Consider the following 56,907-nt stretch of genomic DNA (forward strand, 5'->3'; position numbering starts at 1 on the left):
AGAAACCGATCTGCACATTCCATCAGGGACAGAGGCAAGTCCTCACAAGTCCGGATGTATGGCTGCAATCCTTCATCTGCTAACGATCACCGAATGACGGCTGTGCAAACTGGGGGCGTCCATGTATGACAGACCGGGAGTAAAACCATAACCGGCGAGCCTTGCGGCTCCCTCACCACGACCCGCCCATTGGAACGCGCATGGCTGGGCACTACCCACTTTCGCAGGTAGTGCGGTTTCACTCAGCAGGCTGTCAAACCCGCGCCGTTTTGTCTAACGGCAGACACAATCTAACCCATCATTTTTTTGGGAGGATCAGTCAGACAGGCTAAGGGCGAAATTATAGCTGCGCCTCGCGGATGATTGAAAAAATGTGTGATAAGCCTCTGAAAGCACATCTATACAATCCCATGCATTCCTATGCATCCACCTTCTCGTCAGACTCGCCGCCGAGTTCACGAAGCTCGATCACGCCCGCATCATGAGTTTCATACTCCATCGCAGCCCACGTTATTCCGGCGCGGCAACCACCCGAGTCAATGGACGGAACGCGCTACGCTCAAGCTCATCGAGTTGCCCGAGCAAGCCCAGCTCCCAAGAAAGATATTCGCGGGACGCCGCCTTGTTGCCCGCGTGCCGGTCGTGAGTGAAGAACAGATAGTCGATACGCGCGGACGGCGGCAATACATCCGCAACCGCGTCCGCATCCGTTTCCACACGCCAGCCACCCGCCGGCCAGGCGGCGAAGCCACCATCGAGCACGCTAAACGTGTGCCCTTCACCACCGGCGAGATCACTCACGGCCCAAGCGGCGATACGCGGATCGTCCACTACGAACGTCACGGCCTGCTCGCATTGCGCGAGCGTGGCCGCAAGACGCGGGCGAATCGACCAGACGCTACCGGGAATATGCGCGGCCAGCCACGCCGCGCTCGTACGCAGATCGACGACCGACTGACCGCCTGCCGCAAGGCGCTGCGCGAGAGTATCCCCATCGACCAAGGGAAGCGCGGCGGGTTCGGGGATCCGCATGTCGGCCAGCGCGAGTCCGCTATGCAGTCCGCCTTCCAGCACCCACGCTTCGTGTCCCAACTGACGCAACCAGCTGGCGGTGACTGGCGCGCGAATGCCGTCGTCGTCGAACAGCACGATGCGTGCGTTGCGCACACCGATGTATTGATCGGTCGCCTGCTGTAGCTGGCCACCCGGCGCATGCTGCGCGCCGGGCAAAGTGTTCGCCGCGAACTCTTCCGGCGTCCGGACATCGCACAGATACAGCGTGCGACCGTCCGCCTTCGCCCAGTCGCGAACGGTATCCGCATGAACCCATTCCACGCCCGCGCGCTCCGCCACCGCACGCGCGGCAGCGACGCGCGCCGGTTGCGGCCGCAGGTCGGCCGGATAGCCGCGCTGCTGGCCTCGTTCGAGCGGCAGATCCGCAAGGAACCAGCCCTGCGTTCCGTTTTCGAGCGCGTACACCGGGTTGCGAATGCCGAGATTAAGAAGCGTCTGCGCGCCGATGATGCTGCGCGTCCGCCCTGCACAGTTGATGACGATCGGCGTCTGCGCATCCGGCACGAACGCGTCGATGCGGTAGGCAAGTTCGCCGTTCGGGCAACACGACGCGCCGGGAATGTTCATCGTGCGGTACTCGCCCGGCGGGCGCCCATCGAGCACCACAGGCGGTGTATCTGACTGCTGCCACTGCAACAGCGTCTGCGCCGATATGTGGGGCGTGTGCGCGACCTGCTCGACCAGTTCGCCGAACGCCTTGGAGGGCACGTTCACACCCTTGAACAAGACGAAGCCCGCATCTTGCCACGCACGCGTGCCGCCTTCGAGCACGTGAACCGAGGCATAACCCAGCGTCTCCAGCCGTGCAGCAGACCGCGCGGCGGGGCCATCGTCGCCGTCACCGCCGTCGTACACAACCACCCGCACGCGCCGGTTCGGTGCGAGACGTCCGACGTCGCGCTCCAGCACGCTATACGGCAGCGGCACCGCGTAGAACGGGTGACCCTCGCCGTATTGCCCGTGCTCGCGCACGTCGAACAGTGCGATTTCGCTGCCGTCGTCCAGCCAGTGCTTCAGCGTGGCCGCGTCGATTCCCTTTGGCATTTTCTGACATCCATAGCGGAGGGGCGGGAGCCGCCCGTTCACGTTGTGTTCGCCGACAGCGCGATACCGCGATCAGTTTTTGACCTTGATCGGCCAGACGGCTTTTTGCACCGCATTGAATTGCGGATCGTATTCGACAGCCACGTCCACCTTCTTCCGGATCGCGTGCCCGTCGTACAGAATGTCGGCGATTTTCTGTTCCTGGCCGATCAGCCCGGAATCGAATTTGACGAAACTGCCGCTGCGAACTTCATACTCGAACGCGGCCCGTTCGTCGGACACCTTGAGCGTGTCCTTGAGAACGCCGATCACCTCGTCCTTATGCGTGTCATGCCATTGCCAGTAGCCCGACAGTCGCGAGAAGTAATCCCGCAGCGCGGCGACCTTGGTCGGGTCTTTCAACACCGTGGACGTCGTCGTCCATACGTTCAGCGCCGGAATCTGGGTGTCGCGGTCTAACAGCAGGATACGGCCGGCGCCCGACTTGATCGTGGGCAATATCGGGCCGAGGGCGCCCGCGTACACGTCCACCTCGCCGGCGTTGAAGCCGGCGGCCGAAGTCGCGCCGTCGGCGAACTTGATGGGCTGAATGTCTTTCTCGGTCAACCCGGCTTTAACCAGCGTGGCCAGGTATTGCGAATGGTTGTAGCCGCCGTAGTTATAGCCGACCTTGTGTCCTTTGATCTCCTGCACGGTATTGATCCCGGCACTTGTCCGCACTGCCGTGACGACCGGCGGATAGTCCTTCGAATAGAAATTGCGCCAGCCCGCGACAATACGCAGCGGTGTCGACTCTTTCGTCCATTCCGTGCGCGCGTTGGCCTGTTCGATCGTGAGCGACGTATCGCCCATATGGCCCAGATCGATCCGGTTGGCGTACAGCGCCGACAGGTTGGCGGCCGGCCCTGTCAGCAGCACCCATTCGATCTGGTAAGGCGTCCCGTTGACCACGCCCGATTTGCGGATCAACGCGGGAAAGGCCGGATCCTGATATGCAATGACGAGCTTCGTGCCCTTCAGGTCGGGCGTGGGCTGGGCTGCGGCCGTACCGGACACGGTCAGCGTGGCGGCGGCAAGAAGGACAGCCATGCCAGCGAATAATGATTTCTTCAGCGACATAAATACCTTGACTTAACGATTGAGAAAACTTCAGGACAGACTGAGCGAAAACTGTTTGAGCAAGTCGCGCTTGAGTGCGTTGAATTCGGGCGAGGTCACGTCGCGTTCGCGCGGCATATCGACTCGCGTTTCGTGGCAGATCCTGCCTTTGGAGAGAATCACGATGCGGTCGGCAAGAATCAGCGCCTCGTCCAGGTCGTGCGTCACGATGACGAGGCCGAACCGGTACTTGGCCCACAGCTTCAGGACCAGGCTCTGCATGCTGCGGCGGGTAAACGCGTCCAGCGCGCTGAAAGGCTCGTCCAGCAGCATGAGTTCCGGGCTGCGATAGAGCGCCCGAGCCACGGCAACACGCTGCGCCTGTCCGCCCGAGAGGCTGACGGGCCAGCTCTCCAGCTTGTCTTCGAGCCCGACGTCTTGCAGCGCGACACGGGCGCGCGCTTTTGCATCAGGCTTATGCGCGTCGTCCAGCAGCACGTTCTTCCACACGCGCAGCGCCTGTATCAGCCGCGGCTCCTGGAAGACGACGGAGGTGTTCTGCGTCACCTCGGTCCTGCCGCCCGAAACCGATTCGAGGCCGGCCAGCAACCGCAACAGCGTGGTTTTGCCCGTACCCGACGGGCCGACCAGCGCGACACACTCGCCCTTGCGGACCGTGAAGTCCACGTTGTCGAGCACCGCGTTTTCGCCGTAGCGTTTCCTGGCGCCGGACAGTCTTGCGACAACCGGCGCTGCGTCGTAATCAGGCTGATAGGCGAGCTCAGACATGCGCACCTCTCCAGACGAGGGCCTTGCGTTCGATGAAACGCAGCAGCGCGTCCACCGCAATGCCGAGCGCCGCATAGACGAGAATGCCGGCGATGATGATATCGGTGCGCTGGAACTGGTTGGCGTTGTTCAGAATGAAGCCGATGCCGGCGCTTGCATTGATCTGCTCCGCCGCCACGAGCGCGAGCAGCGAGATGGCTGCGGAATAGCGAACGCCGACGAGGATGCCGGGCAGCGCGGTCGGCAGAATGATGAGACGTATCTGATGCCCGCGCGTCAGGCGGAACGTGCGGCCGAGTTCCAGCAGCTTCGGGTCGATACCGCGTATGGCGTGGTACGTGCTGAGATACATGGGAGAAATCGCCGCGCCGACGATCAACGCGACTTTGGACAGTTCGCCGATTCCGAACCAGACGACGAAGATCGGCACCAGCGCAATGAACGGTATGGTCCGCAGCATCTGCAGCACCGTGTCGAAACCGCGTTCAGCGGACTTGCTGAGACCCGCCGCCACGCCCAACAGCAAACCCGCGCCGCCGCCGATCAGCAGCCCCAATGCCGCGCGCGCAAGCGATATCTTCAGCGCATCCTGCAGATCGCCGGACTGCCACAACTCCCGATAGGCCGTCAGCACCGATGCCGGCGCCGGCAGCACGAACTCGCTGACCACACCGAGTGTCGAGGCCAACTGCCAGAGCGCGACCAACAGCACCGGGACCGCGGCCCGCAACAGCGGCTCGCGCAGCGTCGCAAGCCGCAAGGTTGTCGCGACTGGAGCCGGTGCGGGAGTCGCCGTAAAAGTGGATTCTCTCGTAGACATATACGTCCTGAAACGTCCTGAAAAATGAAACTGACTACATGTTCGGAATGAACGAACTACTACTCAGGAGACCGTACCGAACGCGTCCGCATTCGCGACAGCGCTCGTCGCGGCATCGGCATAGCGGCTGGACGGTCGCGCGAGACCATAGTGGTCGCGTAACGTCGTGCCCTCGTACTCGCGGCGGAAAATGCCTTTGCGCTGCAACAGCGGCACGACGTGATCGACGAAGTCCGCGAGCCCTGAAGGGAATACGTCGGCGTTGAGGTTGAAGCCGTCCGCGGCGCGACCGGCGAACCAGCGTTCGATGTCGTCCGCAATGGTCTCCGGTGTGCCCACGATCATCCGGTGTGCGCCGGGATTGCGGTCGAGCAGATCGCGAACCGTCAGGTTCTCGCTTCGGGCCAGCAGCACCGTGGAGCGGATGAATCCGCGCGACACGTCGGCGCGATCGCCCTTGTCGATCAGGTCATAAGGCAAGGGCGCATCCAGTTGCAGATCGGCGGCGTCGATACCGAGAGCACCGGCGAATTTGGCGAGCTCGGCGCCGCGGTCGAGAAGCGCATCCATTTCGGCTTTACGCCGGCGCGCCTCGTCAAGGGTGCCGCCGATCACCGGGTAAAGGCCCGGCAGCACCAGCAGATGATCGGCGTGGCGTCCATGCGCGACGGCACGCGCCTTGATGTCCCGATAGAAATCCTGTGCGCCTTCGAACGTGGTCTGCGCCGTGAACACCGCATCCGCATGGCGCGCGGCCAGCGCAACGCCCGCCTCCGAGCCGCCCGCCTGCACCAGCACCGGCCGTCCTTGTGGACTGCGTGGCAGGTTCAGCGGCCCGCGCACCTGGAAGTGACGGCCGGCATGCGCGATGGCATGCACGCGCGCCGGGTTGGCATAGCGGCCGCTTGCGCGATCGGCGATCAGCGCATCGTCTTCCCAGCTATCCCACAGCTTCAGCACGACTTCGACGAACTCCTCGGCGCGCGCGTAACGCGCCTGCTTGTCAGGCGACTCTGCAATGCTGAAATTGGCGGCCGCTTCCGGGTCGTAAGTCGTCACGGCGTTCCAGGCGACCCGCCCGGCGCTCAGGTGATCCACCGAGGCGAAGCGGCGCGCAAGATTGAACGGGTCGTTGAAGGTGGTCGACGCGGTGCCGATCAGCCCGACATGTTGCGTCACGCCGGCAAGCGCGGTAAGCAGAACCGTCGGTTCAAGCGACTGCGCCGGCCCCTGTGCGTGCCCGCGCAGCGCCACCGCGTCGGAGAGAAACACCGCGTCGAGCTTGCCGCGCTCGGCGATCTGCGCGATGGTGGTGAAGAACCCGAGGTCGATGATCGACTTCGGATTGTCGAGCGTCCGCCAGCCGGCCGGGTGGCGTCCCGTGCCGGTGATGTTGGTATTCAGATGCAGTGTCCGTGCCGCACTCATGTTCCTGCTCCAATGCATTAGGTAGACCGGGCAAGCCGGTCAGTTCGCGCGACGCAGCGCCGCGAGGCGTTCCTCGCTGCGGCGATGGGTCGGTGTGTCGAAGTCGATGACATTGATCGACGCAATGCCGTCGCGTTCAAGTTGCCCGACGAGCTGCAACTCCCATGCGAGGTACGCCTCCATCTGCTGCGCGGCCTGCGCCGGCGCGTAGTGATATGGGCTGTACCAGGCATCGTCGTCGCCGGTCAGGTTGCCCTCGTCGCCGGCGGCCTGCGGCAGGCCGAGCGCCAGCCAGCGCTGCGTACCGCCGAGCAGCGCCGCCACGCCTTCGCGCCGCTCGCGCAACTGGTTGGCCAGCAGGCTGGCGAGTACGCCATCGCTGGAAGTGAGGACGAGTTGCCGCGATGCGTCGTCGATCTGCTCCAACAGATCGTCCAGCGCGCTCGCCGCGACGAAGCGGGCCCCGGCGATATGCGCGCGGCGGAACGCGAGACTGCTGTCCACGTCCACCACCTGTGCCCTGCCCGCTTCGAGCGCCTGCGCAAGCTGGTCCGCTTCTATCCACTGCGTGCGGCCTGGCGTGCGGAATATCGGCAGCGGTTCCGGGCCGGTTTCGAATGCTGCGGAAGCATCGTCGTCGGCCAGCACGAACACCTGCAGATAACCCAGCTGCACGAGCCACGAAGCCGTCATGCGGGCGCGCACGCCGTCATCGTCGGAGAGCACCACGCGTGCGTGGAGCGTCCCAACGTATTCATCGGTTGCCTGCACCAGTTGTCCGCCAGGCGCCGAGCGCCAGCCGGCACGATGGCCCGCTTCGTATTCCAGAGGAGCACGCACGTCGAAACGGTAAAGCGTATGCGTGGCCGCTTCGCTTTCGAAACGGGCAAGCGTGGCACGGTCGATCTCGACCACGCCGGCTCGCGCCGCCGCGCGTTGCGCGAGCGTCCGCGCGCCGGCGAGCGCGGCTCCGTCGGGACGCGGCGCCGTGCTGATGCGGCCACGCTCGAGTTCGTATCCCGACAGCAGCCACGACATCGATCCTCCTGTCAGCGCTGCAACGGGATTCGGGATACCGGCATTGACGAGCGACTGCGCACCGAGAATGCTGCGCGTGCGACCCGCGCAATTGACCACGATCAGCGTATCGGGCGACGGCGCGGCCGCGAGAGCACGGTGAACCAGCTCGGCACCCGCGCATTCGACGCCGCCCGGTATGTTCATGGACTGGTATTCGGGGAATGGCCGACTGTCGAGCACCACCAGGTCCTCGCCTGCGTCCTGCAGTTGCTTGAGCGTAGGCGCATCGATATTCGGCGTATGCAGCCGATGCTCGATCACCTCGCCGAACGCCTTGCCAGGCACGTTGGTCCCGCTGAACACCTCGAAGCCGGCGGCATCCCAGCCGCTTACGCCGCCGTCGAGAATCGACACGTCCGTGTAGCCGAAGCTGGCCAGCAGTGCCGCGGCACGCGAAGCATATTCGCCGGCTTCGTCAACCAGCACGACCGGCGTGGTAAAACGCGGCACGAGCTGGCCGACGACAAGGCCAAGACGACCGACAGGCGCAATGGACGAATAGAACAGCCGGCGGCGCGCGGATACCCCTTCTTCGCGGACATCGAGAACGGCGAGCTCGCGCCGAGCGGCGAGCGCTGCGCGCAACGCGGAGGGTGTAATCAGCAGAATGGTTGAGTGGCTCATTGTCGGACTAACGGAACGTAATGAAATAGGGATAGCGAACTAACAGGCGGTGACTCAGAAGAATGCCGCGGTCGGCAGCGGAACACCGTTGATCGCATGGTTGCCAATCACCCTGGCTTTGTAGAGTCCGGGGTTGTGCGATGCGATCGTGCGGATATTTCTCCAGTGACGGTCCAGCTGCGCGGTCTGCCTCGCAGCGGACGCACCGCCCACATCGAAAAGCCGCGTGGCCGACTGAAGCGCGAGCTGGTCGATCACCACCTTCGCTTTCGCGCTGCGCAGCGCGGCTTCCACGAACAGCGCGTCGTCGGGCTTGCCGGCAATCGCGCTGTCGAACGCCTCGCCCAGCACACCGGCTGCGTTCAGCACCGCGGCCTCTGCGACGAAAGCCGCGCTCTGTAGCTCGCCCACGGTTTCCTGAAGCAGCGGATCGTCCGCAGGGCGCGATGCCACCGCATGGTAATAATTGCGTTCGCGCTGCAGGACCAGTTTCACCGCGTCCTTCGCGATACGGCGCAGAATGCCGGCGATAATCGTCGTGAGGTAGAGCTGTGCAAACGTGGCCTGATGCGTGACCTTCACATCGGCGGAGAGAACCAGAACGTCATTTGCCGCGACCTCGACGTCGGTGAACACGGTGGTGCCGCTCGCCGTCTGACGCTGCCCGATGCCGTCCCAGTCTTCCCGCACATCGACGCCCGGTTGCCGGACCGACACGCGCGCGCCGACGAATCGCCCGTCCGGCGTCTTCGCATTCACGATAATGTGGTCTGAATAGAGATTGCCGGTGCTGTAGTACTTGGTCCCTGTCAGGCGATAGGCGCTGCCGGTCGGCTCGAGCCGGGTATTGCCGTCACCGTCGCCGATATTCTGCGTACCCAGTTCGCTCGCCCCCAGACCGAAGAGTTCGTTGTCATGCACGAACTGGATCCAGCGTTGGTATTGCGGCAAATGACGGGCGCGCAGAGCCTTTTCGACGAAGGCGAAATGGTTGCGCAGAATGTGCGGGACGTTCGAATCGGCCTCGGCCAGATCCAGCACCAGTTCATATAACTGCGGCAGCGTCGCGCCCGCGCCGCCTTCGGCCTTCGGCACGCGGAACACGCCAAGGCGCGCGGCTCGCACCTGCGCGATCGCGTCGCGGGTATCCGCGTCTCCGCGATCACGGGCTTCCGCCCCGGCTGCGATCGCGGCCACGAGCTCACGCAGCGCTGCTGAGCCGGGTTGCACCGCGTCGGCGCGCAGATTGTCGGCCAGTTTCGAATCGGTCGTTCCCATCAACAAGACTCCCTGTGAATCAAATGAACGCGTTTGTCTGCACGGCTATCACGCAGACGCCTGCACCGGCACCGGCACCCTGAGGCCGGCCTGCTCCAGCAACGGCAGCACAGCCTCGCCGAAGTACGCGAGATCGGGTTCGAAATCGAAGAAGGTCAGTTGCACGCCGTCGATACCTGCCGCTTTCAGGCGCAGCAGATCTTCCACCACATGCTCAGGTGAACCGATGATCTGGATGTTGCCTCCAAGGACACGCTGCTCACGTTGGTGGCCCTTCCAGGCTTTCGCGTCGCTGCGGCGGCCCGTGAAGCCATCCACCGCGCCAAAATCGGCATGCGAGAGGATCGCGTCGTGATAGGCATGCGCCTCCCGCTCGGTCGGCCGGCAGACGATCGTCGGATTGATCAGCGTGCTTACCTGCCGCCCGTAAGCCTGCGCACGCGCCTGAACCTGCGCGGTGTGGGCCGGCAAGACCTCCAGCGCCGCGTCGATCTGCGCGCCCGCCGAGCTCGTGATGAAGATCAGGTCGGAGCGTTGCGCCGCGTAGTCGATTCCGGCGGGCGAACTCGTCGCGTTGACCAGCACGGGCCGGCCGAAGCGCGGCTTCGGTGAAACGAATGCGTTGCGCGTGCGATACCACTTGCCGTCGAACGTCAGGTTGTCGTCCAGCGACCAGAGCTGCTCCATCAGGTCGACGAATTCCCCGGCCATCTCGTAGCGCAGGTCGTGCTCGAAGTGGCCTTCGCGGCCGAACATCTCGGCCTCGTCGACCGAATGGCCGGTGACCATGTTCAGCCCCCACCGGCCGCCGGAAATATGATCGAGCGTTGCGCCGAACTTCGCGAGATGCAGCGGATGCCAGCCGCCGTAAAGAATATGCAGCGTCGAGATCAGCAGGATGCGGTTCGTAATGGAAGCCAGCGACGCGATCGTGATGAACGAATCGAGCGAGTCGCGACGGTAGCGCGTCGTCCCGCCGTGACCGTCCTTGCCGAGCCACTGCGCGAGACCGAACACGAGGTCGAAGCCGAGAGCCTCCGCCTTGCGGGTCAGCCGCGCGTTGTAGTCGAAGGTCCAGTCGGTCGTGCGCGGCAACGTCGACATGGACCACCCGCCGCTCTGGATCGGCAGGAACAGGCCCAGCATCAGAGGCTGGGAGAGCGCCCGCGAAAGCGGGCTATCGGGAAAACTGGCGGGAGACAAAGTCGACATGGGACACCGCATTAAAAATGGACGTGGAGAGTCATCAGGCTTCGTGCACTGACGCAAGCGACGAATAGGCGGCCATTGGCCATCTGAAAGAACTGGCGACGGGTGATCAAGTCAGGCACTCCTCGTGGTTTCGGGTTGCGGCTCGCCGTCCGCGTTGACGGCCTGCGCCGCGCGGCGGACCGGCCACGCAATGTCTGCAACGGCTACGCGTGCCGAAGCGGCGCTGCCGTACAGGTGACAGGCCACGGCATGCGAGGCGCCGACCGTGAGCAGTGCAGGCGGCGTTTCGCTGCACACCGGTTGCGCATGCGGGCAGCGTTGCTGGAACCGGCAGCCGCGCGGCGGGGCGAACGGATCGGGCAGCTCCGCAGACGAAGCCGCGGGCAACTGCGCGCCACGCGTCGGAATCGAGTCGATTAGCAATTGCGTATAAGGGTGTGCTGCGTGCCGCCAGAGGTGATCGGCCGGCAATATCTCGACGATCTGACCGAGGTACATGACAGCGATCCGGTCGGCCAGATAGCCCACCGCCGCGAGGTCGTGACTGATGAACAGGCAGGTGATCGCGCGCTCGCGCTGCAGGTCGGACAACAGGTTCAGCACCTGAGCCTGGAGCGACACGTCCAGCGCGGAAACGGGTTCGTCGCAGATCAGCACATCCGGGTCCAGGCTCAGCGCACGGGCGATATTGACGCGCTGGCGCTGACCGCCCGACAGTTCGTGCGGCATCCGCTCCGCGAGCGCCGGGGCGAGGCCCACCTGATGCAACAGCGCATCCACGCGCTCGCGCCGTTCCGCGGAGGTTCCGATCCGGTGGACTTCGAGCGGCAGCGTCAGGGTCCGGCGCACGCTCTTGCGCGGATCGAGTGCGCTCAACGGATCCTGGAAGACCATTTGCATGCGCCTGCGCCACGCCAGCCACTGCCGCCGCGTGAGACGGCCGAGGTCCTGGCCGTCGAGCCGCACGGCGCCCTCGGCCGGTTCGATCAGACGCACGATCGCCTTGCCAAGCGAGCTCTTGCCGCAACCGGATTCGCCCACGAGGCCGAGCGTTTCACCGCGCCCTACGTCGAGTGACAACTGATCGACGGCGCTCAGCACGCCGCGCCGTGTCTTGTAGCGAACGCTCAGGCGGTCGATCTCAAGCAGCATCGCTCCTCCTGTCGTCTGTCCCGATGCTGGCGACGCACGCATCGAGAACGCAGCGAACGCCGCCGTCGCCGAGCTGCCGCCACGCCGGGTCGGCTTCGCGGCATGCTGCATGCGCGAGTTCGCAGCGCGGCGCAAATGCGCACCCGCCTGGCGCCACGCCCGGCGCGGGAACCGCACCGGCAATCTCGGCGAGCCGCGCGCGTGAACCGCCGCGACGCGGCCTCGCTTCGAGCAGGCGTTGGGTATAGGGATGCCGCGGGTCATCGAACAGCGCGGCTGTTGGCCTCTCCTCGATCTTGCGGCCGGCATACATGACCGCGACACGATGAGCAAGCTGCCCGACAATACCGAGGTCATGCGTGATCAGCAGCAACGCCATGCCGGTCTGCTGCTGCAGCGTCGCAAGCAGCGCGAGGATCTGCGCCTGGATGGTCACATCCAGCGCGGTCGTTGGCTCATCGGCAATCAGCAGTCGAGGCCGGCCGGCCAGCGCCATTGCGATCAGCACGCGCTGACGCATGCCGCCCGAAAGCCGGTGCGGGTAATCGTCGACACGCCGCGCCGGCTCGGGAATACCGACCTGGCGCAGCAGTTCGAGCGTTTCGCTGCGCGCGGCCCGTCCAGAAAGTCCACGATGCAGTTTCAACGCCTCGCCGATCTGTCGTCCGATCGTGCGGACCGGGTTGAGCGCGGCCAGCGGATCCTGAAAAATCATCCCGATGCTGCCGCCGCGCAGCCGTCGCCACGACTCTTCGGGCAGGCGCAGCAGGTCGGTTCCGGCGAAATGCAGGCGCGTCGCATCGACACGGGTACTGGATGTGTCGAGCAGTCCCATCAGCGCCAGCGCGGTCGTGGATTTGCCGCAGCCGGACTCGCCGACCAGCGCCAGCGTCTCGCCCTCGCGGATGCCGAACGACAACCGGTCAACCGCCGTCGCGGGCGCACGGCCGCGCGCCGTGGAAAACGCGACGCTCAGGTCCTCGACCTCCAGCAGCGCCGCGCCGCTCACAGCGTTCTCCTGCGACGCGGATTCGCGAGGTCGTTCAGACCGTTGCCAATCAGGTTGAGGCTCAGCACCGTAACCAGCACCGCGCAGCCCGGCAGCGCGGTCATATACCACGCTGTCTGCAGCGCCTCGCGGCCCGATCCGATCATGCTGCCCCACGTGATCACGTTGGGGTCGCCCAGGCCGAGAAAAGACAACACGGCTTCGGTCAGGATTGCATTGCCGGCGAGGATCGAGACCATCACGATGGCCGACGTCGCCACGTTGGGCAGCACATGGGTGAATACGATGCGTGGCCGGCTCATGCCGACCACGATCGCGGCCTGCACGAATTCCGCACGGCTCACGCGCAGCGCCTCGGCCCGCACGAGCCGCGCAACCTGCGGCCAGTTGGTCAGCGCAACGCCCAGCACGATGGTCGCCACGCTCGGATGAACCACCACCACCATCACGATGGTGAACAGCAGCGCGGGCATGGTCTGGAACAGCTCGGTGATCCGCATCAGCACGTCGTCGACGAGGCCGCCGTAAAATCCGGCCACCGCGCCGATCAGAAGGCCAGCCAGCGTGGCAAGCAGTCCGGCCGCGACGCCGATCTCGAGCGACACCCGCGCACCGTACGCGATGCCGCTGAACATGTCCCGTCCCATCATGTCGGTGCCGAGGGGAAAGGCCCGGTCCGTTCCCGGCCAGGTGAACGGCGTCCCGACCATGTCGAGCGGATCGTTATGGGTGAAGTACGGAGCGCCGAGCGCCAGCACGGCTATCGCGACAAGCAGCAGCGCGCCGATCGCGAGGCTCGGTGCCTGAGTCATGCGGTGCCAGAGGCGTGAGCCCGGTCTCGTCAGCAGGAGCTCGCTCATCGCTGCGCCTCGATACGTGGGTCGAACCATCCGTAGGTGAGATCCACCGCCAGGTTGACGACGAGCACCAGCACCGAACTGAAGAACAGAATGCCGAGCAGCAGGTTCAGGTCGCGTGAAGCGACGGCATCGAGGGCAAGCTGGCCCAGACCCGGCCAGCTGAACACCGTCTCGATCGCCACCGAACCGCTGAATAGCGCGCCGAACTGCAATGCGGTCATCGTGACGATTGGCAGCAGTGCATTCGGAACCACGTGCGACGTGATCGTGGCGAGCCGCGACACCCCTTTGGCTCGCGCGGTACGGACGAAATCGAGTCCTGCCACCTCCAGCACGGAGGCGCGCATCAGCCTTGCATAGATGGCAAGGTAATAGGCGGCCAGACAGAACACCGGCAGCACCATGTGCGCCGCGATATCGCTGACGTGAGCCCAACCGGTCGCGGCAACGCCGGGCGTAGTGATGCCCCCTGCGGGCAACCAGTGCAGATGGGCGGAGAACAGCACCATCAGCATCAGGCCGAGCCAGAACAGCGGTGTGGCGAAGCCCAGTGTCGCCAGAACGGAGACCACGACATCGATCCAGCGCCGGCGCGACACTGCGGCCACGGTTCCCGCAAGGCAGCCGAACAGCAGTGCAATCACGAGCGCGCCCACCATCAGCAGCGCGGTGGCAGGCAGGCGCCCAAGGATCAGGGACAGCACGGATTCGTTATAGCGGAACGACCAGCCGAGATCGAGATGGGCGAGCCGGTTGAGGTAGGCAAAAAACTGTAGCGCGAGCGGCTGGTCGGAGCCGAACTGGTGACGCAGCGCCGCCAGATACTCCGGCGTGGCGCCGCCGGCCTCTCCCGCCATGACGTCGGCCATATCGCCCGGCGCCAGTCTCAGCCAGAAGAAATTCAGTACCCCGATGAACACGACGAGCGGCAGCGCCTGGAGCAGCCGGCGCACCGGATAAGGCAACGAACGCCGACGCTCGCCGAGCGCCGCCGGCAGCGTACGAACCGGCAGATCAGCCATGACCGGCGGCACCGATACTCACGTCGTTCAGCGACGCGTAGACGCCGATCGGCGTCGTGTTGACGTTCTGCAGGTTCCTTGAATAGATGCGGAAGAACTTCAGCTCGGCCAGCGAGATGGATGGCAGGTCACGCTGCGCCACCACCTGGAGCTGATGAATCGCCTGCGTCCGTTTCTGCGGATCCTGCTCAGTCTGGATTGCCTCGACAACCCGGTCCATCTCCGGCGATGCATAGCCCGAACCGTTGCTCCACGGCGCGCCGCTGATGATGTTCTTCGACCAGAAGCGGCGGATCACGCCGATCTGCGGATCGGCGAACGCCGCATAGAACACGTTCATCGTGTCGAAGTCGTGGTCGGTGTAGATCTTGCGCAAATAGGTCGGCAAATCGTAATTGACCAGCGTGACCTCGACACCGACGCGCTTGAGCTGCTGCTGGATGAACTGTCCGGCCCGCTGGAAGTCTTCGCCATACGTATGGTTCAGGTGATTGAAGCGCATCCGGACACCGTCCGCTCCCCGCGGGAAACCCGCGGCGTCGAGCAGCGCCTCGGCCTTTTGCGGATCGTAGGGATACTGGGGCGTATCCGCTGTGTAGAAGCGTGTCTGGTAACTGGGCACGGGGCCCGTCGCCGGGGTCGCGAAATCGTAGAACACGGTCTTTGTCAGCAGCTTCAGATTGATTGCATGAGCGATCGCCTGGCGCACGCGCACATCCTGGAAGCGCTTCTGACGCAGATTGAAGTCCATGAAGAACATCGGCGCATTCGAGCGCCAGCCCTTCGTATCGACGATGAGATTCGGGTTCTGCTCCAGCCGGTGCGCTTCGACCAGCGATACCGGCGTAAGCGGCGCGTATTGCACGCTGCCGTTCTGCAACGCGATGCTGCGAGCGCTCGCATCGGGAATGATCCGGAATATCAGTTCGTCGACGCGCGGCCTGCCCTTGTCCCAGTAGTCCGGATTCTTCACGAGGCGAATGTAGTTGCCCCGGTTCCATTCCTTGAAGACGAAGCCACCCGTGCCGACCGGCTTCGCGTTGTACGGATTGGCCAGCGGATCGGTCCCGGCGTAAAGGTGCTTCGGGAAAATGAACGCCGACGAGGTATCGAGATACGACCAGATCACCGGGGACGGTTGCGCCAGCCGGAACACCGCGGTATGCGGATCGGGCGTGTCGACCGCGATGATCTGCGCGAAGGTGGGCCGCGCGATCGGATGAACCTTCTTCGATACTTCCATGATCGAATACTGCACATCCGCCGATGTGAACGGCGTTCCATCGTGCCACTTCACGTCGTCGCGCAATTTGAACGTGATCGTGCGCTGATCGGCCGACTCCACCCATGAAGTGGCAAGTTGCGGCACCGGACGGAATGCTTCATCGTAAGTGATGAGCCCGTCGAACAGGTTGCTCGACACGACATTGGTCGGATTCGCCGGCGTTGAGCCGGCTGCGAGGCCGGCGGGCTCAGGCAGCGTGTTCGCAACGAGCGTGGTGCCGCCGCCCGGCGCCGGCGCAGCAAACGCAAAGTCGGCAAGAAGGCCGCCGCCCGCAAACGCACCAGCCCCGATCAGAAATTCCCTGCGAGTAGTCATAGCTGAAATCGTAATTTATATAGGTATCCTAGATATAAGGCGGAAACCCGCCATCCAGGCAGCCAGAAGTTCCGGCCCTAACTTCGAGCCGGATCACCGATGCGATCCACCACCGTAGATTCGGGCGGTCAGTTCGATTCCGACCCGCTACGCCCTATTGCCGGTACAATATTTAGAAATTTCGGAAGAATAATTCCGTTTTATTGTAGAAGGCTGCCCCAGCGGCCCCAACCAAGCAATTCATATATGCAAATCTGCACAACGTGTCCGTTGTTGACGCATTTCGCCGGCTCCCGGCTCGCGCCCGTCTTTTCAGAATCCCGCTGATCATGGCCACTGTCACCACCAACGAGGGAAGTGCCGAACGGCGCGAGGCGGACTCCGGCGCGCTCGCCAGAGGGCTGAACATTCTTTCCCGGCTGAACGAGGCAGCGCGGCCGCTGAGCCTGCAGGACATAGCGGAAAGTGTGGGCCTGCCCACCACCACATGCCACCGTCTGCTGCAGTCCCTCGACCTTGCCGGCTATGTGTACCGGGAAGGCTCGCTCTATTGCCCGACCCCGCGGGCGGCCTGCCCGCTTCCGCTGGAACACCCGCTGAACCGGTTGCGCCGCGACACCGCGTCGCTCATGCGCGAGTTGCAGGAGCGGCACGGCCCGTCCGTGCTGCTCATAGCTTTCCTTGGAGATCACCGGGTGACGGTGGAATGTGTCGCGGGGAATTACAGCGTCACGCCGTATTTCGACACCACGGTTACGGCGCCGCTACACGCGTCCGTGTCGGGCAAGATATTGTTGAGTGACCGCACAGATGAACAACGCGACGCAATGCTTGGCCAGGCGCCCTACTCCGCCCGCACGGAATTGACTATCCGCGATCGCGCGGCGCTCTATGATGAACTCGAAGAGGTACGAAAGCGCGGATGGGCGACCAACCAGAATGAAAACGTGATTGGCATATGCGCCGTGGGCTCACGGCTCGCGGCTCCGTCCGGCCGGGCCTTGGGAGCGATCGTGCTCACCGGGCCGAGCCGCTTCTTCAGCAAAGGCTTCGACACCATGCGTGACGATCTGCTGCAGGCTTGCCAGATGCTGAATTCGACCTCGCATGCCATCCGTACGATGACGCAGCTTCTTGGGGTCTAGGCCGATTCAGGGAACCGGAGTCGCACACGTCGAGTGAACGGCTCCGGATTAGACGCACGTTCAGATCGCGCGCTAGCCAGTAGATAGCAGCCGCGCAACCTGATCCGATTTTGTCTGCACGGCGATATCTTTCGCCGTCATGCCCCGATTGTCCTTCAACGCCCGATTCGCACCGCGCGCGATCAGCAGCCGCACGGTATCCGCGCGATCGTATCCGGCGGCCCACATCAGCGCGGTGAGATCGTTCTTGTAGGTGCGGTTTACATTGACCCCGGCATCGAGCAACTGATTTACAACCTTCGTTTGCCCCTGACCGGCGGCGTACTCCATTGCGGTTTTACCGATGCGGTCCGTGGCAAGAGGATCCGCGTCATGCGCCAGCAGGAGCGCGACGATTTCATCGAAGCCTCCATACGCCGCAGCCATCAACGGTGTAACGCCCGGCGCATTCGCGTGCCGGACGTTCGCGCCGTGGTCGATCAGCATGCGTGCCGTAGCCGCATCGCCTCGTTTGCACGCGGTGATCAACGGAGTGTCGCCGATGCGGTTCATGGCGTCCACCGCCGCGCCGCGCTGGAGCGCCGCGAGAGCCGACGGCTGGTCGCCGTCTTTCGCGGCCGCCAGCAACTGCCTGTTTGTTTCTCCATCGCCCTGCGCATGGGCGGGCAGGCACGCACCCAATGCGCCCGCGAGCAGCGCGACAGTCGCAACGGTACGGGTGAGAGTCTCTTTCACGGTATCTCCTCCCTGCTACTGGAGATTGTTGATATACGCGGCCAGATTGCGAATGTCGTCGTCGGTCAGATTGCGCGTCACACTGGTCATATTGCCGGCGTCGTTGGTTCGCGTGTGCGAGCGGAAGTCCTGCAATTGCTTGACGATGTATGGATACAGTTGACCCGAGACGCGCGGAATCTCGTTCTGGCCGGCAAAGCCGCCCAGGTGGCACATGGTGCATAACACCTCGGCCGCTTTCTTCCTTCCGGCTTCGATGCTGGCGTTATCCGACTTGAACGGAACGGACACTGCCTTTTGCGCGGCAAAGTAGTCGGCCAGATCCTGCATGTCCTCACGCGAAAGGTTGGCCGCCATCGGCGACATGCGCGGGTCGCTGCGCCGTCCTTCCTTGAAGTCCTTGAGCTCCAGATAGATATAGCGCGCGGTTTGACCGGCAAGAATCGGATAGTCCGGGTTCGTCGAATTACCCATCGGCCCATGACAGGCCACGCACACCTGCGCCTTCGCCTTGCCGGCCTCGGCGTCGGCGTGCGCGTTCAACGGCAGCCATGCGGCGGCGAACCAGCCGCACAGCACTGCCGTCCATGAGCGGCGCGCCCGCCCCGGCGTTCCCCGCAGCGTCGGCATCGTCATGGCAACGCGAAGACGAGCACGGTGTTGCCGCGCTTGAAGTCGAGCTGCGTATTGCCGCCCGCCGCGACCGCGATGTACTGCTTGCCGTGCACCATGTATGACACCGCGGGCGCATTGACGCCGGCGCCGCACTGGAACTCCCAGAGCTTCTTGCCCGTGGCGGAATCGAATGCGCGGAACAGGCCGTTGCCTTCGCCGTTGAATACGAGGCCGCCCGCCGTCGTCAGCACGCCGCCGATGAGCGGCTGTTCGGTCTTGTAGTCCCACGCGACCTTGCCCGTATCGACGTTCACGGCGGACAACTTGCCCCATTGCTGTTCGGACGCGATCGTCTTGAACGCGCCGCCCAGCCACAGCTTGCTGCCGCCCGGATAGGCGGCGTCCTCGACCTGATACGTCATCGGCTGATGCAGATTGGCCGCATACACGAGACGCGTGTGCGGATCGAATGCCATTGGCGACCACTCGACTCCGCCGTTCGCGCCAGGCAGCATCCGCGCGCCGGCGGCGGTCGGCAACGTCCACATGTTCTCCTGCGGAATCATCGCCTGCGAATAGCGGATCAGCCTTCCGGTGGCGCGATCGTGAACGTACACGTGACCGGTCTTGCCGCCGTGCACCACGCCCGGAATCATCTTGCCGTTGTTGTCGCGCACGTCGATCAGCATCGGCGGGCTCACGGCGTCCAGGTCCCACACGTCGTGCGGCACATACTGGTAGTGCCATTTGTATTTGCCGGTGTCCAGATCGATGGCGACGAGCGAATCCGTATAGAGGTTGTCTCCCGGCCGGATTGCGCCATACAGGTCAGGCGAAGGATTGCCGACCACGAAGAACACCGTATGCGTCTGCCGGTCGATTGCGGGCGCCATCCACACGCCGCCGCCGAGCGTCTTGTAGAAGTCGCCGCCTTTCTCGGCCAGCTGCCTTTTCTCGGCATCGATGTCGCGTTTCTCGTCGCGGCCGGTCGCGTCCTTCGTAGCCCACACGCCTTCCTGGCCGGTTTCCGGAATCGTATAGAAGGTCCACAGCAATTGACCCGAGTTTGCGTCGAACGCCTTGAGGAAACCGCGAATGCCATATTCGCCGCCGTTCGTGCCGATCAACACCTTGCCGTCGACCACCGTCGGCGCCATCGTTTCCGAGTAGCCTTCATCGGGATCGGCGATCTGCGTTTGCCACAACACGCTGCCGGTTTTTGCGTCGAGCGCGACGAGCTTCGCGTCGAGGGTGCCCATGTAAAGCCGGTCGCCGGCTATGGCTACGCCGCGATTGTTGGGCCCGCAACAAAACGTCGTGACCGAGCCCATCTTGTGTTTGTAATGCCAGAATTCCTTGCCCGTTACTGCGTCGACCGCATATACGTGATTGAACGAGGTGGTAATGAACATCACGCCGTTCGATACGATCGGCGCCGTTTCCATCGACTCGTTGACGGCTGTCTGGAATATGAAAGCCGGCCGGAGTTTCGACACGTTCGTTTTGTTGATTTGTGCACCACGGTAGTACCGCGTCTGCGCGTACGAACCGTTCGAAAGCAGCCAGTCGTTCGACGTGGTGGCCGCCCTGTCGAGCTGTTCCTGGCTCACGGGCTGCAGCGTCGAGGGCACGGGCGAGGTCGTCGTGGTCGAACTGTTCTGAACTTCGTCCGCGGCATACGCAGCGGGCAAGCCGAATGCGATGGCGAGCAGAGGAAGACCAATAGCGTCTGGAATGCGAATGAATGGCATGAGCGTCTCCTTGGCTTTTTATTGTTCAAGAATTTCAGCGCTGGAGTGCGGCATTCATCCACGCAAGCGACGGCGTAGAAAAGCAGGATGGCACAACCCTCTCAAACAACAAAAGCGTACGATTTAGAACCGTTGATTGCTTTGTCAGAATGGGTCGGCTGCGCATGGATGGGTGGAGGGAATGCTCTCTTCCCCAAAAGGCCGGCTCGCTTAAGCGTAGGCTAAACGCTCGGGATTTTCCAGACTCTCAATGGGTTTTGATGAGCATTTTAGTAAGCATGGCTTCACACATATGACGAGTTCGCAGATCTGCCGGTCACGCGACGCGTGGCCCAACGGAACTCCGGAGCGAATCGCCAGACGAGCAGCAACAACGCAAGCAGTGCGGGACACCAGCGCAAGTCGGTCGGCACCGGTTCGCGGTGCGCGAATCGCACATCGAGCATGGCATCGCTCAAGGCCGCGGCACCCAACAGGCGGCGGTATCCGAAGCCGATCTGAGCGGCCACCGCAGCAAGATAATGCCCGTGCAATGCGGACAGTTCCTCGTGGCTTTCCGCCTGCGTTGCGGAACCCGGCAGCGGTGGAGCCTGGATCACATCGTCCGCCTGCCAGTAGCCGCTACGCTTACCGTCGGCATCGGTGTGCGGAATGGGCGCGGCCTGATCACCGCCGACGCCGATCAGCCAGCCCTTGACCTGAGCAGGGTTGATGTCCCGCGCCGGCGCATCCGAAGGCAGCACCGGCGGCGCCTCCTGGCCATCGGTGACGAACACCACGGCCGCGCCATGACCGACGTCCTGCGCCACGCGGACCGCTGAATAGACGCCGCCCTCGGCAATGCGGCTCCAGTTAGTCCAACGCATGTGCCAGTCGATCCTGTCGAGCGACGAAAGCAGCGCGTCATAGTTGCCGCAGACTTCGACCGGCGGCAGCAACAGCAAGGTCCGCTGACCGGTGAACACACTCCAGCCGACCTTCGAGCCGCACGGCAATCGTCCGATCGCGTCGCGCATCGCCGCCCGCGCGAATACCAGCCGGCTCACCGGCACGCCATTCAGCGCGACGTCTTCGACGTACATGCTCTGCGTAATGTCGAAGGTGACGATATAGCTGAAGGTATCGCGCGGCAGCACCACGCGGGGCATGGCGACCGCAGCGATCAGCAACAGCAGTGCCGCAGATGTCGCCCAGTGCCGTCCGCGGGAAAACCCACGCGTCCACTCGAGCAAGCTCATGGCAGATCCTTGCTCTGCGGATCGCTGACCTTGACGTTGTGCTGCGACTTGACCTCGGGCGAATCGTTCGAGGCGTGCATTTCAGGGGCGAGCCACAGCGCCCGTTCGAGGTTGTAGCGTGCGTCCCAGTCGTCCGGTGCCGCGCGCAGCAACGTACGGTAGCGTGCCTTCGCTTCCTCGATCATCGCGACCGACTGCACTGTGCCGGACCGGTTGTTGCCCAAACTCTCTCTCAGGTACATGTTGCCGAGATCGAACAGCGCGGCGCGCCCGATCTCGTCGAGGTGTTCGTCGCGGATCAGATCCTCGAAGAGCGGGCCGGCCGTATCGTAGATACCGGCGTTCGACAGCGCGACGGCACGCGCGAGTCTGACCTCGCGGAAGTCGCCGCCGCCGTTGCCGCGTTCGCCGCGTTCGTTGCGCGGGGCGCCTGTCGCGCCGCTTTTGCCCGCCGCTTTGCCTGTTTCACCCGCTGCTGCGGCCATCGCCTGATCGACGTGCTGCGCGTGCTGCAGGCGAGCCCAGTCATACGCCGCGACACCAGCGCAGCACAGCGCGACAGTCGCGAAGATCACATGAATGGATAAGCGTTTCATGACCAGGCCCGCACCTGAAGCAACCGCAAAGTCAGCAGGAGCGCACAAGCCGACAGCGCCACCGCGAAACAATACGGGCTGAGATCCTGTCGCGGCAGACGCTCGACAAACGAAGTCCGCGCATTCTGCTGCCGGTTGATCTCCGCCATCGCGTCCTTCATCGCCCGCGCGTTACCGGCCTGAAAAAGCCGGTAGGGTGTCTTCAGCGAGAGAAAGTAGCGATGCAGTTCGGCTTCGGCCGAAGACTCATTCGCGGGCACCGCGGCGTTCAGATCGGGACTGTAGGTGCCGCTACGCAAGTAGATAAAGTAAAGCGCGATCTGGTTGCGCATTAGTCCATCCTGGATGAGCCGCCGTACCTGCGTGTCGAGTCTCGCGCCGCCGTCCGAGACGAGAACGATCGCCCGGCGGCCCGAGGAGGCCCGTCCATTGAACTCGCCGATCGCCGCCAGCAGCCCACGGTCGAGTTGCGTGTCCGGCATGCCGCGACCCACCGCCGTGCCCGCAATTGCCGCCTCGATTGCACGCAGGTCGTAGGTGAACGGCATCGCAAGCACGGGGCTCGTGCCGAACATCATGAACGCGAGCCGGTCGTTGGGCCGCTGCGCGACGAAGTTCGTCAATGAAGCACGCGCCACCTTGTTCTTCGACTCGCCCGCCGGCGACTCCACCCCTTTGCTGTTCATCGTTTCGTCCATGCTCGCACTGCGATCCATCAGGATCAGAATCTGGGCTCCGCTGCCCGTACGCAGCACCTGCCGCTGCGAGCGTCCCGGACCGGCCAGGCCGAACACGATAGCCGCCATCGCCAGCACCGCACTGCTCCGCCCGATCAAGCCGATCCATTGTCCGAGGCGATCGTCCGGAAGCCACGCGACCCAGGAGAAGGCGAGCGTGTCGCCGCGCCGTCGCAGCAACGGCAGCGCGGCCAGCGGCAACAGCACGAGCAGCCACGGATAGGCAAAGTCGAACACCGTGTTCATCGCTGATGGCGCTGCTCTGCGCGATACAGTGCGCGGCATAGCCCCCGCAACGGATAAGGCGCTAACGCCGGTGCGGGCGTGAAGAACCGTTCGCCGGATTGCTGATAGAACTGTTCGAGCTGCGCGTGTAGCGGCTGCAAATACGGCGCTCGCGCAAACAGGCTGGGCAGGGAACCCGCGTGAACGACATGGCCCGCCGTTTCGTTCAGCGCGCGGTGCAGATACAGCCACGCATCTGCGGACGTGTCGGCGTTCGGCCCGTCCATGCGCCGCATCTGCTGCCAGGCGCGCGCGAAAGGCAACCGCGCCGACTCACGCCAGTTGCGCCACAGCCACCAGCCGACCCACGAAAGCAACGTCAGCAGCAACAGGCCGAGCGCGAAAGCCGCCTGCCTTCGCAGCGGCGCGGTCGGCGTCAAGGGAGCCTGCCGGTCGGGCCGCATCGGTTGCAGATCGCCGGCGTCGAAGGCATCGGCGGAGGTTATCGGACCGACGCTGAGCGGCCACTCCGCAACCTGCAGCGTCGCGCCGGATGCGGAGGTCAATGTCAAGGCCGGCAACGCAATCCGGGTGAGCGTGGGCGCGACGTTGACGATCTGATAGTCGATTGCCATCCACCGGCGACCTTCGGCATCGGTTTCGATCCGGGCAGGCCGCCGTTCGAGCCACGCGCCGGTGCGGCCTATGGAAGGCGGCGCGACCGAACCGACATCGTTGCCGCCGGCGCTCAGGAGGATGCGTTGCGTGACGATATCGCCGAGCAGATGGCCGAATGCGCGCGGCTCCTGAACCGTCGGCTGAAGGACATCGCCTGAGCCGGCAGCGACGCTCATCGCCGGCGCTAATGCCAATGCCAATGTCAACGCGAGTGACGAGACAAACCTCGTTGCGCCGGACGCCTCGCACAGCGACCTTCCCGATCTGCCAATGCCGCGCCCGTCAGGTCTCATGCGATCGTCTCCAGAAAGTAGCGCGACATCGCCTCCGGATCAAAAGCGCTCTCGACATAAAACGGCTGGATGCCGCGTTTGCCGAACATGTTCGCGAGTTCCGCGCGCCGCCGCGCGACAGCCTCGCGCCAACGCTCGCGCACGCTGCCGCGCAGCCATAGCGTGCGCTGCCGGGCGGACTCTGCATCGTTGACCGCGAGTAGCGAACCGCCGTTCGGCGGGGCGATTTCAGCGGTGTCCCAGACTACTATCGGGACCACGCAGGCGTGCACCAGCAAATCGAGTGCGGCCGGCAATTCCGCGAGCGGCCAGTGAAAATCCGAAACGAGGAAGATCAGTGCCTGCCGTCCGGCCAGCGCCGAAGCGGCGCGTTGCAGCCCGGCAATACCACCGCTTCCGGCGGCGGCGCTCGCGCTCTCGCTCTCGCGCAACATCGTCGCGAGCAGGTTGCCGACGCCCCGGCCATATCGCGCCGGCATGAAAAGATCGTCGCGCGCGCGGGTATCGAAGGCAAGCATGCCCAACGGATCGCCGACACGGAATGCGCTGTATCCCAACGCTTCGACAAAATCCGCGGCAACCTGCAACTTCGTCTGGCGCTTTCCGAAGTGCATCGACGCCGAGACATCGACGATCACCTGCACCGGCACCGCGGCGCGCTGCAGGTGAACCCGCACCAGCCACTCCGAGCGCGCGGCGCGCACGCTCGCGCGCAGATCCAGGCGGCGCGGATCCGGGTAGTCGAAGAGACGCCCGTGCATCGCGAATTCCTGGCCGGCGCCGAAGCTCGATCCCGGATGCGAGCCGGGACGAAATCCGCCTGCGCGCATCGGCAACCGGTAGTGAAATTCCGCTGTCCCGTTCATGGTTCAGGGTACGGCCAGCCTGTTCATGATTTGCGCCATGAGCGCTTCAGCGAGTTCCTGGCGGCGCAGTTCATAGATCGGCGTGAAGAACACACGATGCCCGAGCGCGGGCATCAGCACGGCATGAATATCTTCCGGAACCAGATGCGAGCGGCCGGCCAGCCACGCCACCACGCGGGCCGCGCGCAGCAGCGCGCTCATGCCCCGAGGGCTTGCGCCAGCCAGAATCAGCCGATCCATATCGACGCCGTCGAGCGCAATGCCGAAACGCTGCGGCGTTTCCGTGGCCTGCCAGATGTCCAGAACATAGCGCTCGATCGTTTCACTCGATTGCACGCTCTCCTGAATGGCCGCGCCGACCTGGTTCAACTGTTCCCACTGAACGATCGCAGGCGGGAGCCGCGCAAGCAGGCTGTCGACGTCATGGAACGCCGCGTCGAATACCAGCGAGCGCCGCACGTCGGGCTCGGTCGGCGTGGGCATGCCCAACTCGAACAGGAAGCGATCGCGCGCCGCCGATGCAAGCTCGAAGGTCTCTTCCTTCTCGACCTTGTTGCGGTCGGCGAACACCGTCATGTGCGGAAAGCGATATTCGCGATCGAACGCCCGCACCGAACGCTCCGCCATCGCGCGCAGCAGCAGCGACTGAACCTGGGGACGGGCGCGATTGATCTCGTTGAAGAAGAACGTGGTGAGCCGCTCGCCGTGTCGAAGCAGCGGACCGGGATCGATTCGCGGCCTGCCCTCGGCGTCGACGTACGTGTGATAGACGAGATCGCCCGGCATCAGGTCGATGGTGCCTTCCACGCGCTCGAACTCGCCTCCCACCACCCGCGCAAACGCGCGCAACACGGTCGTCTTGCCGACCCCGACGCCGCCTTCGAGGAGCACATGGCCACGGGCAAACAACGCGACGGTGATGAGACGGATGGTCTGCGGCTGGCCGATCACGACTCGCGAGACTTCGTCTTCGATCTGCAGTGCATGCACGCGCCAGTCCTGAAGCAGTTCGCCAGCACCCATCGATGCAATCCCCTATAGCAGGCAATCAGGCGCGGGCTCGTCATAAACCCGCGATACGGATGTGCTTCTCATCGCTATGCGCGGACCTCGCCGCATACTCTGTGCCAGTACTCGGCTGGACGCAGCAGGTGCGCTCGCGCGAGGAACGATGTCAACCTGTTACGTATTTCGAGTACACAGTGTGCCGCTGCGGGAAAATCGCTGCGCTCTCACGGAGAGGCGCCACGATCTGCCGAGCCCGCTGTCGAGCCCGCTGTCGAACCCGCTGCCGCACCGCCAGCCAGCAATCCGGCCAGCGCCGCCGCGCCTCGTCGCCAGGACAGGTCGGTATTGCCGCGAATATCGACCGAACGCTGGAAGACGGTCGTCCCGCTGGAGACGTCTTCGACATGCAGGTTAATGTTCAGGATCAGGTTGCTGACTTTCTGGACCCAGCACCGGCCGATCTGCTCGACACCGAGTTTGCGTCCCACCTGCCGCGCACAGTCCGCGCATGCGTTCAAATCCTGCGATGCGCCGAGTTGAGCGATCAGGCCGGCAGCGGCCGTATTGTCGGCAACGCGGTAACGCTGACTCTCGCGCAACTGCTCACGCAGCGCCTCGCTCACCATCCCGATGCGCGCCTGCTGGATGCGGTTGGTCCCGGCATCGTTGTAGACCGCGTTATCGTCGATCAACACACAGTCCATGACCGCGATCGAAGTCGGCGCACCGAGCGCCTGCGAACAGGCGAATGCCACGCAGATCATGCCGATGGACCCCACGTAACGCCCATAACGTCCATAACGTCCATAACGCACGCGCGCCGCACCTCCCGCCTCGCTCATTTCAACACTCCCGATTTCGCGGGCAAGGCGACGAACGCCGCATACTCGCGCTCCAGATAAGCGGCGGCCTGTTCGAGCAGAAACTGCCTGAATACCGAACACGTCGGCGACAACTGCTTGGCCCGCAGATGCACGACTTGCCACGTCCGTTCGATCGGCGTGCCGTTCACGTCGAGCAATGCAATTTCCTTGGTACGCAGTTCCAGCAGCAGCGTATGCAGCGAAATCAGGCTCACGCCCATGCCCGCCATCACCGCCTGTTTGATCGTTTCATTGCTGCCGAGCGTGACGACCTTCGCGGGCGTGAAAAGATGCTGCCTGAACATTTCCTCCGCGGCCATGCGCGTTCCGGAGCCGGGCTCGCGCAACAGAAACGTGTCGCCACGCAGTTCCTGCAGATCGAAGCGCCGCGCACCGCATAACGGATGGTCGAGCGGCGCGATCACCACTTGCGGATGCCAGGCGAGCGGCTCGGTCGTGGTGTCGAGCTCCGGCGGCGGGCGGCCCATGATGGCGAGATCGATCGCATTGTCCTGCAGGAGGCGCAGCAGCGCATCGCGATTGCCCACTGAAAAATGCACGTCCACCTTCGGATACAGATGCGAATACATGGCGAGCAGCTTCGGCGCGAAGTACGTCGCGGAACTGACGATGCCCACCGCGATCGAGCCGCTATCGGCCTGCTTGAGCGAGGTCATCGCGTCTTCCGCATCCTTGATCTCGCCGAGAATCCGGCTCGCGTGATGGCTCAGCATCTCGCCCGCTTCGGTCAACGCGAGCTTGCGCGCAATACGCTCGAACAGACGCAGGCCCACCGCCTCCTCGAGCTGATGAATCTGCATCGACACCGCCGGCTGGGTCAGATGCAATTCCTCCGCGGCCCGGGCGAAGCTCGTGTAGCGGCTCGCCACGACAAAGATCTGCAACTGGCGCAAGGTCAGCGAGCGGATGAAATTCACCTTGACGCGGCCTCGCTAACGGCTCGCACGCGGCGCGTCGGAAGGCTTCAACGGCACATTCGGCGCGTTCGGCGGCGGCGACAGTTTTCGCAGCGCCGCCTGGAAGCTCAGCGTTTGCGTCTGCAACGGGTGCGCGAAATCGTTGTTCGCGCCGGGCACGTCGGTGCGGATCAGCGCGACCTCGCCCGGCACCGTATCGGCAATCAGGAACGTGTAGCGCTTGCCGGTGAATTGTGCGAAGCGTTCCGAATTGGGATCGCCCAGGTACGGCTGGACGACGATCTGCCGCGCCTTCACGGGCTTGCCGCCGACCTGGCTCGTCACCGTCTCGATCTTCGGCCCCGCGGCGAGCGCGAGGCGCAGGCGCTGCTGGAAGTAGCGGCGCTGGCCGCCGGTCAGATGCTCCATCTCCGCGATATCGCGTTCGAGGAAATAAATGATCACCGGATTGCACTGCAAGCCGGCGTTCGGCAACGGCACCGCGCCGCTGTGATCGGACACCTGAGCATCGCCTTTGGCGTTGTCCGGGCTGACCACCAGCACCTTGACCACGTCCGTACTGTGCGCCGGCTGGTCCGTACTGAGGAAAGCGTAGTCGAGCTCGGTTTGCTGCTGGATGCCGTGCAGATGATCCGTCGTGAAGATGAGCCGCTCGGCGGCGGAGATTTCGTCGGTGCCCGCAGCAAACGCTGCGCCGTGCGTCGCACACATTGCGCACGTTACACACACCGCAAGCACTTGCCGCCACGCGCGGCGCGATCGCTGCCGCTCCCGCCTCATGGCGACCCGTCCGCGGGCTTGCCTGCCGGCGTATCGACGGGCTTCAGAAGCGGCACTTCGTAACTGGTGAGGATGTTGTCGATCTTGTCGTGGTTCGCGCCGATCCATTGATCGACCTTGTCCTTCCACGCTTTCTCGCCGTAGCGCACGCCCATCGAGATCGTATAGTCGAAGCGGATCCCCGGCGTGGCCGGGAACGGCACGAGCTTGACCGTATCGCCGGAGCGCTTCGCGAAGTAGCCCGCAATCGGCCCCCACAGGAACACCACGTCCACGTTGCCCGCCTGCAGATCCTTTTCGATCATCTGGCCGGGGTATTCCTGCGGATCGCCGCTTTGCACCTGATACGAAACCGCCTGATCGATCAGATCATGGCTGAGCAGCCAGTCGACCGCGGGCGTCTGCGTGAAGATGCCAAAGCGCAGTTTGTGCAACTGGTCCGGCGGCAGCTTGAGCAGATCGTCCGGCGTATTGATGCCGGCCAGTTCGGGCCGCTTCGTAAAGACCATTGCATACGTGGAGCGCAGATAAGGCTGCGTCGTCGAGGTCATGTCGTAGCCCTTCGGCACGCCGATGATCAGATCGCACTTGTAGCGCTCGGTGTCCGGCACCTTCTCGCGCAACGTGTGCCGCACGAAACCCATGCGCTGCGGAAAATACGTGTATTCGAGCTTGTAGCCGAAATCGCTCGCCATCTGGCTGGCTATGCGGTTCTCGTAGCCCTCGCCCTTGTTGTTGGACAAAGGCATGTTGTTGGGGTCCGCGCAGACCCGCAGCACCCCATCGGCGCCATCGTTATTGGGCATTGTCTCGCCTTGGGCGCGCACCGCGCCGCTTGCAATCGCCGCATAGCACAGCGCGGCAGTTACGATTGCGACGTGCGTGGGCATTCGTTTGCCATGACGCATCGATAACCTCCTGAGGTAGAGACGTGGGCGCTATTTCGAGTCGATGGCCTGCAGATCGCCCGGCTTGATCTGGCCGTCGGAACGCCCTTTCAGATAGGCGTAAAGGTTCTCCCAGTTCTTCTGCATCATCTGGCTCGAACTGAAGTCGGGCATGCCCTTGTCCACGCGACCACCGAACACGGTGCGGTGAAACTCGGTCTTGTCCAGCGTCTTGAACGCATCGACGAGCGAGGGTCCGACCATCCCCTGTTGCTGCGCGCCATGACAGCGTTCGCAGGCCAGTGCGCGCCAGGTCTTCCACCCTTGCAGCGTATTGGGGTCCACCTTGCTGCCGTCGGCCACCTTGTACGCCACCTGGGCAATCGCGGGATTGGTCTGGGCGAACGCAGCGGGCAGTACGACGAAAACGGCGGGCAGTGCCGCCCGCAACAAGATTGATCGGCCTTTCATATGCACATGTCTCCTTCAAAGTAAGGCCGCGCCCCGACGCGTTTCATCGACGCATCGGCGAATTGCCGGCAAAGGCGCGGACCAGATGACTCGTAGACGACTACGTATGACTGAAGGCGCCGCCGGCCGCCCGATCCTTTGCAAGGGCAAGCCGGCCACGCGTTTCGGTCAACTCCGGCGCTTCAACTGTTGCCGCCGGGAATGGCGAACACGAAGAGCGTGCCGCCCAACGCCGTGTACTTCGCAAGCTCGCGATAACCGCCCACCGCGCCGAGGCCTTCCGTCGACTTCTCGAGGCCCGCCGCCATGCCGATACCGGCCCAGCCGCCAATACCCGAGTAGACGCCGATGAACTGCTTGCCCTGATACTCGTAGGTGAAGACGTTGCCGATGATTCCCGACGGCGTCTTGAAGCGCCACAGTTCCTTGCCGTCCTTGATGCGGACCGCCTTGATGTAGCCTTCCAGCGTGCCGTAGAAGGCCACGCCGCCTGCGGTGGCCAGCACGCCCGACCATACCGAGAACCGCTCCGGCTTGGACCAGACGATCTTGCCCTTCGAAGCATCCCAGGCAATGAAGTTACCCATCGAGTTGTTGTCGTTCGGGCCCGGATACATCGACAGCGTGGCGCCCACATACGGCTGGCCCGACACGTAGTCGACATCGAACGGTTCGTAGTCCATGCAGACGTGGTTGGTCGGCACGAGGAAGAGGCTCGATCCCGGGTCGTACGCTGCGGGCTGCTGGTCCTTCGAGCCGAGCGCCGCCGGACAGATGCCCTTCACGTTGTGGTCCGAACCGGCTGCCTGCGTCGAATAGGCCGCGTTGCGAATCGGCTTGCCGCTCTTCATGTCGACGTGATCGGCCCAGTTCACCGCCGGGTCGAACTTCTGGGCAACCAGCAACTGGCCGGTCTCGCGATTCAACGTGTAGCCGAAACCGTTACGGTCGAAGTGAACGATAGCCGGAACCTTTTTGCCGTCGATCGACAGGTCCGACAGGATCATTTCGTTGACGCCGTCATAGTCCCACTCGTCGTGCGGCGTCATCTGGTAGACCCATTTGGCTTGACCGGTATTCAGATCGCGCGCAAAGATGGACATCGACCATTTGTTGTCGCCCGGACGCTGCGTCGGATTCCATGTACCCGGATTGCCGGTGCCGTAGTAGACCAGGTTGAGTTTCGGATCCCACGCGTACCAGCCCCAGGTGGTGCCGCCGCCCAGTTTCCACTGGTCCCCCTTCCACGACTTCAGCGACGAGTCCGCGCCCACCGGCACCATCTTGCCGTCGGCATACGTCGTCGTCTTGTCGGGATCGATCAGCATGTCCTTGTCCGGGCCTGTGCTGTAGGCCGTCCAGGCCGGTTTCCCGGTCTTGATGTCGTACGCGATGAGACGCCCGCGTACGCCGAACTCGCCGCCGGAAATGCCGGTCAGCACCTTGTCGCCGAATACGTGCGGCGCGTTGGTGTTGGTTTCACCTGCTTTGGGATTGCCGTTTTGCGCGGTCCAGACCACGTCGCCGGTTTTGGCGTTCAACGCGACGAGTTTGGTGTCGGCCTGCTGCAGGAAGATCTTGCCGTCGCCATACGCGAGCCCGCGGTTGACGGTATCGCAGCACATCACGGACACCACCTGATCGTCCTGTTTCGGCAGGTACTGCCAGATGAACGTCTGATCCTTCAGGTTGATAGCGATTACCTTGTTAGGAAATGGCGAGTGGATATACATGGTGTCGCCGATCACGAGCGGCGCGCCTTCGTGGCCGCGCAGCACGCCGGTCGACATGGTCCACGCGACCTGTAGTTTCCCGACGTTGTTTTCGTTGATCTGCTTGAGAGGGCTGTAGCGATGGTTGGCATAGTCGCCCGCCTGCGCGGCCCAGTTGGACGGATTCTTCATGAGCCCGTCGAGCTGCGAATCGGCCTGTGCAACGAACGAACTCAAGGCTGCCGACGCGAGGATCGCGAGCCCAAGAACCGTGGTGCGTAAGTTCATGTCTCCTCCAGAATGGTCTTGCTGTTCAACTCACGAATGACCCACGCTACCTCGTCGCATCGGGCGCGCCTCCTCGAATGCGGGTAACGATCAGCGCCGCTTCCCGATCGTTGCCGGGCTTTATGGCGCATGACGGCCAACGCATATTCCATGCCGGAATCGAACCACCGTGCGCATCGTTCGCCGACAGAAGCTCGTCGGCACGCGCCGCGCGGCGCGGCACGCGGCTCATGCGTGTCACGGCCGTGACGGCTGCGCCGCGGCACGTGGGACATACTGTGTCACTCGCCGGTACGAAGCGTGTCCGTCGCGCAGCAGGCAGCAACAGAACGCCCGAACCTGCGGCGCGAGCGCCTGACTGGCCCGTCAATTGCAGCGCGTCATACGGTTAGCGGCGGTTCCAACACGTGCGGAGCAACGGTCATGGCAAACGCAGAACAGGTCTATTCCGACGAGGAGATCCAGCAACGCCTCATCGGTCCGCTACAGCACTGGTATCTGGAAGAGGGCTGGCTGCGGCGTAAATATCGCACCGAGGGCTGGAAAGGAACCTTGATGGTCGTGAACGCGGTGGGCCACCTCGCGGAAGCCGCCTGGCATCACCCGGATCTCACGGTCTCCTATGCATTCGTGACCGTGAAACTCAAAACGCATTCCGCCAAAGGCATCACGGACAAGGACTTCGCGCTCGCCAGCAAGATCGAATCGTTCATTCAGTGGCAACCGGCAACCGAAGGCGGCCCGCTCGAAGGCACCCCGACCGACGATCAGCGCTTCCGCTACATCAAATACGACAAGCCGAAAGACCCCGGGGCCGACTGATCCCGGTGTCGCGCTACGAGCCTGGTACGGCTTTCGCTTGAAGTCCCCCGCCGGGCCGCCGCGCCGCGGTACGCGCCCTCGTCACGGCGGCCCACCAGGTAGGTCCGCTGATGCACGGCAACTCAAGCACGAACAAGGACACTCGCGATGCAGCTTCACGTTCGCCGCCTTCCGCCTCAAGCCACCGTGACGGTCGACGCGCCCGCGCGGCTGCACCTGGGCTTTCTCGATCCGAACGCCTCGCTTGGACGCGCGTTCGGCAGTCTCGGGCTGGTCGTCGATGGCGCCGGCACCCGCGTCGAAGCGCGGCTCGCCGAGCGCGACCGGATCGACGGTGCGGCGACCGATGCGGAACGCGAGCGCATTGCGATCTGTCTGGAACGTCTGCACGCCGCCTACGACCCGACGCCCGTTGCGATCGAAGTGGTCCGCACGCCGCGCGCACACAGCGGCCTGGGATCGGGCACGCAACTCTCGCTCGCCGTGGGCAGCGCCTTTGTTCGTCTGCTAGGCCATGTGGCCACGAGCGCCGAGCTCGCCAGCCTGCTCGGACGCGGCGCGCGCTCGGGCATCGGCGTGCTCGGCTTCGATTCCGGCGGCCTGCTGGTGGACGGCGGGCCGTCCGGCGATCTGCATCCGGGCGTGCCGCCTCTGCTCGCGCGCCAGCCGTTTCCGGAAAGCTGGCGCGTGCTGCTCGTCAGCGACAACGCTCGCGAGGGCCTGCACGGTGGCGAAGAACGCCGCGGTCTCGCCGCGCTCGCCCCGTTCCCGCAGCAACTCGCCGCGCACCTGTGCCACCTCGTCCTGATGAAGATCCTGCCGGGCGCCGCGGAACGCAACATCGTGCCCTTCGCGTACGGCCTGACGGAGATGCAGCAGACCATCGGCGAGTACTTCGCGCCCGTGCAAGGCGGCGTGTTCGCGAGTCCCGATGTCGAGCGCGCGTTACGCGCCGTGGCCGCCGAGCGAACCGCGGGCATCGGCCAGACCTCGTGGGGACCGACAGGCTTTGCGATCGTCGCCAACGCGCGCGAGGCCGAGGCCGCGCTCGCCACGGCGCGCGCGGCGACGCGCGGTCTGCCTCACATCGAATGCACGGTGGTGGCGGGACGCAATCGCGGCGCGACGGTGCGCTCCGTCGAAGCGCGGCAGCCGCAGCGTATCGACGCAGCATGACGCGCCCCGGCCTCGCACTGCTGCCTGCCGATCCGGCAGCGAGGCAGCCGCGGATAGCCCACGCAGCCATGAGCCATTCCCTCGCGCCTTCATGAGAAACGTCACTGAAACGAGCCTCCTGCCATGTCCGACACCACTGAAAAACCCGCTGAAAGGCCTTATATCCTGCACATGTTCACGGCCACGCCGCAGATGAGTCCGTTCGACGTGAACATGGCCGCCGACGCCGGCTACCAGATCATCGTGCCGTATTGCAGCGTCGAGGCGGGGATGGTCGCGAACCTGACTCAGGACGCGATTTTTTCGCGTGGTCCGAAGGGCGTGTCGCGCACCGGCATCTTCATCGGCGGGCGCGACGTCATGCTCGCCGCCGACATGCTCGACAGCGCGCGCAAAGCGATGGTCCCGCCGTTCGAAGTCTCCGTGTTTGCCGACCCAAGCGGCTCGTACACGACCGCCGCCGCGCTCGTCGCACTGGTCGAGCGGCATCTGGCCAAGGCGTTCGGCATGGAACTGGGCGGCAAGCGCGTGCTGATTCTCGGCGGCACCGGCGCGGTCGGGCGTGTGGCGGCGGCTATGGCGGCCTCGCTCGGCGCCGACGTGTCGATTGCGAGCCACACCGACCAGGCGCGCGCGGCGCATGTCAGCGACGACATCAACCGGCGCTTTGGCATCGTGACCAAGGGAGTGAGCACGGCGACGCCGGCAGACCTGCGCGCGGCATTGGGCGAGGCCGAGATCGTGCTCGCCACCGCCATCGCCGGCGTGCAGGTGGTCCGCACCGACGACCTCGCGCATGCCCGGCATCTGCTGATTGCCGCGGATGTGAACGCCGTGCCGCCGGAAGGCATTGCGGGCGTCAACGTGATGAACGACGGCAAGCCGATCGAAGGCGCGCCGACGGCTGGCGGCGCGATCGGCATCGGCGCACTCGCGATCGGCAATGTCAAATACCAGGTGGAGCATCGCCTCTTCATCCGCATGCGCACGGGCGGCAAGCCGGTCTACCTGGGTTTCCCGCAAGCCTTCGACGAGGCCCGCGCAGTCGCGGCCGGCCTCGGATGAGCGCGCTTCGTTGCGCCTGCGCGCTACACCTGACCCTGCCCGAGTCGCCATGAAGCCGCACCCATCGCTACCGCCTGCGCCGTTCGTCGCCGTGGCGGGACTGTCCGCCCGCATGCTCGCGCAGTCCGCCGCGCGCGCGGGTCTGCGCGTCGCCGCGCTCGATGTGTTCGGCGACCGCGACACTCGCGAAGCATCGGAGTTGTGGTTCGACATCGGCGGCGGCCCGTTGTCGATCGACGCCGAGCGGCTCGCCGCGGCGCTCGAACGTACCGCGCGTTTGCCGGGTCTCATCGGCTGGATCGACGGCAGCGGGCTCGAACCGTTGGTCGCGCGGTTGTGCGGCATGCCTCACCTGCCCCGCTTCATCGGCAATCCTGTGGAAGCGAGCGCCGCAGTGCGCGAGCCTCGACGTTTTTTCGCGCTGCTGGACGCGCTGGATATTGCCCATCCGCCGGTCGTGTTCGCGCCGCCCGCAGCGGCGCACGGCTGGCTCGTCAAACGCGCGGACGGTTGCGGCGGCACGCATATCGAACTGGCCACGGCGTTCAGCGATCCGCGTGCTCCCGCGCAAGTCTATTTCCAGCGCCGGCGTGGCGGGCGTTCGCTGTCGGCGCTGTTCATCGGCGCCCGCGGCCACTCGCGTGTGCTCGGCTTCGCTGAGCAACTCACCTGCGAAATGGGCAATCTGCCCTTCGTGCATGCCGGGTCGATCGGTCCGATCGACCTGCCGCTGACCGTCCAGGCGCGCGTGCATGCGGCCGTCGCCGCGCTCTGTGCGCAGACCGGCCTCACGGGCATCAATAGCTGCGATTTTCTGCTCGACGGCGACGCGTTCGAACTGCTCGAAATCAACACCCGCCCCTCGTCGACGATGACGCTCTACGAAACCGCGTCGCCGCATGCATGGCCGCGCGGGCTGCTCGCGTGTCATATCGAAGCGTGCCGCCACGGCCGCCTGCCGGCCGCGCCAACGCCCGCGGCAGCACCGTGGCGTGCGGGTCAACAGGTGTTGTTCGCGCCGCGTCCGTTCGCCGTCTCCCAGTCCTTTAGCGACGCGTGTCTGCGCGATCCGCGCTGCCGCGACGTGCCGATGCCCGGCACGCGCATCGAAGCCGGCCAGCCGGTCTGCACGCTGCTCGTGCGCGCGGCTTCGGTAGACGCGGTGCGGTGTGCGCTCGACGCGCAGCGCGCGCTCGTTCTGCAACGAATCGAAACCTGCCGTGAGCCCGACTATGCCTTCATCCAATGCCACTCCTGATGCGCCCCAGCCGCCGCTCGCCGGTGCTGCCGCGCTGAGCGTCAACGCGCTCAGCGAGCGTCTCGTCAGCCGTCTGGTCGACGACGCCGCGCGCTTCGGCGCGGCCGTCAGCCATGCGCAAAACGGCACCGTGCTCGTCGACGCGGGCGTCGTGGCGCCCGGCAGCGTCGCGGCAGGCGTGCTGATCGCGCGCATCTGCATGGGCGGGCTTGGCCACGTCACCGTGCGCGAGAGCCTTGATGCGCAGCCGCTGTGGCCCAGCATGATCGAAGTGCGCACCTCGTGGCCCGTGCTGGCCTGCCTCGGCAGCCAGTACGCCGGCTGGAGCCTGTCGGCGACCAAAGAACAGACCGGCGGCAAGAAATTCTTCTCGCTCGGCTCGGGACCGGCGCGGGCGCTGGCCGTGAAGGAGCCGCTGTTCGCCGAACTCGGCTACCGCGACACGCATGAGCGTGGCGCGCTGGTGCTGGAGGTCGACCGCCTGCCGCCGCAGGTCGTGATCGACAAGGTGCTGCGCGACTGCGGCCTCGCGCCTGAGCGGCTGACGCTTGTCACCACGCCGACACACTCTGTCGCGGGAACGGTACAGGTGGTGGCGCGCGTGGTCGAAGTTGCGTTGCACAAAACGCATGTGCTCGGCGTCGCGCTGGACGAAGTGGTGGAAGGCGGCGGTTCGGCGCCGCTGCCGCCGCCCGCGCCGGACGGCATTCAGGCAATGGGGCGCACCAACGACGCAATCCTGTACGGCAGCCGCGTGCATCTCACCGTGAAGCACGATGCAGTGGCCAGACGGCTCGCCGCGGAACTGCCCGCTTCCACCTCGCGCGATTACGGCCGCCCATTCGCGGACATCTTCACGTCGTTCAATTACGACTTCTATCAGATCGATCCCGCGCTGTTCGCACCGGCCGAAGTGTGGGTGAGCAGCCTTGAAAGCGGCGCGACGTATCACGGCGGGCGCGTCGACGCGGCGTTGCTGCATGACCAATGGAGCGGCAAGCCATGAGTTTCCCCGCGCCTTGCGCAGAGCCCGTCGATCCGCAAGCGCCCCTGCGCATTGCGATCATGAGCGACGAAACGGGCTGGCACACCGGCCGCCTGAAAAAGGCCTTCCGCGCGCGCGGCGCGCAGGCGCGCTGTATCGATCTGGCGGACTGCCGGATCGATACGACGTGGGAGCCGCATGGGCTGGTGCTGCCGGGCTTCGGCCACACGCTGCCGGACGCGGTCTTCGTGCGCGGCATCGCCGGCGGCACCTTCGAACAGGTCACGTTGCGACTGGGTATCCTGCATGCGCTGCGCGAGTCCGGTGTGCCGGTGTACAACGACGCGCGCGCGATCGAGCGCAGCGTCGATAAATCGATGACGAGTTTTCTGCTGCATCGCAACGGCGTACCGACGCCCGCGACATGGGCCGGCGAATCTGCGGCATTTGCGCAGCGCGTGCTGATGCGCGAAGCAGCGGCCGGACGCCAGGTGGTACTCAAGCCGCTGTTCGGCTCGCAAGGCCACGGGCTCAAACGGCTCGGCGCGGGCGGCGCCCACCCCGGCGCGCTGGCGCCTCTGCCTTCGCTCAAAGCGTATCGGCAGGTGGCGTATCTGCAGCGCTATATCGAAGGCGGCCGTCCGGGTTTCGACTGGCGCGTGCTGGTGATCGGCGGCCGTGCCGTCGCGGCGATGCGGCGCGTCGGCGGCAAGGGCTGGATTCATAACTTCGCGCAAGGCGCCGCGTGCGAAGCCGCCGAGCTCGATCTGCCGCTCGCGCAAACCGCGGTGCGGGCCACCGAGGCGCTCGGACTCGACTATGCGGGCGTCGACCTGATCCCCGATCCACACGACGCCGCCCGGCCGCTCGTACTCGAAGTCAACGGCGTGGCGGCATGGCGCGGCCTGCAGTCGGTCGCGTCGATCGACATCGCGGCGGCGCTCGCCGACGATCTGCTCCTGCGCAAGCTGCCCGCGCAGCGCCGCGCCGTCGGCGAGTCCGGCGAGACCCGCGAGGCCGCCGTCGTGGCGTTGCACAGACGTCATGGCTGAGCCGCCCGGTTGCGTCGGGTTCGAGCAGGTTCACGCCGCTTTCCTCGCGGCCTGCCGGCTCGATGTGGAAACGCCCAAGCCGGGCAACGTCAGCGTGCAAAGCGCCGGCCACGGCATGCGCGCAGCCCAGTTCATCGCCAGCGCGGCAGTCGCCGCCGACGCGCTGCTCACACGCGGCGCGCCGGTCGGTCAGCGCGTGCTCGATGCGGTCACTCGCACGCGCGACGCGGTCGGCTGCAACACGAACCTTGGCATTCTGCTGCTGGTCGCCCCGCTCGCGGCGGCGCTGGAGGACACCGCGCGCCCACTGTCGGCCGACGCCTGGCGCGCGGCGACCGCGCGCGTGCTCGCGCGGCTCGACATCGACGACGCTCGCCTCGCGTATCGCGCGATTGCGCTCGCCAATCCCGGCGGTCTCGGCGAGGCCCCCGAGCAGCCGGTCCACAGCGCGCCCACGGTCAATCTGCGCGACGCGATGACGCTCGCCGCCGGGCGCGACAGCATCGCCCGTCAATACGCGGAAGGCTTTCGCGACATCTTCGAAACCGGTCTCGCCGCGTTTCGCGAAATGCCCGCAGATCAGCCGCGCAGCGCCACGCTCCATGTGTTTCTCACCTTCCTAGGCCATTGGCCCGACTCTCACATTGTGCGTAAGCAGGGTGTCGCGGTGGCGCAGAGTGTCACGCTTGCGGCACGCGAACGGCACGCGCAATGGCGGCATACCCTCGCGCAAAAGCGCCCAGATGCAGCAGCGCAACCGCTCGATGCATGGGACGCCGAACTGAAGGCGCGCGCGATCAACCCCGGCACCAGCGCGGACCTGACCGTGGCCACGCTGTTCGTCGCCGGCTGCCTCGCACGTGCCTGCAATGGCGGCCCGATCCCACCGCAGCAACGCGAACCGCGCACTGGCACGGATCCTGTTAGTTAGTGCCACCGTGCATCAACCGGCCGTCCGGCGATCGGGCAACAGGATCGCCACCGGCGGCATGTCAGTCAGCAAGTCCGTATTCCACTCATCGGAGGAACAGAATGGCCAAGATCAATCGCGTGCTGATAGGAGAGTCGCTCGTCGGCGACGGCAACGAGGTCGCACACATCGACTTGCTGATCGGACCGCGGGGTTCGGCTGCGGAAACCGCATTCTGCAATGCGCTCACCAATAATAAGGATGGCTTCACATCGTTGCTCGCCGTCATCGCACCGAACCTCCTCACCAAGCCGAACACGATCCTGTTCAACAAGGTGACCATCAAGGGCGCCAAGCAGGCCGTGCAGATGTTCGGCCCAGCGCAGCATGCCGTTGCGCTCGCTGTCGCGGACAGCGTCGAGGACGGCACGATTCCGAAAGACGAGGCGGACGATCTGTTCCTGTGCGTCGGCGTCTTCATTCACTGGCAGGCGGACGACGACAAGAAGATTCAGGAGTTCAACTACAAGGCCACGCGCGAGGCAATCCAGCGCGCTGTCGCCGGTGAACCGAGTGCCGCGGAGGTCGTGGCGAAAAAGGGCAGCGTCGCGCATCCGTTTGCACCGAACTGAGGGTGCGCGAGTTCGCGTGGATGCGACAGGAGCCCGCCGTTGCGCGGGCTCTGAGCTGAAGCGCAAACCCTTTGATAGAGGCATGAGATGACCATACGATGTCGTGCGCTGGCGGCCTGTGCCTGCGTCGCGCTCGCGGTGCCGCTCGCCTGGGCGGACGGCGACGCGCCCACGGCGCAGGCCCCGGCGGGAGGCTACAGCTACCCGACGCAGGGACGCGTCGAATACGTGTTGAGCTGCATGGACGACAACGGACACGATTTCGTGAACGTCTATAAATGCTCGTGCGTGATCGACAAGATGGCCACCGCGCTGTCCTACGACGATTTCGTCGCCCAGTCGACGTTCTCGAAGTACGCAACCCTGGGCGGCGAAGGCGGCTCGGAGTTTCGGGTCGATCACGCGAAAGCACAGACGAAGAAATTCCGCACGCTGCAGACCGAGGCCTATCACAGTTGCGGACTGGGCCCCGACAAGACGGCGTCGGCGAAATAGTCGACCGTGTGACGCACAGCATGAGGCAAGCGGCGCCGGCAACGGCGCCGCTTGCCTTCTTTTGCGCTCAATTCGGAATCAGCCCTGCCCCGAGCGACGCATAACCCACGAGCCCTGTGGCCGCTTGCTGCATATCGCTACGCTGCCGCTCGATCTGCACGCCGACGGCCGACACGTCATCGAACTTGGCGGGTTTGGCGAGCGCAACGCGCACCCAGTGAGCGCCGAAGTCCGTAATCAGCAGACGCGCCACCGCTTCGGCGAGCGCTTCGAGCAGCCGCACGCCGTGCGAGGCGAGCAGCGCATGCAGCGCACTGCGAACCGCCGCATAATTTATCGTGTCCTCGATGCGATCGGTCGTGCACGCACGAATCGAGGGAACCCCGATTGCGAGGTTCATTCTTACCGGCTGCAGAACATGTTGCTCGCTGCTGTCGATACCGATAATCGTCTGACCGACAAAGTTTTCGATAAAGACGATGTCCATGCGCCCGGACAGCGTACCGGCAGAGAGCGAACCGGACGGGGCAGTGGCGCCCGGCGCGCCGGCAGCGGAGAAACTGGCAAGGCGAACGGCATCGATACGGTCCATGATGTTCTCCACCGCAGTGCGGCAAATAATGGGCAAACGAGTTAGCAGACGGGATTCGGGTAAACACAAAAGGGTAAACACAAAGCAGATCATGGGTGACAGGACGCGAAGCACTCTGCACCAAACCTGCAACAACCTCCGCGCCGCCGGCGAGCGCGAAGCGCCCGCAACGGCATGGCATTGATAAAAGCAAAAATCGGGCACGCCATGTAGGGTTATTGCGACTTCTTATTGAACGGCCGCGACATCCGGCGTACAGTTTTAAGCCGACGCCTTGTTACAAGGGCGAATCACTCAGTGCGCATACGGACAGCAGAAGCCGCAGCGCGAGGGGAAGACAGTATCGATAAAGCGGCACTCGTGACGCGCATGGCGAAGCAGAGCACCCGCAACGCAATGCGAGCCGGCGCGCACGAACTGACGCAACGGAGACAGGCCCCATGTCGTTGCTCGCTGACAGCACTCTGCACGTCCGTGAAGTTCTGAACGTCGTCAACCATCAATTGGCCACGCGCCCAACGAGCGAGCCCGTCGCTCAATCGTGGGCGCGCTGCATGAACGAATTCCGGCTCGACCCTTCCCGTTTTGTCACACCGCCTGTCCTGACAGACTACGAACTAAGTTCGCGCCGCGAGGCAATGGGTGATCTGATCGCCTGTTCGAAGCTCGAAATGACCACGCTTTATCAGCAACTGGCCGATCCCGAACTGGCGGTCGTGCTGGTCGACGCGGGCGGCATGATCGTCCATCAGGTTTCGTCGGTGCCTTTCGCCGAGGCAGTCGCCGCGGACGGCTTTCGCGTCGGCGCGTTGTGGAGCGAGCGCGAGGCCGGCACGAACGGCATGGGCACGTGTCTGGCCGAGCGCGACTGCATCGCCGTCTGCCAGCACGAACATTTCTATCCGCGCTATACGTCGCTCACCTGCTCCGCCGCGCCGATTTTCGATGACCGCGGCGAGATTGCCGGCGTGCTGGACGTAACGAGCCGCTCGAAGCTGTTGCAGCAGCATTCGCTGGTGCTGGTCGGCATGTCGCGGCAAATGATCGAGAACCGTCTGCTGGATGCGCGCTACCGGCACGCGAACATGATTCATTTCCACAGCCGCCCGGAATTCGTCGGTACGCTGCACGGCGGCAAACTGGCGGTAGCGGACGACAGCACGGTGCTCGCCGCGAACCGCAGCGCCCTCTTCCAGCTCGGCTTTCGCACGCTCGGCGAATTGCGCGGCCGGCGTATCGAGGAAGCCTTCAATGCGTCGCTCGAAGACATGATCGCGCGCAGCATTCGCGGGTCGTTTCATCCGGTCACCGTGTACAGCGCGAACGCGACCAACCGCTTCTTCCTTGTCGCGCAGACGCCGCAAAACAGCGCGGAGCGCGGCACGCGGGTGGTGGTGTCGGCGCCGGCCGCGCGCGCCAGCGCCGCTGACAAACGGCCGGCGCCGGCGAGGCTCGACGAAATCGCACACCTGGAGTTCGGCGACCCGCGCATGGCTTCGCAAATCCAGCTCGCGGCGCGCGTGGTCCAGCGCAAGATCCCGATCATTCTCAGAGGACAAACGGGCACCGGCAAGGAAGTCTTCGCGCAGGCGCTGCATAGCATCAGCCCGCACGCATCGGGCCCGTTCGTGCCGGTGAATTGCGCATCGCTGCCCGAAAACCTCATCGAAAGCGAACTGTTCGGCTATCGTGCCGGCGCGTTTACCGGCGCCCAGCGCGAAGGGCGGCGCGGCAAGATCGTGCAGGCCAACGGCGGCACCCTCTTTCTCGATGAAATCGGCGACATGCCGCTCTCGTTGCAGGCGCGGCTCCTGCGCGTGATCGAAGAACACGAGGTCACACCGCTCGGCGCGGAAACGACTATCAAGGTGGATTTTCAGCTCATTAGCGCAAGCCACCGCAATCTGCTCGAACTCGTGCATGGCGGACAGTTCCGCGAGGATCTGTACTACCGGCTCAAGGGCGTCGAACTGAATCTGCCGCCGCTTTCCGAACGGATCGACAAGCTCGCGCTGATTCATCATCTGCTCGAAAACGAGTCGGACAACGATCCGCCCGAATTGACGCCGGAAGCCGAGCATGCGTTACTGACCTACGCGTGGCCCGGCAATATCCGCCAGTTGCGCCACGTATTGCAGATGGCCATCGCGCTGTGCGACGGACAACCGATCCGCTGCGAGGATCTGCCTGTCGAAATCACGCAACGTGGGCCGGAAACCGGGCTGCCAGTCGGTTCGCGCACGGCGGCGGTGGACTTCGAGCCGCATCCGGCCGACGAAGCGGATCTCTCCTCGCTCAATGCGATTCAATTGAACGAACGCGGGACTGTGCTCACGCTGCTCGACGAGCATCGCTGGAACGTCAGCAACGTTGCCAAGGCGCTCGGCATCAGCCGCAACACGCTGTACCGCAAGATGCGCCGGTTGCATATCCGTCTGTCTCACGACGGCTCGGCGCTGGACGGATTGCCGCCTGACGATTCGCCATCCGAAGAATCGCCGCCCTTCACCGCATGACCCAGGCGCCTGCTCGCAATCTCGCGGACTTCAAGCCCGATGCGCGCTTCGCGTGGTGCGTAACCGGCTCCGGCCATCTGCTCGACGAGTCGATTACGCTCGCACTGGAGTTGCCGCGCGCCGACCTGTTCCTTTCCGCAGCCGCGGAAGAAGTCCTGCCACTCTACGGCTGGCCGTTGCCGAGGCTGCGCAAACACTTCCGCGTGTTTCGCGACAATAGCGCGAGCGGCGTGCCGGTCGGCATGCTCTATCACGGCATGTATCACACGGTCGTGATCGCGCCGGCCACCAGCAACACCGTCGCCAAATGCGCGTTCGGCATCTCCGACACGTTGCCCACCAATATGTACGCGCAAGCCGGCAAGCAATGCATTCCGGGCATTGTCTTTGCATGCGACACCGAACCGACCGTGGTCACGCAGAGCCCGAACGAATGGGTCGAACTGCGTCCGCGGGCGATCGAACTCGACAACGTTGAGCGCCTGTCCCGCTTCGAATACACGACGCTCGTCCGCTCGCTGGACGAACTGAAAGCGGCGCTCGGTGAACGCCTGTCGACATTCGATCTCACATGAAACAGCACCCACGCTCCGTACGTTCTCAGCTTCCCGAGCGGGAGTCGATACATTTGGGGCAGCCCCGCGCGTACTGACATGGATCACATTGTCTTCCTGACTGGCCGGCTCGCCGAAAAGAGCCTGATCCGCGTGCTCGAAAGCATGGCGCCCACGCCATTCAGTTGGGAAATCCGCGAAATCGGCCTGCAGGTCGCCGCGCTCATGACGGCGGACCTGATCCGTCGCCGGGTGCCTGCGCCACTCGTCGCGCAGCGCGTGATCGTGCCCGGTCGCTGCCGTGGCGATCTCGCTGCGCTGACCGAACACTACGGCGTGCCGTTCGAGCGCGGCCCGCAAGAGGTCAAGGATCTGCCGCAATTCTTCGGCCGCGAGGCGCAGCCGTTCGATCTGACGCGTTACGAGACCGACATTTTTGCCGAAATCGTCGATGCGCCACGCCTCGATCTGGACGGCATCGCCGCGCGCGCGCGCGAGTATGCCGCGCAGGGCGCCGATGTGATCGACATTGGTTGCCTGCCCGAAACGCCGTTTCCGCATCTCGAAGACGCGGTGCGCCTGCTGAAAGACCAGGGGTATCGTGTCAGTGTCGATTCGATACGCAGCGAGGAATTGCTGCGCGGCGGCCGCGCGGGCGCGGATTATCTGATGAGCCTGAATCTCGATACGCTATGGATTGCGGACGAGGTGCCGTCCACGCCCATCCTCGTTGCGCGCGAGCCGGGCGATCCGGCCTCGCTCGACGCCGCGATCGAACTGCTCGCCGCACGCGGACGCGCGTTTCTCGCCGACCCGATTCTCGATCCGATTCCGTTCGGCCTCGCCGCATCGATTGCGCGTTATGTCCGGCTGCGCGAGCGCTACCCGGACATCGCCATCATGATGGGCATCGGCAACGTGACCGAGTTGACCGAGGCCGACACCAGCGGCATCAACGCGGCCCTGCTCGGCATGGCGGCGGAGCTTCGCGTGAGCGCGGTGCTCACCACGTCCGTCAGCCTGCATGCGCGGCGCGCGGTGCGCGAAGCCGACGTCGCTCGCCGGGTGATGCACGCCGCGCGCGAGGCGCAGGTGCTGCCCAAGGGCATCGACAGCGATCTCGCTACCGTCCACGCCAAACGCCCGTTTCCGTACAGCGCCGCCGAAATCGACGAGTTTGCGCGCGACGTGCGCGACCCTAACTTCCGCGTCCAGGTCAGCGCCGACGGCATTCATGTCTACAACCGCGACGGTCATCGCCTGGCAGGCGACCCGTTCGCGCTCTACCCGCAGTTGCATCTCGAAGCAGACGGCGGCCACGCGTTCTATATGGGCGTCCAACTCGCGCGCGCCGAGATTGCATGGCGGCTCGGCAAGCGTTTCGATCAGGATCAGCCGCTCGATTGGGGCTGCGCGGTCGAGCGGCCCGAACAGGATCTCGCGGCATGGCGTGCGCCGGGCGAAACGATGAAGAAGCGCTGAAGACGAAAGCCGGCGCGTCGAGTCATCGCGCCATCGCCAAAGCGTCGGCGCCTTCGTTGTCTTCGTTCACGTGCTCGAGTTCATCGCGCATCGTGCCGATTGCCTGTGCATAGTCACCCGCACCGAACACAGCCGACCCCGCCACGAACACGTCCGCGCCCGCCGCCGCGATTCGTGCGATGTTCGCCGCCTTCACGCCGCCATCCACCTCGATCAGCAACAGCCGTCCCGTTCGCTGCATCGCCGCATCGACCCGTTCGCGCAAGACCCGCAGTTTATCCAGCGTTTCCGGAATGAACGCCTGCCCGCCAAAACCCGGATTCACCGACATCAGCAGCACCACGTCGAGCCGCTCGATCACATGGTCGAGCACCGCGAGCGGCGTAGCCGGATTGAGCGCGAGTCCGGCGCGCGCACCGCTCGACTTGATGAGCTCGATGGTCCGGTGCACATGCAGCGACGCTTCCGGATGAAAGCTGATCGTATTCGCACCGGCTTCGGCAAAACCGGCCACGAGCGAATCGACGGGCATCGTCATCAGATGCACGTCGATCGGCACGGACGTATGCGGGCGAATCGCCGCGCACACGAGCGGCCCGACCGTGAGGTTCGGCACGTAGTGATTGTCCATCACGTCCAGATGAATCCAGTCGGCACCGGCTGCCGTGACGGCGCGTATTTCGTCGGCAAGGCGGGCGAAATCGGCGGACAACAACGACGGGGCTATCAGGAAATCGCGCATGGCCGTCTCCTTGCGAACAGGTCAATGGTTCAGTGGTAACGGCGCGCCATCGCATCGAGCGGCAGCGGCTTGATGCGCGACGCCTGGCCCGCGCAGCCGAACGCCTCGAACCGTTCGACGCAGATCGCGCTCGCCGCCGCCGTCGCCGCCTTCAACGCGGCGCGCGGGTCGAACTCGGCGCGTGCATTCGCCATCGACTTGCGCATCGCGCCGCTCATCGCGAGCCGGATGTCGGTGTCGATATTGACCTTGCGCACGCCATGCGCAATGCCGCGCTGGATTTCCTCGACGGGCACGCCATACGTGGTGGGAATCTCGCCGCCGTATTCGCGGATCACCGCGAGCCACTCCTGCGGCACCGAAGACGAACCGTGCATCACGAGATGCGTGTTCGGAATCCGCTCATGAATTTCGACGATCCGGTCGATGGCCAGAATATCGCCGGTCGGCTGACGGCTGAATTTGTACGCGCCATGCGACGTGCCGATTGCAATCGCCAACGCGTCGACGCCGGTCGCCTCCACGAAAATCTGCGCCTCGCGCGGATCGGTGAGCAGATCGTCGCGCGAGAGCTGGCCTTCGGCGCCGACGCCGTCCTCTTCACCCGCCGTGCCGGTTTCGAGTGAGCCGAGACAGCCCAGTTCGCCTTCCACGGAAACGCCCACTGCGTGCGCCGCCTCGACAACCCGGCGACTCACATCGACGTTGTACTCGTACGCGGCGGGCGTCTTCTGGTCGGGCAGCAAGGAGCCGTCCATCATCACCGACGTGAAGCCCGAGCGGATCGCCTGTTGACACACCGCCGGGCTCGCGCCGTGATCCTGGTGCAGCACGAGCGGGATATCCGGATGCGCTTCGAGCGCCGCGAGCACGAGATGGCGCAGATACGGCTCGCCCGCATACTTGCGCGCGCCCGCCGACGCCTGCAGGATCACCGGGCTCGAGGTCGCCTCGGCGGCCTGCATGATCGCGTGGATCTGCTCCATGTTGTTGACGTTGAAGGCGGGCACGGCGTAGCCGTGCTCGGCCGCGTGGTCCAATAGTTGCCGCAGTGCTATGAAGGCCATCGCAAACTCCTCGAAATCGGATCAGATCGTGGCGCGCAGTGCGTGCCGCGTGTTCGGGTTTATCGCGCGAGTTGCGCGACACGGCGGGCTTCGTCCACCACCGCGCGCGCAGTCAGACCGAAATGTTCGAACAGCGCGGCGGCGGGGGCGGATTCGCCGAACGTATCGATGCCCACCACGCCGCCTTCGAGGCCCACGTATTGCCGCCAGAACGCGCACACGCCCGCTTCGACCGCGACGCGCGGCACGCGCGGCGGCAGCACCGCGTCGCGCCATGCGGCGGGCTGGCGGTCGAATACGCTGGTGGATGGCATCGACACGACCCGCGCGGCGATACCGGCTTGCGCGAGCGGCGCGACGGCATCGAGCGCGAGCGAGACTTCCGAGCCGGTGGCGATCAGCACGACCCGCGTTTGCGCCCGTTCCGCAGGCCAGTCACGCAACACATAGCCGCCGCGCTCGATCGCGTCGATCTGTTCAGCGCTACGTGCGGCGAACGGCAGATTCTGGCGGCTCAGCAGCAGGCACGACGGCCCATAGCGTTCCACTGCGCTCGCCCATGCGCGCGCGGTCTCGACCGTGTCGCACGGACGCCAGACGTCGAGCCCGGGAATGAGCCGCAAGCTCGCCGCGTGCTCCACCGACTGATGCGTCGGCCCGTCTTCGCCAAGGCCGATCGAGTCATGCGTGAACACGAAAATCGAACGGATCTTCATCAACGCGGCCATGCGCAACGCGCTGCGCGAGTAGTCGGAGAACGTGAGGAAGGTGCCGCCGAACGGAATATGCCCGCGATGCAGCGCAATACCGTTCATCACCGCGCTCATGCCGAATTCGCGCACGCCGTAGTGCAGATAGTTGCCGCCTTGCAGGCCGCTGTCGTCGGCATGAACATCGACCGACATTTTCCAGTTGGTGAGGTTCGAGCCGGTCAGGTCGGCCGAACCGCCCAGCAGTTCCGGCAACGCGCGAGCCGCTACGGCGATCGCCTGCTGCGAGGCCTTGCGGGTCGCGATCGATTCGGCCGCGTGGTCCGCGTCGCGCACCATCGCGCGGACCGTGTCACGCCACTGCGCGGGCAGCGTGCCTTGTGTCCTGCGCTCGAACTCGGCGGCTTCATGCGGATAGTGCTTGCGATACGCTTCGAAACGCGTGTTCCAGTCGGCTTCAGCGGCCGCGCCACGTTCGCTCGCATCCCACAGCGTGCGAACCTCGGCCGGCATAGCGAACGGCACATGCGGCCAGCCGAGCGCGCGCCGCGTGTTCGCGACTTCGTCGGCCCCGAGCGGCGCACCGTGCACGTCGTGCGTGCCCGCTTTCGACGGCGAGCCTTTGCCGATCACCGTGCGGCAGCAGATCAGCGTCGGCCGGCCGGCTGCGCGTGCGCGCGAGAGAGCCCGATCGACCGCGTCCACGTCATGTCCGTCCACCTCGCGTACGACATGCCAGCCGTAGGCCGCAAAACGCGCGGGCGTGTCGTCGCTGAACCACTGCGAGACGTGGCCGTCGATCGAGATGCCATTGTCGTCGTACAGCACTGTGAGCTTGTCGAGCTTCAACGTGCCGGCAAGCGAAGCCGCCTCGTGCGAAATGCCTTCCATCATGCAGCCGTCGCCGACGAATACATACGTGCGGTGATCGACGATCGAATGGCCCGGCCGGTTGAATTCGCGTGCGAGCAGCGCCTCGGCGAGCGCCATGCCGACCGCATTGGCGAGCCCCTGACCGAGCGGTCCGGTGGTCGTTTCAACGCCGGGGGTCACGCCCACCTCGGGATGCCCCGGCGTCCTGCTGTGCAATTGCCTGAAGCGCCTGAGTTCGTCGATCGGCAGGTCGTAGCCGGTGAGATGCAGCAGGCCATACAACAGCATCGAGCCGTGCCCGTTCGACAGCACGAAGCGGTCACGATCGGGCCACGCGGGATTGCGCGGATTGTGTTTCAGATGCCGGTCCCACAGCGCGACCGCAATCTCGGCCATGCCGAGTGGCATGCCCGGATGACCGGACTTCGCGGCTTCGACCGCGTCGATCGCGAGCATGCGCAGCGCGTCGGCCATCAGCCGGGTCGCGGGTGTTGCGACGGATTCTGCGACGGCACTCATCGAACCTCTCCTTGCACGAAATGGATAAACCGTGTTGCGCAGCGTCAGGCGCGCGCCCGCCGGTCGATCAGTTGCAGAATCATCGGCGTGAAAATCAGCTGCATCGCGAGACCCATCTTTCCGCCCGGCACGACGATCACATTCGGGCGCGACATGAACGAATCGTGCAGCATGGTCAGCAGATACTGGAAGTCGATCCCCTTCGGGCGCGCAAAACGGATCACCACGAAGCTCTCGTCCGGCTGCGGAATCTCACGGGCGATAAACGGATTCGACGTATCCACGGTCGGCACGCGCTGGAAGTTCACATGCGTGCGCGAGAATTGCGGGCAAATGTAGTTCACGTAGTCCGGCATACGCCGCAGGATCGTATCGACCACGGCCTCGTGCGAGTAGCCACGCATGGTCTGGTCGCGATGCAGTTTCTGAATCCATTCGAGATTGATGATCGGCACGACGCCGATCAGCAGATCCGCGTGTCGCGCAATGTCGATATCGTCGGTCACGGCTGCGCCGTGCAGGCCTTCATAGAACATCAGGTCGGTGTCGGGCGTCACCTCCTCCCACGGCGTGAAGGTTCCGGCATCCTGCTTGTAGAGCCGCGTTTCGCCTTCGTCATGAACGTAGTGGCGCAGCCTGCCGTTGCCGTTCTCGCCATAACTGGCGAACAGGGTCTCAAGTTCTTCGAGCAGATTCGCTTCCGGTCCGAAATGGCTGAAATTCGGTGCGCCATCCCGCTCGTGCTGCTTCATGGCCTCGCGCATGCCGTTGCGGTCATAACGATGAAAAGCGTCGCCTTCCACGATCTGCGCGTTGATTTTTTCGCGCCGGAAAATATGGGTAAAGCTCTTCATCACGGTTGTGGTGCCGGCGCCGCTCGAACCGGTCACCGCGATGATCGGGTGTTTGACTGACATGCGCTTGTCTCCGGATAGTGGTGTTCTGATCGGATGCCTTTCGCGAACCCGGGCTTTCCGGCGGCTAGGCCGTGAAACCCGGCAGGAACAGCGAGCGCCTGCTGAAAAGCGGCGAGGTGAAGGGCTGATCTTCGCCACGGTCGTATTCGCCGTGATAGCGGCCGATACGCTCCACCTCGTGCTTCGAGCCGAGGATCACCGGCACGCGTCCATGCAGCGCGCGCGGCACGACCTCGAGAATCCGCTCGCGCCCGGTGATCGAAAGACCACCCGCCTGTTCGACGAGAAAGCTCATCGGGTTGGCTTCATAGAGGAGCCGCAGGCGCCCTTCCATCGCCGGCGTCTTCGAGTCGCGCGGGTACATGAACACACCGCCGCGCATCAGGATGCGATGAACCTCGGCGACCATCGACGCGATCCAGCGCATATTGAAGTCGCTCGCACGGCAGCCGCTGCGCCCGTCCTTGCATTCCTGCACATAGCGGCGCACCGGCGGTTCCCAGAAGCGTTCGTTCGACGCGTTGATCGCGAACTCGACGGTGTCTTCGGGAATGCGGATGTTCGAATGAGTGAGCACGAAATTGCCGATCTCGCGCTCAAGCGTAAAACCATGCGTACCGTTGCCTACCGAGAGCACGAGCATGGTCGATGGGCCATAGACGGCGTAGCCCGCGGCCACCTGCTCGCAGCCCGGCCGCAGAAACGCGGACTCGCGGACTGTGCCGCGCGGATCGCTGCCGTTTCCATTTCCATTTCCATCGCCATTGCGCAGCACCGAAAAGATCGACCCCACCACGCCGTTGATGTCGATATTCGACGAACCGTCGAGCGGATCGAAGGCAAGCAGATAGTCGCCGCGCGGATAGCCCGGCGGGATCGCATAGACGCTCTCCATTTCCTCGGACACCATCGCGGCGAGCAGTCCGTCCCATTCGCATTGCTGCACGAAGATTTCATTGGTCGCGACGTCGAGCTTCTTCTGTTCCTCGCCGTGCGTGTTGATGCTCTGCGCGGAGCCGTAGTTGCCGCCGAGCGCGCCTTTGGTGAGCATCGCGGAGATCGACTTGATCGCGGCGGCGACATCGATCAGAAGCGCCGAGAGGCCGGCGTTGCGCGCCGTTTCCGTCGAACAGGGCTGGCGGTCGAGGGTGTCGATCAGAAACTTCGAAAGGGTCGTACGTCCGTCTTGCATGGCGATCTCCTGAGGATTGTTTTCGTTCAGCCTGGCGGCGCCGGCACGGCGCGCGTTGCATGCGAGGACGCAGGCGCCCCGGCGTTCGCCGCGAGCGCTTCAGATTCAGTGAACACGCGGCTCGCGCGAACGTCGGCGGCGGCGATCAGCGTGAGCGCGGCCGCGTCGATCGGCGCGCCGCCCTGCATCGCCGTGGCGAAAAGACGGTTGGCCTGGCGCAGCCGCGAGCGATCGAGCGCATTGCGCACCGAGCGGGCGTTGGCGAAATTCGCCTGCCTGGTGCGCAGCGCGAGATAGTCGGCGAAAGCGCGCCGCGAGTCGGCGTCGAAGCGGTAATGCATCGTCGCGAGCATACGCTCGGCGATGTCGAGCAGTTCCGCGCCGTCGTAGTCGGGAAACGTGATGTGATGCGCAATGCGCGAGCGAAAGCCCGGATTGCTTTCGAAGAACACTTCCATGCGCGCGGCGTAACCGGCCAGAATCACCACCAGATCGTCACGCTGGTTTTCCATGGTCTGCAGCAGGATCTCGATTGCTTCCTGACCGTAATCGCGTTCGTTTTCCGGGCGATACAGGTAATAGGCTTCGTCGATGAAAAGCACGCCGCCCATCGCGCGTTTCAGCACATCGCGCGTTTTCGGCGCGGTGTGGCCAATGTACTGGCCGACCAGGTCGTCGCGCGTGACCGACACCAGATGATTGCGGCGAATGTAGCCGAGCCGGTGCAGCACTTCCGCCATGCGCAGCGCGACCGTGGTCTTGCCCGTGCCGGGATTGCCCGAGAAACACATATGCAGGGTAGGCGCGCCGCCCGCGAGACCGAGCGAATCGCGCGCGCGCTCAACGAGCAGATGCGCCGCGATCTCGCGAATGCGGGTTTTCACCGGGGCGAGCCCGACCAGATCGCGGTCGAGTTCGGCGAGCACGTCGCCGATGCCGGAGTCGCGATAGAGCGCGGCGAGATCGACCTGCGGCGCTTGCGCGCGGCTGTCCTGGCTGTCCTGTAACGCGGCAGCGTCTCGCCCGTCAGAACACAGCGCGTTCGCGTCTATGGCGGCAGCTTCGGTCATGGCCTCTCCCTCTGCTTGTGGCATTCATCGAGCCTCGCATTGCGGGCTCCCCTTTTAGCGCGCCGCTCCGTATCGTTCGCCCGACGGCCGGTCGCCCGCGTAGCCCGACAACCCGTAGCGCTGCACGCGTCCCGGTCCGTCCTGACGCGTCAGGCGGAAGCCCGGCTCTTCGTCCGGACGGTTGACGATAAACGACAGGCGCATCGTCTCGAAGCCGCGCACCGAGTCGAACGCGTTGACCTTGATGTAGTGCTGCGGCTGCGCCGCGCGGCACGCCTTCACTTCCTGCAACACGCCGGCCGCATCGCGCAGGTCAAACATCGGCAGGCCCCACATTTCCCAATACGTGTTGCGCGGATGCGGGTCGTCGGTGTATTCGACCGAGCAGGCCCAGCCCTGGCTCAGCGCGTAGTCGATCTGCAAACGGATCTCCTCGTCGGTCAATTCCGGCAGGAAGGAAAACGTGCCCTGTGTAATACGCATGACGTACCTCGTTGATGAATGCAGCGTTCGGAACGGCGCCAGCAGTCTCCCGCGCAGTGCGGCTGCACTGCGGTCGAACCCGCCCTGAAAATCCTGAATGCCCGCCGCTCACGCCGCGGTCGGCGTGGCGGCGAAATCCGGCGTGTCGGTGGACGCGTAGTTGAAGGTCACGTCCCGCCACGTATCGAGCGCCTGCTTGAGCGGCGTGCACCAGCGTGCCGCGGCTTCGAGAATGTCCGGCCCTTCGTGAACGATGTCGCGGCCCTCGTTGCGCGCCTTCACCATCGCTTCGAGCGCGACGCGATTCGCCACCGCGCCCGCCTGGATACCGGCCGGGTGGCCGATCGTGCCCCCGCCGAACTGCAGGATCGCGTCGTCGCCGAACAGATCGAGCAGTTGATGCATCTGTCCCGCGTGAATGCCGCCTGAGGCCACCGGCATCACTTTGCGCAGACCGGCCCACGGCTGGTCGAAGAAAATCCCGCGCGACAGGTCGACCTCGTTGTGCGATTCGCGGCACACGTTGTAATAGCCTTGCACCGAAAGCGGATCGCCTTCGAGTTTGCCCACCGCCGTGCCCGCATGCGCGTGATCGACGCCCGCCATGCGCAGCCACTTCGCGATCACGCGAAACGAAATGCCGTGGTTGCGCTGCCGCGTATAGGTGCTGTGCCCGGCGCGATGCAGATGCAGAATCATGTCGTTCCTGCGGGCCCAGCGCGCCATCGACTGAATCGCGGTCCAGCCGATCACCAGATCGATCATCACGATGCATGAACCCAGTTCCTTCGCGAATTCGGCGCGCTCATACATGTCCTCCATCGTGCCGGCCGTCACGTTCAGGTAGTGGCCCTTGACCTCGCCCGTCTCCGCCTGCGCGCGATTCACCGCTTCCATCGCAAACAGAAAACGGTCGCGCCAGTGCATGAACGCCTGCGAGTTGATGTTCTCGTCGTCCTTCAGAAAATCCAGCCCGCCGCGCAATCCTTCGTACACGACGCGGCCATAGTTCTTGCCCGACAAACCCAGTTTCGGCTTGACGGTCGCGCCGAGCAGCGGCCGTCCGTACTTGTCGAGCCGTTCACGCTCGACGACGATTCCGGTCGGCGGCCCCTGGAAGGTCTTCAGATAAGCAACAGGTATGCGCATGTCTTCGAGACGCAGCGCCTTGAGCGGTTTGAAGCCGAACACGTTGCCGATGATCGACGCCGTCAGGTTGGCGACCGACCCTTCTTCGAACAAATCCAGTTCATAGGCGATGTACGCGAAATATTGCGGTTCGCCTGCGTTCGAGGCCGGCACCGGATCGACCCGATAGGCTTTCGCGCGGTACATGTCGCACGCGGTCAGCCGGTCAGTCCACACCACGGTCCAGGTTGCCGTCGACGATTCGCCGGCCACGGCCGCCGCCGCCTCCTCCGGATCGACGCCGGGCTGCGGCGTGATGCGAAAGAGCGCGATCACGTCGGTATCTTTGGGCGTGTAATCGGGCTGCCAGTAGCCCATCTCGCGGTACTTCATCACGCCCGCGGCGTACCGTTCGCGAGGGTTCCCCGCGTCGCGCGGCTTGTGTATGGAATCGATCACCGGTTGACTGAAATCGTTCATGACGTATCCTCGAGAGTGAACAGGCGCGCTGCCGGAAGAACGAAGCGCTTGTGTGCACTGTAGGCATGAACGCAGTCATTGAGAATTCACGATTTTATTTGGCAGACTTAACCGATCCGTTATCGTTCACCGAAACGCGGATCACGAAAACGCAGTTCACGAAGCGAATTTTCAACACGTGCGCTTTCGATCGGTAGACAATGATCTGCATGGGAATTGCAAGCATCGCGTGACAGAAGCGGCTGCCTTCGCCCGTCATGGAACACTTTGCTGCATTCCCGGAACAGTGCGCGGTGCAACCGCATCGTGCCGCGCGCCCGGTGGCCGCGCCGGCGCAATTCGGCAAACGCTGTATTGCGGCGCGTCAGTGCGCTATCCACGCCGTGTCGCCGAATACCCGGCATGGAGCTTGCGTAGTAACCCACGCCAATGAAGTCCGGCATCACGCCGGGCCGACGGCGCAACGCTGTATCAATACCTGGAGGAAACACGTATGCAATGGACCACTCCGAGCTACACCGATATGCGTTTTGGTTTCGAAATCACGATGTATATCGCTACGCGTTAAGCCCGCACGGGCCGCGAGACGCGGCCCTTCTGCGGATTGCTGTGTAATCCCTAGCTAGACGGCCGGCCTTTCGGCGCTGCCAGGACACGCGTTCCCAGCCATGATCCACGAAACGATCGTCACCACGGCAGCGTGCGATGGCCGTCCTCACATCGCGCCAATGGGAGCGCGTTACGAGGGCGACTTCGTCATCCTCTCGCCTTTTCGTCCGTCCGTGACGCTCGACAATATCGCGGCGTCGCGCGCAGCGGTGCTGAACTTCACCACGGACGTCCGTATCTTTGCCGGCTGCGTTACGCATTACGCAACCGATTGGCCCACGCTCGCGGCGAGCCGCGTGGCGAGCGTCAGGCTCGCCGAATCGCTCGCGCATGCGGAACTCGAACTCGACGACCTGCGCGACGACAAGGAGCGCCCGGTGCTGCGCATGAAATGCGTGCACCGCGAAAACCATGCGCCGTTCGGCGGCTTTAACCGCGCCCAGGCGGCGGTGGTGGAAGGCGCGATTCTCGTCAGCCGGCTGTTCATGCTGCCCGCCGACAAGGTGGACCGGGAAATGGCCTACCTGCAGATCGCCATCGACAAAACGGCGGGCGAGGCCGAACTCACCGCCTGGAACTGGCTCACCGCCGCGATCGCGCGGCACCGCGAGAATCTCGCAGCGTCCGGCGGCTCGGCCGCCGAACTCGTGTCCCACTAGTTTTTCCCGTCTTTCGGAGAATATCGATGACCGCATTGCTCGCGAGCGTCCGCTCGGATGAGGAGGCGTTCGACGCCGCCCAGGCCGGCGCCGAACTGATCGACCTGAAGGAGCCGAACGCGGGTGCGCTCGGCGGTTTGTCGATCGGCGACATCACGCAGATCGCGCGCCGGCTGCGCGCCCATTACCCGGTCAAGCCTATCAGCGCCACGATCGGCGATGTACCGGCGGATGCGCTCGACGAGATCGCGACACGCGTTATCGAAGTGAGCGACGCGGGCATCGATTATGTAAAAGTGGGCGTGACGCCCGGACCGGCCGCACGGCGTTGCCTCGAACAACTGGCCAACCTGCCGGCAGCGGTCGTGCCGGTGCTGCTATGCGACGGCGGGATGGACGGCGAGCTGGTTGCCTACGCGGCCACGCTCGGCTTCGTGGGCCTGATGTTCGATACCGCCGGCAAGGACGGCAGCACGCTGTTCGACCACGTGGATGGCGACACGCTCGCCCAATGGTTGCGGATCACGCGCGAGCGCGGCGCGATGAGCGGCATTGCCGGCTCGCTCGGCTGGGCGCAGTTCGAGCAGATCCGTGCGCTCGCGCCGGACGTGGCGGGTTTTCGCACCGCGCTATGTGTCGATGGACGGCGCTCGCGGCTCGATCCGCAGCGCGTCGCGCAATGGGCCGCCGCGCTGCACCGTCCGTCGGGCGAGGTCAGTGGCGCGGTCGCGGCGGCGGACGCGCGAGCCTCGGGCGCGGCGCGGTTTTGATGCTTGCCCATGCATACCATTACATGTCACCGCACAACCGGCGACATGCAACGCACGCTCCAAAACGCTAGCTAACCGGCGTATTCAACAGCCGGTCGCGCATCAACGCGACATTGTCCTTGTTGAACAGTTCGACCACGTAATTGGCCTCGTTCACATAGTCGACGAAACACCGGTCGACCACGCCCGAGGCGGCCAGCGTTTCGAGCCGCTCGTCCTCGGCGATCGGACAT

General features: G+C 64.5%; 54 protein-coding genes (1 of these 54 only partly in view). 16 read left to right on the plus strand and 38 right to left on the minus strand.

All coding sequences use genetic code 11. The features are described 5' to 3' along the window. Window positions 1-510 precede the first annotated feature (510 nt). The 13 genes from NE850_RS33840 to NE850_RS33900 form a co-directional block, all read right to left on the minus strand. Entirely contained in the window at window positions 511-2,118 is a 1,608-nt protein-coding gene (locus tag NE850_RS33840) for a rhodanese-like domain-containing protein (RefSeq protein ID WP_310699950.1), read from the minus strand. Between the two features lie 72 nt (window positions 2,119-2,190). Further along, window positions 2,191-3,207 carry an ABC transporter substrate-binding protein gene (locus NE850_RS33845; protein ID WP_232064308.1) on the minus strand — a complete coding sequence of 339 codons (1,017 nt, stop codon included), beginning with the start codon at window positions 3,205-3,207 and terminating at the stop codon, window positions 2,191-2,193. Window positions 3,208-3,267: 60 nt separating this feature from the next. Next, the gene (locus NE850_RS33850) at window positions 3,268-4,005 is read right to left on the minus strand and encodes an ABC transporter ATP-binding protein (RefSeq protein ID WP_310699952.1); all 738 of its coding nucleotides are present in this window, start codon (window positions 4,003-4,005) and stop codon (window positions 3,268-3,270) included. Next, on the minus strand, window positions 3,998-4,825 hold the full coding sequence (locus NE850_RS33855) for an ABC transporter permease (RefSeq protein WP_310699953.1): 828 nt from the start codon (window positions 4,823-4,825) through the stop codon (window positions 3,998-4,000). Before NE850_RS33855 ends, NE850_RS33850 begins: the two co-directional genes overlap by 8 nt. 63 nt (window positions 4,826-4,888) lie before the next feature. Further along, complete coding sequence (locus tag NE850_RS33860) at window positions 4,889-6,253, minus strand: LLM class flavin-dependent oxidoreductase (RefSeq protein WP_007176361.1); 1,365 nt, start codon at window positions 6,251-6,253, stop codon at window positions 4,889-4,891. A gap of 39 nt (window positions 6,254-6,292) precedes the next feature. Next, a complete protein-coding gene (locus tag NE850_RS33865; protein ID WP_310699954.1) occupies window positions 6,293-7,957 on the minus strand; it encodes a rhodanese-like domain-containing protein in 1,665 nt (554 codons plus the stop codon). A 54-nt stretch (window positions 7,958-8,011) separates the two neighbouring features. After that, complete coding sequence (locus NE850_RS33870) at window positions 8,012-9,235, minus strand: acyl-CoA dehydrogenase (RefSeq protein WP_007176359.1); 1,224 nt, start codon at window positions 9,233-9,235, stop codon at window positions 8,012-8,014. A 48-nt stretch (window positions 9,236-9,283) separates the two neighbouring features. After that, the gene (locus NE850_RS33875) at window positions 9,284-10,447 is read right to left on the minus strand and encodes an LLM class flavin-dependent oxidoreductase (protein ID WP_007176358.1); all 1,164 of its coding nucleotides are present in this window, start codon (window positions 10,445-10,447) and stop codon (window positions 9,284-9,286) included. Window positions 10,448-10,558: 111 nt separating this feature from the next. After that, window positions 10,559-11,599, minus strand: coding sequence for an ABC transporter ATP-binding protein (locus NE850_RS33880; RefSeq protein ID WP_007176357.1), 1,041 nt, complete (start codon window positions 11,597-11,599; stop codon window positions 10,559-10,561). Continuing rightward, on the minus strand, window positions 11,589-12,608 hold the full coding sequence (locus NE850_RS33885; protein WP_310699956.1) for an ABC transporter ATP-binding protein: 1,020 nt from the start codon (window positions 12,606-12,608) through the stop codon (window positions 11,589-11,591). The genes NE850_RS33880 and NE850_RS33885 overlap by 11 nt, the downstream gene beginning before the upstream one ends. After that, a complete protein-coding gene (locus NE850_RS33890; protein ID WP_007176355.1) occupies window positions 12,605-13,468 on the minus strand; it encodes an ABC transporter permease in 864 nt (287 codons plus the stop codon). The genes NE850_RS33885 and NE850_RS33890 overlap by 4 nt, the downstream gene beginning before the upstream one ends. Then, complete coding sequence (locus tag NE850_RS33895; RefSeq protein WP_007176354.1) at window positions 13,465-14,490, minus strand: ABC transporter permease; 1,026 nt, start codon at window positions 14,488-14,490, stop codon at window positions 13,465-13,467. The genes NE850_RS33890 and NE850_RS33895 overlap by 4 nt, the downstream gene beginning before the upstream one ends. Next, the gene (locus NE850_RS33900; protein WP_007176353.1) at window positions 14,483-16,090 is read right to left on the minus strand and encodes an ABC transporter substrate-binding protein; all 1,608 of its coding nucleotides are present in this window, start codon (window positions 16,088-16,090) and stop codon (window positions 14,483-14,485) included. The genes NE850_RS33895 and NE850_RS33900 overlap by 8 nt, the downstream gene beginning before the upstream one ends. A 329-nt stretch (window positions 16,091-16,419) precedes the next feature. On the opposite strand from NE850_RS33900, the gene NE850_RS33905 reads away from it, so the two are divergent. After that, window positions 16,420-17,235, plus strand: a complete 816-nt coding sequence (locus tag NE850_RS33905; protein WP_007176352.1) for an IclR family transcriptional regulator — start codon at window positions 16,420-16,422, stop codon at window positions 17,233-17,235. Between the two features lie 72 nt (window positions 17,236-17,307). Here NE850_RS33905 and NE850_RS33910 read toward each other — a convergent pair whose 3' ends face one another. The 15 genes from NE850_RS33910 to NE850_RS33980 all read right to left on the minus strand — a co-directional run bounded on the left by NE850_RS33910 (window position 17,308) and on the right by NE850_RS33980 (window position 31,916). Further along, complete coding sequence (locus tag NE850_RS33910) at window positions 17,308-17,970, minus strand: ankyrin repeat domain-containing protein (protein ID WP_165187856.1); 663 nt, start codon at window positions 17,968-17,970, stop codon at window positions 17,308-17,310. Between the two features lie 15 nt (window positions 17,971-17,985). Further along, window positions 17,986-18,606, minus strand: a complete 621-nt coding sequence (locus tag NE850_RS33915; RefSeq protein ID WP_165187854.1) for a cytochrome c — start codon at window positions 18,604-18,606, stop codon at window positions 17,986-17,988. Next, window positions 18,603-20,336 carry a PQQ-binding-like beta-propeller repeat protein gene (locus NE850_RS33920; RefSeq protein WP_007176349.1) on the minus strand — a complete coding sequence of 578 codons (1,734 nt, stop codon included), beginning with the start codon at window positions 20,334-20,336 and terminating at the stop codon, window positions 18,603-18,605. Before NE850_RS33920 ends, NE850_RS33915 begins: the two co-directional genes overlap by 4 nt. Before the next feature lie 284 nt (window positions 20,337-20,620). Beyond that, window positions 20,621-21,574, minus strand: a complete 954-nt coding sequence (locus NE850_RS33925) for a VWA domain-containing protein (protein ID WP_165187853.1) — start codon at window positions 21,572-21,574, stop codon at window positions 20,621-20,623. After that, window positions 21,571-22,170 carry a tetratricopeptide repeat protein gene (locus tag NE850_RS33930; protein WP_310699958.1) on the minus strand — a complete coding sequence of 200 codons (600 nt, stop codon included), beginning with the start codon at window positions 22,168-22,170 and terminating at the stop codon, window positions 21,571-21,573. Before NE850_RS33930 ends, NE850_RS33925 begins: the two co-directional genes overlap by 4 nt. Further along, the gene (locus NE850_RS33935; RefSeq protein WP_007176346.1) at window positions 22,167-23,153 is read right to left on the minus strand and encodes a VWA domain-containing protein; all 987 of its coding nucleotides are present in this window, start codon (window positions 23,151-23,153) and stop codon (window positions 22,167-22,169) included. The genes NE850_RS33930 and NE850_RS33935 overlap by 4 nt, the downstream gene beginning before the upstream one ends. Continuing rightward, on the minus strand, window positions 23,150-24,103 hold the full coding sequence (locus NE850_RS33940; protein ID WP_007176345.1) for a hypothetical protein: 954 nt from the start codon (window positions 24,101-24,103) through the stop codon (window positions 23,150-23,152). Before NE850_RS33940 ends, NE850_RS33935 begins: the two co-directional genes overlap by 4 nt. Beyond that, window positions 24,100-24,969: a DUF58 domain-containing protein gene (locus NE850_RS33945; protein ID WP_007176344.1), complete on the minus strand. Its 870-nt coding sequence runs from the start codon at window positions 24,967-24,969 to the stop codon at window positions 24,100-24,102. Before NE850_RS33945 ends, NE850_RS33940 begins: the two co-directional genes overlap by 4 nt. A gap of 3 nt (window positions 24,970-24,972) precedes the next feature. Then, window positions 24,973-25,992, minus strand: a complete 1,020-nt coding sequence (locus tag NE850_RS33950) for a MoxR family ATPase (RefSeq protein ID WP_007176343.1) — start codon at window positions 25,990-25,992, stop codon at window positions 24,973-24,975. Window positions 25,993-26,201: 209 nt separating this feature from the next. Next, a complete protein-coding gene (locus NE850_RS33955; protein WP_165187846.1) occupies window positions 26,202-26,819 on the minus strand; it encodes a DUF3280 domain-containing protein in 618 nt (205 codons plus the stop codon). Beyond that, entirely contained in the window at window positions 26,816-27,778 is a 963-nt protein-coding gene (locus NE850_RS33960) for a LysR family transcriptional regulator (RefSeq protein ID WP_007176341.1), read from the minus strand. Before NE850_RS33960 ends, NE850_RS33955 begins: the two co-directional genes overlap by 4 nt. 15 nt (window positions 27,779-27,793) lie before the next feature. Beyond that, window positions 27,794-28,558 carry a hypothetical protein gene (locus NE850_RS33965; protein WP_165187844.1) on the minus strand — a complete coding sequence of 255 codons (765 nt, stop codon included), beginning with the start codon at window positions 28,556-28,558 and terminating at the stop codon, window positions 27,794-27,796. Next, window positions 28,555-29,466: a substrate-binding domain-containing protein gene (locus NE850_RS33970; protein WP_007176339.1), complete on the minus strand. Its 912-nt coding sequence runs from the start codon at window positions 29,464-29,466 to the stop codon at window positions 28,555-28,557. The genes NE850_RS33965 and NE850_RS33970 overlap by 4 nt, the downstream gene beginning before the upstream one ends. Window positions 29,467-29,496: 30 nt before the next feature. Then, window positions 29,497-29,916: a c-type cytochrome gene (locus NE850_RS33975; protein WP_310699960.1), complete on the minus strand. Its 420-nt coding sequence runs from the start codon at window positions 29,914-29,916 to the stop codon at window positions 29,497-29,499. 182 nt (window positions 29,917-30,098) lie between these two features. After that, complete coding sequence (locus NE850_RS33980) at window positions 30,099-31,916, minus strand: methanol/ethanol family PQQ-dependent dehydrogenase (RefSeq protein WP_007176337.1); 1,818 nt, start codon at window positions 31,914-31,916, stop codon at window positions 30,099-30,101. A 423-nt stretch (window positions 31,917-32,339) separates the two neighbouring features. Between NE850_RS33980 and NE850_RS33985 the strand changes: the two genes are divergently transcribed. The 9 genes from NE850_RS33985 to NE850_RS34025 all read left to right on the plus strand — a co-directional run bounded on the left by NE850_RS33985 (window position 32,340) and on the right by NE850_RS34025 (window position 40,311). Then, on the plus strand, window positions 32,340-32,738 hold the full coding sequence (locus NE850_RS33985) for a 4a-hydroxytetrahydrobiopterin dehydratase (RefSeq protein WP_007176336.1): 399 nt from the start codon (window positions 32,340-32,342) through the stop codon (window positions 32,736-32,738). Between the two features lie 147 nt (window positions 32,739-32,885). Beyond that, on the plus strand, window positions 32,886-33,914 hold the full coding sequence (locus NE850_RS33990; RefSeq protein WP_310699962.1) for a beta-ribofuranosylaminobenzene 5'-phosphate synthase family protein: 1,029 nt from the start codon (window positions 32,886-32,888) through the stop codon (window positions 33,912-33,914). Between the two features lie 123 nt (window positions 33,915-34,037). Beyond that, on the plus strand, window positions 34,038-34,979 hold the full coding sequence (locus tag NE850_RS33995) for an NAD(P)-dependent methylenetetrahydromethanopterin dehydrogenase (protein WP_007176334.1): 942 nt from the start codon (window positions 34,038-34,040) through the stop codon (window positions 34,977-34,979). Between the two features lie 49 nt (window positions 34,980-35,028). Then, window positions 35,029-36,237, plus strand: coding sequence for an ATP-grasp domain-containing protein (locus NE850_RS34000; RefSeq protein WP_007176333.1), 1,209 nt, complete (start codon window positions 35,029-35,031; stop codon window positions 36,235-36,237). Continuing rightward, a complete protein-coding gene (gene mch, locus NE850_RS34005; RefSeq protein WP_165187840.1) occupies window positions 36,212-37,243 on the plus strand; it encodes a methenyltetrahydromethanopterin cyclohydrolase in 1,032 nt (343 codons plus the stop codon). Before NE850_RS34000 ends, mch begins: the two co-directional genes overlap by 26 nt. Continuing rightward, on the plus strand, window positions 37,240-38,274 hold the full coding sequence (locus tag NE850_RS34010; RefSeq protein ID WP_310699963.1) for a RimK family alpha-L-glutamate ligase: 1,035 nt from the start codon (window positions 37,240-37,242) through the stop codon (window positions 38,272-38,274). The genes mch and NE850_RS34010 overlap by 4 nt, the downstream gene beginning before the upstream one ends. Beyond that, window positions 38,267-39,205, plus strand: coding sequence for a triphosphoribosyl-dephospho-CoA synthase (locus NE850_RS34015; RefSeq protein ID WP_007176330.1), 939 nt, complete (start codon window positions 38,267-38,269; stop codon window positions 39,203-39,205). Before NE850_RS34010 ends, NE850_RS34015 begins: the two co-directional genes overlap by 8 nt. A gap of 101 nt (window positions 39,206-39,306) precedes the next feature. Further along, window positions 39,307-39,816 (plus strand): formaldehyde-activating enzyme, encoded by a 510-nt coding sequence (gene fae, locus NE850_RS34020; protein ID WP_007176329.1) that lies wholly within the window; start codon window positions 39,307-39,309, stop codon window positions 39,814-39,816. An 87-nt stretch (window positions 39,817-39,903) separates the two neighbouring features. Further along, window positions 39,904-40,311, plus strand: coding sequence for a hypothetical protein (locus NE850_RS34025; RefSeq protein ID WP_007176328.1), 408 nt, complete (start codon window positions 39,904-39,906; stop codon window positions 40,309-40,311). 67 nt (window positions 40,312-40,378) lie between these two features. Here NE850_RS34025 and NE850_RS34030 read toward each other — a convergent pair whose 3' ends face one another. Further along, the gene (locus NE850_RS34030; RefSeq protein WP_007176327.1) at window positions 40,379-40,903 is read right to left on the minus strand and encodes a dihydroneopterin aldolase; all 525 of its coding nucleotides are present in this window, start codon (window positions 40,901-40,903) and stop codon (window positions 40,379-40,381) included. A 440-nt stretch (window positions 40,904-41,343) separates the two neighbouring features. On the opposite strand from NE850_RS34030, the gene NE850_RS34035 reads away from it, so the two are divergent. The 3 genes from NE850_RS34035 to NE850_RS34045 all read left to right on the plus strand — a co-directional run bounded on the left by NE850_RS34035 (window position 41,344) and on the right by NE850_RS34045 (window position 45,455). Continuing rightward, entirely contained in the window at window positions 41,344-43,419 is a 2,076-nt protein-coding gene (locus NE850_RS34035) for a sigma-54-dependent Fis family transcriptional regulator (protein ID WP_007176326.1), read from the plus strand. Next, window positions 43,416-43,994, plus strand: a complete 579-nt coding sequence (locus NE850_RS34040) for a flavoprotein (RefSeq protein ID WP_007176325.1) — start codon at window positions 43,416-43,418, stop codon at window positions 43,992-43,994. The genes NE850_RS34035 and NE850_RS34040 overlap by 4 nt, the downstream gene beginning before the upstream one ends. A 78-nt stretch (window positions 43,995-44,072) precedes the next feature. After that, window positions 44,073-45,455, plus strand: coding sequence for a DUF6513 domain-containing protein (locus NE850_RS34045; protein WP_310699965.1), 1,383 nt, complete (start codon window positions 44,073-44,075; stop codon window positions 45,453-45,455). A gap of 22 nt (window positions 45,456-45,477) precedes the next feature. Here the strand turns inward: NE850_RS34045 and rpe are convergent, their stop codons facing one another. The 8 genes from rpe to NE850_RS34085 form a co-directional block, all read right to left on the minus strand. Next, window positions 45,478-46,197, minus strand: coding sequence for a ribulose-phosphate 3-epimerase (gene rpe, locus NE850_RS34050; protein ID WP_007176323.1), 720 nt, complete (start codon window positions 46,195-46,197; stop codon window positions 45,478-45,480). 29 nt (window positions 46,198-46,226) lie between these two features. Continuing rightward, a complete protein-coding gene (fba, locus tag NE850_RS34055) occupies window positions 46,227-47,264 on the minus strand; it encodes a class II fructose-bisphosphate aldolase (RefSeq protein ID WP_007176322.1) in 1,038 nt (345 codons plus the stop codon). Window positions 47,265-47,323: 59 nt separating this feature from the next. Further along, the gene (gene tkt, locus NE850_RS34060; protein ID WP_310699967.1) at window positions 47,324-49,366 is read right to left on the minus strand and encodes a transketolase; all 2,043 of its coding nucleotides are present in this window, start codon (window positions 49,364-49,366) and stop codon (window positions 47,324-47,326) included. Between the two features lie 44 nt (window positions 49,367-49,410). After that, entirely contained in the window at window positions 49,411-50,283 is an 873-nt protein-coding gene (locus tag NE850_RS34065) for a phosphoribulokinase (RefSeq protein WP_007176320.1), read from the minus strand. Between the two features lie 64 nt (window positions 50,284-50,347). After that, on the minus strand, window positions 50,348-51,475 hold the full coding sequence (locus NE850_RS34070) for a class 1 fructose-bisphosphatase (RefSeq protein WP_007176319.1): 1,128 nt from the start codon (window positions 51,473-51,475) through the stop codon (window positions 50,348-50,350). 26 nt (window positions 51,476-51,501) lie between these two features. Continuing rightward, a complete protein-coding gene (cbbX, locus tag NE850_RS34075; RefSeq protein ID WP_197740270.1) occupies window positions 51,502-52,545 on the minus strand; it encodes a CbbX protein in 1,044 nt (347 codons plus the stop codon). A 54-nt stretch (window positions 52,546-52,599) separates the two neighbouring features. Next, window positions 52,600-53,028, minus strand: coding sequence for a ribulose bisphosphate carboxylase small subunit (locus NE850_RS34080; protein ID WP_007176317.1), 429 nt, complete (start codon window positions 53,026-53,028; stop codon window positions 52,600-52,602). A 108-nt stretch (window positions 53,029-53,136) separates the two neighbouring features. Beyond that, window positions 53,137-54,636: a form I ribulose bisphosphate carboxylase large subunit gene (locus tag NE850_RS34085; RefSeq protein ID WP_007176316.1), complete on the minus strand. Its 1,500-nt coding sequence runs from the start codon at window positions 54,634-54,636 to the stop codon at window positions 53,137-53,139. 493 nt (window positions 54,637-55,129) lie between these two features. Here NE850_RS34085 and pqqA point away from each other — a divergent pair, with 493 nt between their 5' ends. From pqqA to NE850_RS34100, 3 genes are all read left to right on the plus strand, one after another. Next, window positions 55,130-55,204 (plus strand): pyrroloquinoline quinone precursor peptide PqqA, encoded by a 75-nt coding sequence (gene pqqA / locus NE850_RS34090; RefSeq protein WP_013342881.1) that lies wholly within the window; start codon window positions 55,130-55,132, stop codon window positions 55,202-55,204. 100 nt (window positions 55,205-55,304) lie between these two features. Next, window positions 55,305-55,904, plus strand: a complete 600-nt coding sequence (locus NE850_RS34095) for a DUF447 domain-containing protein (RefSeq protein WP_007176314.1) — start codon at window positions 55,305-55,307, stop codon at window positions 55,902-55,904. A gap of 26 nt (window positions 55,905-55,930) precedes the next feature. Beyond that, window positions 55,931-56,674 carry a (5-formylfuran-3-yl)methyl phosphate synthase gene (locus tag NE850_RS34100; RefSeq protein WP_007176313.1) on the plus strand — a complete coding sequence of 248 codons (744 nt, stop codon included), beginning with the start codon at window positions 55,931-55,933 and terminating at the stop codon, window positions 56,672-56,674. A gap of 67 nt (window positions 56,675-56,741) precedes the next feature. Here NE850_RS34100 and NE850_RS34105 read toward each other — a convergent pair whose 3' ends face one another. Next, window positions 56,742-56,907, minus strand: the end of a protein-coding gene (locus NE850_RS34105) for a kinase aspartokinase/uridylate kinase (RefSeq protein WP_007176312.1). The gene runs 425 nt beyond the window's last position; the window shows 166 of its 591 coding nt (coding positions 426-591); its start codon lies beyond the right edge, outside the window; its stop codon occupies window positions 56,742-56,744.

Source organism: Paraburkholderia sp. USG1 (genome assembly GCF_031570135.1).
Taxonomy (GTDB): Bacteria; Pseudomonadota; Gammaproteobacteria; order Burkholderiales; family Burkholderiaceae; genus Paraburkholderia; species Paraburkholderia dioscoreae.

Bases quoted from the DNA above. Each gene is read 5' to 3' on its own strand.
- NE850_RS33925 (WP_165187853.1), bottom strand. From the start codon at position 21,574: ATGAGCTTGCTCGAGTGGACGCGTGGGTTTTCCCGCGGACGGCACTGG.
- NE850_RS33920 (WP_007176349.1), bottom strand. From the start codon at position 20,336: ATGCCATTCATTCGCATTCCAGACGCTATTGGTCTTCCTCTGCTCGCC.
- NE850_RS33955 (WP_165187846.1), bottom strand. From the start codon at position 26,819: ATGAGCGAGGCGGGAGGTGCGGCGCGCGTGCGTTATGGACGTTATGGA.
- NE850_RS33905 (WP_007176352.1), top strand. From the start codon at position 16,420: ATGGCCACTGTCACCACCAACGAGGGAAGTGCCGAACGGCGCGAGGCG.
- NE850_RS33870 (WP_007176359.1), bottom strand. From the start codon at position 9,235: ATGGGAACGACCGATTCGAAACTGGCCGACAATCTGCGCGCCGACGCG.
- NE850_RS33930 (WP_310699958.1), bottom strand. From the start codon at position 22,170: ATGAAACGCTTATCCATTCATGTGATCTTCGCGACTGTCGCGCTGTGC.
- NE850_RS33975 (WP_310699960.1), bottom strand. From the start codon at position 29,916: ATGAAAGGCCGATCAATCTTGTTGCGGGCGGCACTGCCCGCCGTTTTC.
- NE850_RS33900 (WP_007176353.1), bottom strand. From the start codon at position 16,090: ATGACTACTCGCAGGGAATTTCTGATCGGGGCTGGTGCGTTTGCGGGC.
- NE850_RS34030 (WP_007176327.1), bottom strand. From the start codon at position 40,903: ATGGACCGTATCGATGCCGTTCGCCTTGCCAGTTTCTCCGCTGCCGGC.
- NE850_RS33840 (WP_310699950.1), bottom strand. From the start codon at position 2,118: ATGCCAAAGGGAATCGACGCGGCCACGCTGAAGCACTGGCTGGACGAC.
- NE850_RS33970 (WP_007176339.1), bottom strand. From the start codon at position 29,466: ATGCGTCATGGCAAACGAATGCCCACGCACGTCGCAATCGTAACTGCC.
- NE850_RS34000 (WP_007176333.1), top strand. From the start codon at position 35,029: ATGAAGCCGCACCCATCGCTACCGCCTGCGCCGTTCGTCGCCGTGGCG.
- NE850_RS33950 (WP_007176343.1), bottom strand. From the start codon at position 25,992: ATGGGTGCTGGCGAACTGCTTCAGGACTGGCGCGTGCATGCACTGCAG.
- mch (WP_165187840.1), top strand. From the start codon at position 36,212: ATGCCTTCATCCAATGCCACTCCTGATGCGCCCCAGCCGCCGCTCGCC.
- fba (WP_007176322.1), bottom strand. From the start codon at position 47,264: ATGGCCTTCATAGCACTGCGGCAACTATTGGACCACGCGGCCGAGCAC.
- NE850_RS33865 (WP_310699954.1), bottom strand. From the start codon at position 7,957: ATGAGCCACTCAACCATTCTGCTGATTACACCCTCCGCGTTGCGCGCA.
- NE850_RS33890 (WP_007176355.1), bottom strand. From the start codon at position 13,468: ATGAGCGAGCTCCTGCTGACGAGACCGGGCTCACGCCTCTGGCACCGC.
- NE850_RS34025 (WP_007176328.1), top strand. From the start codon at position 39,904: ATGACCATACGATGTCGTGCGCTGGCGGCCTGTGCCTGCGTCGCGCTC.
- NE850_RS34100 (WP_007176313.1), top strand. From the start codon at position 55,931: ATGACCGCATTGCTCGCGAGCGTCCGCTCGGATGAGGAGGCGTTCGAC.
- NE850_RS33940 (WP_007176345.1), bottom strand. From the start codon at position 24,103: ATGAGACCTGACGGGCGCGGCATTGGCAGATCGGGAAGGTCGCTGTGC.
- NE850_RS33965 (WP_165187844.1), bottom strand. From the start codon at position 28,558: ATGAGGCGGGAGCGGCAGCGATCGCGCCGCGCGTGGCGGCAAGTGCTT.
- NE850_RS34070 (WP_007176319.1), bottom strand. From the start codon at position 51,475: ATGCAAGACGGACGTACGACCCTTTCGAAGTTTCTGATCGACACCCTC.
- cbbX (WP_197740270.1), bottom strand. From the start codon at position 52,545: ATGACCGAAGCTGCCGCCATAGACGCGAACGCGCTGTGTTCTGACGGG.
- NE850_RS34015 (WP_007176330.1), top strand. From the start codon at position 38,267: ATGGCTGAGCCGCCCGGTTGCGTCGGGTTCGAGCAGGTTCACGCCGCT.
- NE850_RS33980 (WP_007176337.1), bottom strand. From the start codon at position 31,916: ATGAACTTACGCACCACGGTTCTTGGGCTCGCGATCCTCGCGTCGGCA.
- NE850_RS33995 (WP_007176334.1), top strand. From the start codon at position 34,038: ATGTCCGACACCACTGAAAAACCCGCTGAAAGGCCTTATATCCTGCAC.
- NE850_RS33850 (WP_310699952.1), bottom strand. From the start codon at position 4,005: ATGTCTGAGCTCGCCTATCAGCCTGATTACGACGCAGCGCCGGTTGTC.
- NE850_RS34065 (WP_007176320.1), bottom strand. From the start codon at position 50,283: ATGTCAGTCAAACACCCGATCATCGCGGTGACCGGTTCGAGCGGCGCC.
- NE850_RS34035 (WP_007176326.1), top strand. From the start codon at position 41,344: ATGTCGTTGCTCGCTGACAGCACTCTGCACGTCCGTGAAGTTCTGAAC.
- NE850_RS34045 (WP_310699965.1), top strand. From the start codon at position 44,073: ATGGATCACATTGTCTTCCTGACTGGCCGGCTCGCCGAAAAGAGCCTG.
- NE850_RS34095 (WP_007176314.1), top strand. From the start codon at position 55,305: ATGATCCACGAAACGATCGTCACCACGGCAGCGTGCGATGGCCGTCCT.
- NE850_RS33985 (WP_007176336.1), top strand. From the start codon at position 32,340: ATGGCAAACGCAGAACAGGTCTATTCCGACGAGGAGATCCAGCAACGC.
- NE850_RS33875 (WP_007176358.1), bottom strand. From the start codon at position 10,447: ATGTCGACTTTGTCTCCCGCCAGTTTTCCCGATAGCCCGCTTTCGCGG.
- NE850_RS33915 (WP_165187854.1), bottom strand. From the start codon at position 18,606: ATGACGATGCCGACGCTGCGGGGAACGCCGGGGCGGGCGCGCCGCTCA.
- NE850_RS33945 (WP_007176344.1), bottom strand. From the start codon at position 24,969: ATGAACGGGACAGCGGAATTTCACTACCGGTTGCCGATGCGCGCAGGC.
- rpe (WP_007176323.1), bottom strand. From the start codon at position 46,197: ATGCGCGATTTCCTGATAGCCCCGTCGTTGTTGTCCGCCGATTTCGCC.
- NE850_RS33990 (WP_310699962.1), top strand. From the start codon at position 32,886: ATGCAGCTTCACGTTCGCCGCCTTCCGCCTCAAGCCACCGTGACGGTC.
- NE850_RS33895 (WP_007176354.1), bottom strand. From the start codon at position 14,490: ATGGCTGATCTGCCGGTTCGTACGCTGCCGGCGGCGCTCGGCGAGCGT.
- NE850_RS33935 (WP_007176346.1), bottom strand. From the start codon at position 23,153: ATGAACACGGTGTTCGACTTTGCCTATCCGTGGCTGCTCGTGCTGTTG.
- tkt (WP_310699967.1), bottom strand. From the start codon at position 49,366: ATGAGTGCCGTCGCAGAATCCGTCGCAACACCCGCGACCCGGCTGATG.
- NE850_RS34010 (WP_310699963.1), top strand. From the start codon at position 37,240: ATGAGTTTCCCCGCGCCTTGCGCAGAGCCCGTCGATCCGCAAGCGCCC.
- NE850_RS33845 (WP_232064308.1), bottom strand. From the start codon at position 3,207: ATGGCTGTCCTTCTTGCCGCCGCCACGCTGACCGTGTCCGGTACGGCC.
- fae (WP_007176329.1), top strand. From the start codon at position 39,307: ATGGCCAAGATCAATCGCGTGCTGATAGGAGAGTCGCTCGTCGGCGAC.
- NE850_RS34040 (WP_007176325.1), top strand. From the start codon at position 43,416: ATGACCCAGGCGCCTGCTCGCAATCTCGCGGACTTCAAGCCCGATGCG.
- NE850_RS34080 (WP_007176317.1), bottom strand. From the start codon at position 53,028: ATGCGTATTACACAGGGCACGTTTTCCTTCCTGCCGGAATTGACCGAC.
- NE850_RS33880 (WP_007176357.1), bottom strand. From the start codon at position 11,599: ATGCTGCTTGAGATCGACCGCCTGAGCGTTCGCTACAAGACACGGCGC.
- NE850_RS33855 (WP_310699953.1), bottom strand. From the start codon at position 4,825: ATGTCTACGAGAGAATCCACTTTTACGGCGACTCCCGCACCGGCTCCA.
- NE850_RS34085 (WP_007176316.1), bottom strand. From the start codon at position 54,636: ATGAACGATTTCAGTCAACCGGTGATCGATTCCATACACAAGCCGCGC.
- NE850_RS33860 (WP_007176361.1), bottom strand. From the start codon at position 6,253: ATGAGTGCGGCACGGACACTGCATCTGAATACCAACATCACCGGCACG.